This is a genomic window from Streptomyces sp. C10-9-1, assembly GCF_024497955.1.
Taxonomy (GTDB): domain Bacteria; phylum Actinomycetota; class Actinomycetes; order Streptomycetales; family Streptomycetaceae; genus Streptomyces; species Streptomyces sanyensis.
Genome location: NZ_JANHKP010000026.1, coordinates 1 through 55381 on the forward strand (window position 1 = coordinate 1; position 55381 = coordinate 55381).

General features: G+C 73.4%; 57 protein-coding genes and 2 pseudogenes. 30 read left to right on the forward strand and 29 right to left on the reverse strand.

Translation table 11 applies throughout. The features are described from left to right. A partial coding sequence (locus tag NPS70_RS27695; RefSeq protein ID WP_256527201.1) for a biotin/lipoyl-containing protein occupies positions 1-389 on the forward strand: 389 nt, incomplete at its 5' end. 117 nt (positions 390-506) lie between these two features. After that, positions 507-1070 (forward strand): TetR/AcrR family transcriptional regulator, encoded by a 564-nt coding sequence (locus NPS70_RS27700; RefSeq protein WP_256527202.1) that lies wholly within the window; start codon positions 507-509, stop codon positions 1068-1070. 64 nt (positions 1071-1134) lie between these two features. Here the strand turns inward: NPS70_RS27700 and NPS70_RS27705 are convergent, their stop codons facing one another. Next, the gene (locus NPS70_RS27705) at positions 1135-2034 is read right to left on the reverse strand and encodes a DeoR/GlpR family DNA-binding transcription regulator (RefSeq protein ID WP_374212067.1); all 900 of its coding nucleotides are present in this window, start codon (positions 2032-2034) and stop codon (positions 1135-1137) included. 202 nt (positions 2035-2236) lie between these two features. After that, positions 2237-3676: an NAD(P)H-quinone dehydrogenase gene (locus NPS70_RS27710; RefSeq protein WP_256527204.1), complete on the reverse strand. Its 1440-nt coding sequence runs from the start codon at positions 3674-3676 to the stop codon at positions 2237-2239. Between the two features lie 240 nt (positions 3677-3916). Between NPS70_RS27710 and NPS70_RS27715 the strand changes: the two genes are divergently transcribed. The 3 genes from NPS70_RS27715 to NPS70_RS27725 all read left to right on the forward strand — a co-directional run bounded on the left by NPS70_RS27715 (position 3917) and on the right by NPS70_RS27725 (position 7099). Further along, positions 3917-4354, forward strand: a complete 438-nt coding sequence (locus NPS70_RS27715) for a gamma-glutamylcyclotransferase (RefSeq protein WP_256527205.1) — start codon at positions 3917-3919, stop codon at positions 4352-4354. Positions 4355-4501: 147 nt separating this feature from the next. After that, positions 4502-5332 (forward strand): purine-nucleoside phosphorylase, encoded by an 831-nt coding sequence (locus NPS70_RS27720; RefSeq protein ID WP_256527206.1) that lies wholly within the window; start codon positions 4502-4504, stop codon positions 5330-5332. Between the two features lie 108 nt (positions 5333-5440). Beyond that, positions 5441-7099, forward strand: coding sequence for a phospho-sugar mutase (locus tag NPS70_RS27725; protein ID WP_256527207.1), 1659 nt, complete (start codon positions 5441-5443; stop codon positions 7097-7099). 88 nt (positions 7100-7187) lie between these two features. Here the strand turns inward: NPS70_RS27725 and NPS70_RS27730 are convergent, their stop codons facing one another. Beyond that, positions 7188-7838, reverse strand: a complete 651-nt coding sequence (locus NPS70_RS27730; RefSeq protein ID WP_256527208.1) for a PH domain-containing protein — start codon at positions 7836-7838, stop codon at positions 7188-7190. 195 nt (positions 7839-8033) lie between these two features. On the opposite strand from NPS70_RS27730, the gene deoC reads away from it, so the two are divergent. Genes deoC through NPS70_RS27745 form a run of 3 tightly spaced genes read left to right on the forward strand, consistent with a single transcriptional unit; the run spans position 8034 to position 11343 of the window. Further along, positions 8034-8984 (forward strand): deoxyribose-phosphate aldolase, encoded by a 951-nt coding sequence (deoC, locus tag NPS70_RS27735; protein ID WP_256527254.1) that lies wholly within the window; start codon positions 8034-8036, stop codon positions 8982-8984. Positions 8985-8989: 5 nt separating this feature from the next. After that, entirely contained in the window at positions 8990-10447 is a 1458-nt protein-coding gene (locus NPS70_RS27740; protein WP_256527209.1) for an aldehyde dehydrogenase family protein, read from the forward strand. Then, the gene (locus tag NPS70_RS27745) at positions 10444-11343 is read left to right on the forward strand and encodes an aldehyde dehydrogenase family protein (RefSeq protein ID WP_256527210.1); all 900 of its coding nucleotides are present in this window, start codon (positions 10444-10446) and stop codon (positions 11341-11343) included. Before NPS70_RS27740 ends, NPS70_RS27745 begins: the two co-directional genes overlap by 4 nt. A 107-nt stretch (positions 11344-11450) precedes the next feature. Here NPS70_RS27745 and NPS70_RS27750 read toward each other — a convergent pair whose 3' ends face one another. Beyond that, positions 11451-11855: a hypothetical protein gene (locus tag NPS70_RS27750; protein ID WP_256527211.1), complete on the reverse strand. Its 405-nt coding sequence runs from the start codon at positions 11853-11855 to the stop codon at positions 11451-11453. A 122-nt stretch (positions 11856-11977) separates the two neighbouring features. Between NPS70_RS27750 and NPS70_RS27755 the strand changes: the two genes are divergently transcribed. Further along, positions 11978-12616, forward strand: a complete 639-nt coding sequence (locus NPS70_RS27755) for a uridine kinase (RefSeq protein WP_256527212.1) — start codon at positions 11978-11980, stop codon at positions 12614-12616. A 262-nt stretch (positions 12617-12878) separates the two neighbouring features. Here NPS70_RS27755 and NPS70_RS27760 read toward each other — a convergent pair whose 3' ends face one another. After that, positions 12879-13637, reverse strand: coding sequence for a SigE family RNA polymerase sigma factor (locus NPS70_RS27760; protein ID WP_256527213.1), 759 nt, complete (start codon positions 13635-13637; stop codon positions 12879-12881). A gap of 168 nt (positions 13638-13805) precedes the next feature. Here NPS70_RS27760 and afsQ1 point away from each other — a divergent pair, with 168 nt between their 5' ends. The 5 genes and pseudogenes from afsQ1 (at position 13806) to NPS70_RS27785 (ending at position 17828) form a co-directional block, all read left to right on the forward strand. Continuing rightward, on the forward strand, positions 13806-14483 hold the full coding sequence (afsQ1, locus tag NPS70_RS27765) for a two-component system response regulator AfsQ1 (RefSeq protein WP_256527214.1): 678 nt from the start codon (positions 13806-13808) through the stop codon (positions 14481-14483). A 70-nt stretch (positions 14484-14553) separates the two neighbouring features. Next, positions 14554-16167, forward strand: coding sequence for a HAMP domain-containing sensor histidine kinase (locus NPS70_RS27770; RefSeq protein ID WP_256527215.1), 1614 nt, complete (start codon positions 14554-14556; stop codon positions 16165-16167). After that, positions 16164-16802, forward strand: coding sequence for a hypothetical protein (locus NPS70_RS27775; protein WP_256527216.1), 639 nt, complete (start codon positions 16164-16166; stop codon positions 16800-16802). Before NPS70_RS27770 ends, NPS70_RS27775 begins: the two co-directional genes overlap by 4 nt. Positions 16803-16941: 139 nt before the next feature. Then, positions 16942-17532 (forward strand): annotated as a pseudogene (locus tag NPS70_RS27780) (VanZ family protein); the annotation flags it as partial. A gap of 95 nt (positions 17533-17627) precedes the next feature. Beyond that, positions 17628-17828, forward strand: coding sequence for a PspC domain-containing protein (locus NPS70_RS27785; protein WP_256527217.1), 201 nt, complete (start codon positions 17628-17630; stop codon positions 17826-17828). 174 nt (positions 17829-18002) lie between these two features. On the opposite strand, the gene NPS70_RS27790 is transcribed toward NPS70_RS27785, so the two are convergent. Then, entirely contained in the window at positions 18003-18365 is a 363-nt protein-coding gene (locus NPS70_RS27790; RefSeq protein WP_256527218.1) for an ATP-binding protein, read from the reverse strand. A gap of 144 nt (positions 18366-18509) precedes the next feature. Next, the gene (locus tag NPS70_RS27795) at positions 18510-19646 is read right to left on the reverse strand and encodes an adenosine deaminase (RefSeq protein WP_256527219.1); all 1137 of its coding nucleotides are present in this window, start codon (positions 19644-19646) and stop codon (positions 18510-18512) included. A gap of 193 nt (positions 19647-19839) precedes the next feature. On the opposite strand from NPS70_RS27795, the gene NPS70_RS27800 reads away from it, so the two are divergent. Both NPS70_RS27800 and NPS70_RS27805 read left to right on the forward strand, forming a co-directional pair. After that, positions 19840-20631, forward strand: a complete 792-nt coding sequence (locus NPS70_RS27800) for an alpha/beta hydrolase (RefSeq protein ID WP_256527220.1) — start codon at positions 19840-19842, stop codon at positions 20629-20631. A gap of 199 nt (positions 20632-20830) precedes the next feature. Further along, entirely contained in the window at positions 20831-21391 is a 561-nt protein-coding gene (locus NPS70_RS27805) for an HD domain-containing protein (protein ID WP_256527221.1), read from the forward strand. On the opposite strand, the gene NPS70_RS27810 is transcribed toward NPS70_RS27805, so the two are convergent. Together NPS70_RS27810 and NPS70_RS27815 are read right to left on the reverse strand one after the other, a co-directional pair. Beyond that, on the reverse strand, positions 21379-21846 hold the full coding sequence (locus NPS70_RS27810) for an NUDIX hydrolase (protein WP_256527222.1): 468 nt from the start codon (positions 21844-21846) through the stop codon (positions 21379-21381). The two genes, NPS70_RS27805 and NPS70_RS27810, sit on opposite strands and share 13 nt — an antisense overlap. Continuing rightward, positions 21833-22606: a helix-turn-helix domain-containing protein gene (locus tag NPS70_RS27815; RefSeq protein WP_256527223.1), complete on the reverse strand. Its 774-nt coding sequence runs from the start codon at positions 22604-22606 to the stop codon at positions 21833-21835. Before NPS70_RS27815 ends, NPS70_RS27810 begins: the two co-directional genes overlap by 14 nt. A 95-nt stretch (positions 22607-22701) precedes the next feature. Here NPS70_RS27815 and NPS70_RS27820 point away from each other — a divergent pair, with 95 nt between their 5' ends. The 5 genes from NPS70_RS27820 to NPS70_RS27840 all read left to right on the forward strand — a co-directional run bounded on the left by NPS70_RS27820 (position 22702) and on the right by NPS70_RS27840 (position 26212). Then, positions 22702-23394, forward strand: coding sequence for an HAD family hydrolase (locus NPS70_RS27820; protein ID WP_256527224.1), 693 nt, complete (start codon positions 22702-22704; stop codon positions 23392-23394). 105 nt (positions 23395-23499) lie between these two features. Then, on the forward strand, positions 23500-24402 hold the full coding sequence (locus NPS70_RS27825) for a radical SAM protein (protein WP_308315057.1): 903 nt from the start codon (positions 23500-23502) through the stop codon (positions 24400-24402). A 61-nt stretch (positions 24403-24463) separates the two neighbouring features. After that, positions 24464-25036 (forward strand): hypothetical protein, encoded by a 573-nt coding sequence (locus tag NPS70_RS27830; protein ID WP_256527226.1) that lies wholly within the window; start codon positions 24464-24466, stop codon positions 25034-25036. Beyond that, positions 24954-25613, forward strand: a complete 660-nt coding sequence (locus NPS70_RS27835) for a bifunctional 2-polyprenyl-6-hydroxyphenol methylase/3-demethylubiquinol 3-O-methyltransferase UbiG (protein WP_256527227.1) — start codon at positions 24954-24956, stop codon at positions 25611-25613. The genes NPS70_RS27830 and NPS70_RS27835 overlap by 83 nt, the downstream gene beginning before the upstream one ends. An 11-nt stretch (positions 25614-25624) precedes the next feature. After that, positions 25625-26212 carry a class IV adenylate cyclase gene (locus NPS70_RS27840; protein WP_256527228.1) on the forward strand — a complete coding sequence of 196 codons (588 nt, stop codon included), beginning with the start codon at positions 25625-25627 and terminating at the stop codon, positions 26210-26212. 92 nt (positions 26213-26304) lie between these two features. Here the strand turns inward: NPS70_RS27840 and NPS70_RS27845 are convergent, their stop codons facing one another. Continuing rightward, positions 26305-27252, reverse strand: coding sequence for a LysR family transcriptional regulator (locus tag NPS70_RS27845; protein WP_256527229.1), 948 nt, complete (start codon positions 27250-27252; stop codon positions 26305-26307). 62 nt (positions 27253-27314) lie between these two features. On the opposite strand from NPS70_RS27845, the gene NPS70_RS27850 reads away from it, so the two are divergent. Continuing rightward, positions 27315-28601 carry an MFS transporter gene (locus NPS70_RS27850; RefSeq protein ID WP_256527230.1) on the forward strand — a complete coding sequence of 429 codons (1287 nt, stop codon included), beginning with the start codon at positions 27315-27317 and terminating at the stop codon, positions 28599-28601. A 217-nt stretch (positions 28602-28818) separates the two neighbouring features. Then, positions 28819-29823 (forward strand): sigma-70 family RNA polymerase sigma factor, encoded by a 1005-nt coding sequence (locus NPS70_RS27855; protein ID WP_256527231.1) that lies wholly within the window; start codon positions 28819-28821, stop codon positions 29821-29823. Here NPS70_RS27855 and NPS70_RS28820 read toward each other — a convergent pair. From NPS70_RS28820 to NPS70_RS27915, 12 genes are all read right to left on the reverse strand, one after another. Then, entirely contained in the window at positions 29803-30267 is a 465-nt protein-coding gene (locus NPS70_RS28820) for an STAS domain-containing protein (RefSeq protein ID WP_308315059.1), read from the reverse strand. The genes NPS70_RS27855 and NPS70_RS28820 overlap by 21 nt on opposite strands. A 109-nt stretch (positions 30268-30376) precedes the next feature. Then, a complete protein-coding gene (locus tag NPS70_RS27865) occupies positions 30377-31654 on the reverse strand; it encodes a thymidine phosphorylase (RefSeq protein WP_256527232.1) in 1278 nt (425 codons plus the stop codon). Positions 31655-31830: 176 nt separating this feature from the next. Continuing rightward, positions 31831-32226 carry a cytidine deaminase gene (locus NPS70_RS27870; RefSeq protein WP_256527233.1) on the reverse strand — a complete coding sequence of 132 codons (396 nt, stop codon included), beginning with the start codon at positions 32224-32226 and terminating at the stop codon, positions 31831-31833. Then, positions 32223-33494 carry an ABC transporter permease gene (locus tag NPS70_RS27875; protein WP_256527234.1) on the reverse strand — a complete coding sequence of 424 codons (1272 nt, stop codon included), beginning with the start codon at positions 33492-33494 and terminating at the stop codon, positions 32223-32225. Before NPS70_RS27875 ends, NPS70_RS27870 begins: the two co-directional genes overlap by 4 nt. Continuing rightward, positions 33491-34600, reverse strand: coding sequence for an ABC transporter permease (locus NPS70_RS27880; protein WP_256527235.1), 1110 nt, complete (start codon positions 34598-34600; stop codon positions 33491-33493). Before NPS70_RS27880 ends, NPS70_RS27875 begins: the two co-directional genes overlap by 4 nt. Further along, positions 34597-36198 carry an ABC transporter ATP-binding protein gene (locus NPS70_RS27885; RefSeq protein WP_308315061.1) on the reverse strand — a complete coding sequence of 534 codons (1602 nt, stop codon included), beginning with the start codon at positions 36196-36198 and terminating at the stop codon, positions 34597-34599. Before NPS70_RS27885 ends, NPS70_RS27880 begins: the two co-directional genes overlap by 4 nt. A gap of 274 nt (positions 36199-36472) precedes the next feature. Then, positions 36473-37522, reverse strand: coding sequence for a BMP family ABC transporter substrate-binding protein (locus tag NPS70_RS27890; RefSeq protein WP_256527236.1), 1050 nt, complete (start codon positions 37520-37522; stop codon positions 36473-36475). Between the two features lie 268 nt (positions 37523-37790). Then, positions 37791-39062 (reverse strand): amidohydrolase, encoded by a 1272-nt coding sequence (locus tag NPS70_RS27895; RefSeq protein WP_256527256.1) that lies wholly within the window; start codon positions 39060-39062, stop codon positions 37791-37793. 233 nt (positions 39063-39295) lie between these two features. Beyond that, complete coding sequence (locus tag NPS70_RS27900) at positions 39296-40324, reverse strand: hypothetical protein (protein WP_256527237.1); 1029 nt, start codon at positions 40322-40324, stop codon at positions 39296-39298. A gap of 78 nt (positions 40325-40402) precedes the next feature. Next, positions 40403-41326, reverse strand: a complete 924-nt coding sequence (locus NPS70_RS27905; protein ID WP_256527238.1) for an N-acetylneuraminate synthase family protein — start codon at positions 41324-41326, stop codon at positions 40403-40405. Positions 41327-41433: 107 nt separating this feature from the next. After that, positions 41434-42663, reverse strand: coding sequence for an acylneuraminate cytidylyltransferase (locus NPS70_RS27910; RefSeq protein ID WP_256527239.1), 1230 nt, complete (start codon positions 42661-42663; stop codon positions 41434-41436). Between the two features lie 94 nt (positions 42664-42757). Further along, on the reverse strand, positions 42758-44074 hold the full coding sequence (locus NPS70_RS27915; RefSeq protein ID WP_256527240.1) for a DUF6716 putative glycosyltransferase: 1317 nt from the start codon (positions 44072-44074) through the stop codon (positions 42758-42760). 186 nt (positions 44075-44260) lie between these two features. Between NPS70_RS27915 and NPS70_RS27920 the strand changes: the two genes are divergently transcribed. Both NPS70_RS27920 and NPS70_RS27925 read left to right on the forward strand, forming a co-directional pair. Then, a complete protein-coding gene (locus NPS70_RS27920; RefSeq protein ID WP_256527241.1) occupies positions 44261-45250 on the forward strand; it encodes a glycosyltransferase family 2 protein in 990 nt (329 codons plus the stop codon). Then, complete coding sequence (locus NPS70_RS27925; protein WP_256527242.1) at positions 45250-46611, forward strand: alpha-2,8-polysialyltransferase family protein; 1362 nt, start codon at positions 45250-45252, stop codon at positions 46609-46611. The genes NPS70_RS27920 and NPS70_RS27925 overlap by 1 nt, the downstream gene beginning before the upstream one ends. Before the next feature lie 47 nt (positions 46612-46658). Here the strand turns inward: NPS70_RS27925 and leuE are convergent, their stop codons facing one another. After that, complete coding sequence (leuE, locus tag NPS70_RS27930; RefSeq protein ID WP_256527243.1) at positions 46659-47312, reverse strand: leucine efflux protein LeuE; 654 nt, start codon at positions 47310-47312, stop codon at positions 46659-46661. A gap of 214 nt (positions 47313-47526) precedes the next feature. Between leuE and NPS70_RS27935 the strand changes: the two genes are divergently transcribed. Beyond that, positions 47527-48426: a L,D-transpeptidase family protein gene (locus NPS70_RS27935; RefSeq protein WP_256527244.1), complete on the forward strand. Its 900-nt coding sequence runs from the start codon at positions 47527-47529 to the stop codon at positions 48424-48426. A gap of 272 nt (positions 48427-48698) precedes the next feature. Here NPS70_RS27935 and NPS70_RS27940 read toward each other — a convergent pair whose 3' ends face one another. From NPS70_RS27940 to NPS70_RS27950, 3 genes are all read right to left on the reverse strand, one after another. Next, positions 48699-49025: a hypothetical protein gene (locus tag NPS70_RS27940; protein ID WP_256527245.1), complete on the reverse strand. Its 327-nt coding sequence runs from the start codon at positions 49023-49025 to the stop codon at positions 48699-48701. A 74-nt stretch (positions 49026-49099) separates the two neighbouring features. Next, positions 49100-50128 carry a hypothetical protein gene (locus NPS70_RS27945; protein ID WP_256527246.1) on the reverse strand — a complete coding sequence of 343 codons (1029 nt, stop codon included), beginning with the start codon at positions 50126-50128 and terminating at the stop codon, positions 49100-49102. Beyond that, complete coding sequence (locus NPS70_RS27950) at positions 50128-51021, reverse strand: RNA polymerase sigma factor (RefSeq protein WP_256527248.1); 894 nt, start codon at positions 51019-51021, stop codon at positions 50128-50130. The genes NPS70_RS27945 and NPS70_RS27950 overlap by 1 nt, the downstream gene beginning before the upstream one ends. A 1097-nt stretch (positions 51022-52118) precedes the next feature. On the opposite strand from NPS70_RS27950, the gene NPS70_RS27960 reads away from it, so the two are divergent. Further along, entirely contained in the window at positions 52119-52769 is a 651-nt protein-coding gene (locus NPS70_RS27960; protein ID WP_256527249.1) for a hypothetical protein, read from the forward strand. Here the strand turns inward: NPS70_RS27960 and NPS70_RS27965 are convergent. Then, complete coding sequence (locus NPS70_RS27965) at positions 52670-53239, reverse strand: ATP-binding protein (RefSeq protein ID WP_256527250.1); 570 nt, start codon at positions 53237-53239, stop codon at positions 52670-52672. The two genes, NPS70_RS27960 and NPS70_RS27965, sit on opposite strands and share 100 nt — an antisense overlap. Beyond that, positions 53236-53469: a hypothetical protein gene (locus NPS70_RS27970; protein ID WP_256527251.1), complete on the reverse strand. Its 234-nt coding sequence runs from the start codon at positions 53467-53469 to the stop codon at positions 53236-53238. Before NPS70_RS27970 ends, NPS70_RS27965 begins: the two co-directional genes overlap by 4 nt. A 116-nt stretch (positions 53470-53585) precedes the next feature. Here NPS70_RS27970 and NPS70_RS27975 point away from each other — a divergent pair, with 116 nt between their 5' ends. The 3 genes from NPS70_RS27975 to NPS70_RS27985 all read left to right on the forward strand — a co-directional run bounded on the left by NPS70_RS27975 (position 53586) and on the right by NPS70_RS27985 (position 55133). Beyond that, on the forward strand, positions 53586-54440 hold the full coding sequence (locus tag NPS70_RS27975) for a helix-turn-helix transcriptional regulator (RefSeq protein WP_256527252.1): 855 nt from the start codon (positions 53586-53588) through the stop codon (positions 54438-54440). After that, a complete protein-coding gene (locus NPS70_RS27980) occupies positions 54412-54630 on the forward strand; it encodes a DUF397 domain-containing protein (protein ID WP_374212066.1) in 219 nt (72 codons plus the stop codon). The genes NPS70_RS27975 and NPS70_RS27980 overlap by 29 nt, the downstream gene beginning before the upstream one ends. A 161-nt stretch (positions 54631-54791) precedes the next feature. Further along, on the forward strand, positions 54792-55133 hold the full coding sequence (locus NPS70_RS27985) for a DUF5713 family protein (RefSeq protein WP_256527253.1): 342 nt from the start codon (positions 54792-54794) through the stop codon (positions 55131-55133). 25 nt (positions 55134-55158) lie between these two features. Here NPS70_RS27985 and NPS70_RS27990 read toward each other — a convergent pair. Then, a pseudogene (locus NPS70_RS27990) lies at positions 55159-55381 on the reverse strand (IS5/IS1182 family transposase); the annotation flags it as partial.

The window sequence follows — 55381 nt, forward strand, 5'->3', positions numbered from 1 at the left end:
GAGACGCCGAGGAGGACGAGCCGGGCCGCGAGACCATCGTGGTCGAGGTCGGCGGCAAGCGCCTGGAGGTGTCGCTGCCCTCCTCGCTCGGCATGAGCCTGGCCCGCACCGGTCTCGCCGCGGGCGCCAAGCCCAAGCGCCGGGCGGCCAAGAAGTCCGGCTCGGCGGCTTCGGGCGACACCCTCGCCTCGCCCATGCAGGGCACCATCGTCAAGGTGGCCGTCGAGGAGGGCCAGGAGGTCAAGGAGGGCGACCTGATCGTCGTCCTGGAGGCCATGAAGATGGAGCAGCCCCTGAACGCCCACCGCTCCGGCACCGTCAAGGGCCTGGCAGCCGAGGTCGGCGCCTCGCTGACCTCCGGCGCCGTGATCTGCGAGATCAAGGACTGACGTCCGAGGCACCACGTCCGTGCGGGCCCCCGGCAGTGTGCCGGGGGCCCGCGCGCGTCCGCACCCGGTCCGCCCGGGCGGCACCACCGGGCGGCGCCGTCCGGCATCCTGGACGGCGTGACCGACACCAGGCCCAAGCGCGCCGACGCGCGCCGCAACTACGAGCGCCTGCTCACCGAGGCGCGTGCCGTCTTCGCCGCGCACGGCACGGACGCCTCGCTGGAGGAGATCGCACGCCGCTCGGGGGTCGGCATCGGCACGCTCTACCGGCACTTCCCGACCCGGCAGGCGATGCTCAGCGCCGTCTTCCAGGACGCCCTGGCCGCGCTCCTGGAGCGGTCCGGCGAGCTGGCGGACGCCGAGGACCCGTGCACGGCGCTGGTGGAGTGGCTGCGGACATTGATCGCCCACACGGGTGAGTACCGGGGCCTGGCCCGCGCGCTGATGTCCTCCGCGGCGGACTCGGGCTCCGCGCTGGCCTCGTGCAGCGTGCCCCTGCGGGAGGCGGGAGCGCGGCTGCTGCGCCGGGCCCAGGAGGACGGTGCGGTCAGGGCCGACGTCTCGATCGGTGATCTGATGCAGCTGACCAACGCGATCGCGCTCGCCGCCGAGCAGGACCCGCACGACGCCGGCCTGGCGGACCGCCTGCTGCACCTCACCCTGCGCGGCCTGCGCCCCTGACCCGGCGGGCGGGGCCCGCCCGCCGGGCGCGGCAGCCGCCCCGGGACCCGCGCACCCGCCCGGCTCAGCGGCGGCGCAGGTCCGCCACGCGGGCGGCGGCACCGCGCTCCGGCAGCACCTCGGGAGCAAGGGCACCCGGCGCGCTCCGCAGCCCGCCGCGCGTGCGGCGCTGCCCGGGCAGCGGCACCTCGTGGCGGGCCGCACCGCCCGCGGGCGCCTCCGCTCCGGCCACCGCGATCTGCACGCCCTGGTCGGCCAGGGCCTGGAGCTCCGTCGCGGCCCGGTCGTCGTGGGCGGGGGGGTCGTCGGTGACCAGCCGGGTGATGACGTCGGTCGGCACGGTCTGGAACATGGTGTCGGTGCCCAGCTTGGTGTGGTCGGCGAGGACCACCACCTCCGCGGCCGCCTGCACCAGGGCCCGGTCCACGCTCGCCGAGAGCATGTTGGACGTCGACAGCCCCCGCTCCGCGGTCAGCCCGCTCCCGGAGAGGAAGGCCCGCGAGACCCTCAGGCCCTGGAGGGACTGCTCCGCGCCGCTGCCGACCAGCGCGTAGTTGGAGCCCCGCAGGGTCCCGCCGGTCATGACGACCTCCACGCGGTTGGCGTGGGCGAGGGCCTGGGCGACCAGCAGCGAGTTGGTCACCACCGTCAGGCCGGGGACGCGGGCGAGCCGGCGGGCCAGCTCCTGCGTGGTGGTCCCGGCGCCGACCACGACGGCCTCGCCCTCTTCGACGAGCCCCGCGGCGAGGTCGGCGATGGCGGTCTTCTCCGCGGTCGCGGAGAGGGATTTCTGCGGGAAGCCGGATTCGCGGGTGAACCCGCCCGGCAGCACCGCACCGCCGTGCCGGCGGTCGAGGAGTCCTTCTGCCTCCAGCGCCCGCACGTCACGCCGGACGGTCACTTCGGAGGTCTGGACGACGCGGGCGAGCTCACGGAGCGACACGGCTCCGTTGGCGCGCACCATTTCGAGGATCAGTTGACGACGTTCTGCAGCGAACACGAAACCGACAGTAACCCCACGGCACGTGTGTTTTCAGCTCCATGCACCGGATAACGGAAACTGCGCACCCGAGGGGTCGCCAAGTGATATAGGCGACCCCTCTGTTGACCGGTTCGCGCGACAAGTGCCCGGAGTTCGCCGGGTTTCTCCCTGCCGGGCGGCCCGCTCAGCCCTCGCCGGACGCCTTGCGGGTGTGCAGCTGCCGTGCCACTTCGGCGATCGAGCCCGACAGGGACGGGTACACGGTGAAAGCGTTTGCGATCTGTTCCACCGTCAGGTTGTTGTCGACCGCGATCGAGATGGGGTGGATCAGCTCCGAGGCGCGCGGCGCGACGACGACGCCGCCCACCACGATGCCCGTGCCCGGACGGCAGAAGATCTTCACGAAGCCGTCCCGGATGCCCTGCATCTTGGCGCGGGGGTTGCGCAGCAGCGGCAGCTTGACGACGCGGGCGTCGATCTTCCCGGCGTCCACGTCCGCCTGGGTGTAGCCGACGGTCGCGATCTCCGGGTCGGTGAAGACGTTGGACGAGACGGTCTTCAGGTCCAGCGGGGCCACCGCGTCGCCGAGGAAGTGGTACATCGCGATGCGCCCCTGCATCGCCGCGACCGAGGCCAGGGCGAACACGCCGGTCACGTCGCCGGCCGCGTAGACACCGGGTGCCGAGGTCCGCGAGACGCGGTCGGTGCGGATGTGGCCGGAGTCCTTCAGCCGGACGCCCGCCTCCTCCAGGCCCATGCCCTCGGTGTTGGGCACCGCGCCCACGGCCATCAGGCAGTGGGTCCCGGAGATGACCCGGCCGTCGGCGAGGGTGACCTCGACCCGGTCGCCGACCCGCTTGGCGGACTGGGCGCGCGAGCGGGCCATCACGTTCATGCCCCGGCGCCGGAAGACGTCCTCCAGCACCGCCGCCGCGTCCGGGTCCTCGCCGGGCAGCACGCGGTCGCGCGAGGAGACCAGGGTGACCCGGGAGCCGAGCGCCTGGTAGGCGCCGGCGAACTCGGCGCCGGTGACGCCCGAGCCGACCACGATGAGCTCCTCGGGCAGCTCGGTCAGGTCGTACACCTGGGTCCAGTTGAGGATGCGCTCGCCGTCGGGCTGCGCGTCGGGGATCTCCCGCGGGTGGCCGCCGGTGGCGACCAGGACGGCGTCGGCCGTCAGCCGCTCCTCGCTGCCGTCGGCGGCCCGGACGACCACGGTGCGGGAGCCGTCCGAGGCCTGAAGGCCCTCCAGGCGCCCGCGGCCCCGCACCACGCGCACCCCGGCGCGGGTGACCGAGGCCGTGATGTCGTGCGACTGGGCGAGGGCCAGACGCTTCACACGCCGGTTCACCTTGCCGAGGTCGACGCCGACGACCCGGGCGGCCTGCTCCAGGGGCGGGGTGTCGTCCGCCACGATGATGCCGAGCTCCTCGTAGGAGGAGTCGAAGGTCGTCATCACCTCTGCGGTGGCGATGAGGGTCTTCGAGGGCACGCAGTCGGTGAGCACCGACGCCCCGCCCAGACCGTCGCAGTCGACGACGGTCACCTCCGCACCGAGCTGGGCGGCCACCAGGGCCGCCTCGTATCCGCCGGGTCCGCCGCCGATGATCACGATCCGGGTCACGAAAAAGTCCGCCTCGCATTGTCGTTCCCGGCCCGCCTGCCCGCTTCTGCCGGGGGTCCGGGGAAGGCCCCCGGGGGAATGCAGTACGTACCTCATTGTCCCGCACCCCGTGCGGCTTCTCGCCCCGGGGGCGGCAACCGCGCCCCGGCCTGCGCAGGGGGGCGCGACGCCCCCGCCCGGGGCGCCGTCCCGCCCCGGAGCGCCGACCGGCCCGCGCCGCGCTCCCGTACCCTCGATCCCATGTCGCTCTACGCCGCGTACGCCGGCAACCTCGACGCGCGGCTGATGTCCCGCCGCGCACCGCACTCACCGCTGCGCAGCACCGGCTGGCTGAACGGCTGGAGGCTGACCTTCGGCGGGGAGCAGATGGGATGGGAGGGAGCGCTGGCCACCATCGTCGAGGCGCCCCGCTCCCAGGTCTTCGTCGCGCTCTACGACATCGCGCCGATGGACGAGGACTCGATGGACCGCTGGGAGGGCGTCGGGCTCGACATCTACCGGCGGATGCGGGTGCGGGTGCACACCCTGGACGGCGAGGAGCCCGCCTGGGTGTACGTGCTCAACGCCTACGAGGGCGGCCTGCCGTCCGCCCGCTACCTGGGCGAGATCGCGGACGCGGCGGAGTCCGCGGGCGCCCCCCACGACTACGTCATGGAGTTGCGCAAGCGCCCCTGCTGAGGCGGCCGGGGAGCGCCCCCGCGAGCCTCCGGCGCCATCCGGAGGCGGCCCGCGCGTCGCGTTCGTCGGAAACGACAAGGCAACGATCCGAGCTCCGTGGGCTGCGTCATCTACGCGCGTAGGGCTTGACGGGTTACCCTCGTCGGCGTGAACGCATCTGTGAATCCGGACTCCCTCGGCGCCCTCGCCGACCCCCTTGCCGCTGCCGACGCCGCCGCCGGGCGCCTGCGCGAGCTGACCGGCACCGAAACCCACGACGTGGCGCTGGTGATGGGTTCCGGCTGGGCCCCCGCGGTGGACGCGCTCGGCGCCCCCGAGGCCGAGTTCCCCGTCACCGAGCTGCCCGGCTTCCCGCCGCCCGCGGTCGAGGGCCACGGCGGCAAGGTCCGCTCCTACCGGATCGGCGACAAGCGCGCACTCGTCTTCCTCGGCCGCACCCACTTCTACGAGGGCCGCGGCGTGGCCCCGGTCGCCCACGGGGTGCGCACCGCGGTCGCCGCCGGCTGCAAGACGGTCGTGCTGACCAACGGCTGCGGCGGCCTGCGCGAGGGCATGCGCCCCGGCCAGCCGGTCCTGATCAGCGACCACATCAACCTGACGGCCGCCTCCCCCATCGTCGGCGCCAACTTCGTCGACCTGACCGACCTCTACTCGCCGCGGCTGCGGGCGCTGTGCAAGGAGGTGGACGAGAGCCTGGAGGAGGGTGTCTACGTCCAGTTCCCCGGCCCGCACTACGAGACCCCGGCCGAGATCGGCATGGTCCGGGCCATGGGCGGCGACCTCGTCGGCATGTCCACCGTGCTGGAGGCGATCGCGGCCCGCGAGGCCGGCGCCGAGGTGCTCGGCATCTCCCTGGTCACCAACCTGGCGGCCGGACTGTCGGGTGAACCGCTGAACCACGAGGAGGTCCTCCAGGCCGGCCGCGACTCCGCGGCGCGGATGGGCGAGCTGCTCACCCGGGTGCTCGCACGCATCTGAGGGACCCCGCAGACGGGCGCGGCGGGCCCGGCCCCGCCGCGCCCGTACGCATCCCCACCCCGGCCGGGACGACGACGTACGGACGCACACAGGAGAGGCGGAGCAACCGTGCAGGACGACCTCATCGCACGGGCCGAGGCATGGCTCGCGGAGGACCCGGACCCCGTCACGAGGGCGGAGCTGGCCGCGCTGATCGAGGCGCGCGACCTCGACGCGCTGGGCGACCGGTTCTCCGGCACGCTCCAGTTCGGCACCGCCGGCCTCCGCGGCGAGCTGGGTGCGGGGCCCATGCGGATGAACCGCGCCGTGGTCATCCGCGCCGCCGCGGGACTGGCCGCCTACCTCAGGGCCCGCGGGGAGGAAGGCGGACTGGTGGTCGTCGGCTACGACGCCCGCCACCGTTCCGAGGACTTCGCCCGGGACACCGCCGCGGTGATGACGGCCGCCGGCCTGCGGGCCGCCGTGCTGCCCCGCCCGCTGCCCACGCCCGTGCTGGCCTTCGCCATAAGGCAGCTGGGCGCCGTCGCCGGTGTGGAGGTCACGGCCAGCCACAACCCGCCGCGGGACAACGGCTACAAGGTCTACCTCGGCGACGGCTCCCAGATCGTCCCGCCCGCGGACACCGGCATCGCCGCCGAGATCGCCGCGATCACCGGCCTCGACGCCGTGCCGCGCGCCGAGTCGGGCTGGACCGTGCTCGGCGAGGAGGTCGTCCAGGCGTACCTGGAGCGCACCGACGCGGTGCTGAGCCCGGGCTCGCCCCGCACCGCGCGCGTCGTCTACACGGCGATGCACGGCGTCGGCCGGGGCGTGCTCACGGCCGCCTTCGCGCGCGCCGGATTCCCCGCCCCCGCCCTGGTGGCCGAGCAGGCCGACCCGGACCCGGAGTTCCCGACCGTGGCGTTCCCCAACCCGGAGGAGCCGGGCGCCATGGACCTGGCCTTCGAGGCGGCCCGCGCGGTGGCGCCCGACGTGGTGATCGCCAACGACCCGGACGCGGACCGCTGCGCGGTGGCCGTGCCCGACGCCTCGGTGGAGGCCGGCTGGCGGATGCTGCGCGGTGACGAGGTCGGTGCCCTGCTCGCGGCGCACCTGGTGCGCAAGGGCGCGACCGGGGTGTTCGCCGAGTCCATCGTGTCCTCCTCTCTGCTGGGCCGCATCGCCGGGGCGGCGGGGCTCCCGTACGAGGAGACCCTGACCGGCTTCAAGTGGATCGCCCGGGTGGAGGGCCTGCGCTACGGCTACGAGGAGGCGCTGGGCTACTGCGTCGACCCCGAGGGCGTCCGGGACAAGGACGGGATCACGGCGGCGCTGCTGGTGGCCGAGCTGGTCTCCGGGCTCAAGGAGCAGGGGCGCACCCTCGACGACCTGCTGGACGACCTGGCCGTCGAGCACGGGCTGCACGCCACGGACCAGCTGTCGGTACGGGTGGAGGACCTGGGGGTCATCGCCCGGGCCATGCACACCCTGCGCACCGCGCCGCCCGCCTCGCTCGCGGGCCTGCGGGTGTCCTCGGCGGAGGACCTGGCGGAGGGCTCGGGGGGGCTGCCGCCCACCGACGGCCTGCGCTACCACCTCACGGGCGAGTTCTCCGCCCGGGTGATCGTCCGGCCGAGCGGCACGGAGCCCAAGCTCAAGTGCTACCTGGAGGTCGTCGTCCCGGTGGCGGACCGCGGGGCCCTGGGTGCCGCCCGGGAGCGCGCGGCCTCGGTGCTGGCGGCGGTCAAGCGCGACCTGGCCGCGGCGGCGGGGCTTCCGGCGGCCTGACACGGCGCCGCCCCGGGGAACCGGCCGCGGCCCCGCGCCCGCCCGGGGCAGGTGCGGGGCCCGGCCGGCCGGCGCGCGGGGCGCCGGCTCAGCCCGTCGCGAGGAGCACGGCGAGGAGCACGGCCCCGGCGGCCGCCGGGGCCAGCACCTCGTAGGCCCAGCGCACGCGCGCCTCGCCCTGCGCCTGCGGGGCGCTCCCGAGGCGCTCGGCCATCTCCCGCAGCTCGGCGACGGCCTGGTCGGCGGGGGCCGTGCCGGGCCGGGGTTCGTGGTGGCGGACGTGGTCCTGCGCCCGGCCGCGCGGGCCGCCGGAGCCCGCCCGCGCCTGCCGGCGGGCCGCCTGCTTGCGCTGCCGCAGCGAGACCGGGATGGACCACAGCTGGTACTTGTCGCCGGCCTCGGTGAAGACCTCGCTGGAGTAGCCGGCGCGCACGTCGGCGACGGTGCTCCACGGCAGGACGATCGTGCGGAACGGGTTCCGGATCCGCAGGCGCCGCCCGTCGGCCCACACGGCCGGGCGGAAGGTGAAGGCGACGATCAGGGGCACCGCGAGGAGCGCGCCGGCGAGGACGAGCCAGGGCGTGCGCCCCTCCCCGCGCAGGACGGCGTCGACCGTGATCCAGCCGACGAGCGCGAGCATCACCGCGCCGCCGGCCATGGCGCCGGTCGACCGGTGGACCCGCTCGTGGTCGCCGTCGGCGTCGGGGGCGGGCTGCGCGGGCTGATCGGGAGGCGTCATGCACCCGATTCTGCCGTACGGGGCCCCGGGAGCCCCCGGCCGCGGCCGGGCGGTGCCGGCCGGGGCGGGGCGGGCCACCGGCGTTCCGCCCCCTTCCCGAAGGCCTCCGGCGCAGCCGTCAGCCGGGCGCCGGTGTCGATCACGCGCACCCCCTGTACAGGCCGCTACGCGCGTAGATATGCTGCCCTGGTGACCATGCCCACCAATGCACCAGCTGCACTCTCCGACGTGACCGCGTCCGACGGTGCGCTGCGCCGCTTCCTCCACGGGCTGCCCGGCGTCGACGCCGTCGGCCTGGAGGCGCGCGCCGCGTCCCTCGGCACCCGCTCGATCAAGACCTCGGCCAAGGCGTACGCGATCGACCTGGCCATCTCGATGATCGACCTGACGACGCTGGAAGGCGCGGACACCCCGGGCAAGGTCCGGGCGCTCGCGGCCAAGGCCGTCAACCCCGACCCGACCGACCGGACCACCCCGCACACCGCGGCGGTCTGCGTCTACCCCGACATGGTGGCGACCGCCAAGGCGGCGCTGAACGGCGCCGACGTCAAGGTCGCCTCCGTGGCCACCGCCTTCCCCGCGGGCCGCGCCGCGCTCGACGTGAAGCTCGCGGACACCCGCGACGCCGTCGCCGCCGGGGCGGACGAGATCGACATGGTGATCGACCGCGGCGCCTTCCTGGCCGGGAAGTACCTGAAGGTGTACGAGGAGATCCTGGCGGTGAAGGAGGCCAGCGGGTCCGCCCGCCTGAAGGTCATCTTCGAGACCGGCGAGCTCTCCACCTACGACAACATCCGCCGCGCCTCCTGGCTCGGGATGCTCGCGGGCGCCGACTTCATCAAGACCTCGACCGGCAAGGTCGCGGTGAACGCCACTCCGGCGAACACCCTGCTGATGCTGGAGGCCGTGCGCGACTTCCGGGAGCAGACTGGAGTGCAGGTGGGCGTGAAGCCCGCAGGCGGGATCCGCACGTCCAAGGACGCGATCAAGTTCCTGGTGCTGGTGAACGAGACCGCGGGCGCGGACTGGCTGGACAGCCACTGGTTCCGCTTCGGTGCCTCAAGCCTGCTGAACGACCTGCTGATGCAGCGTCAGAAGCTCGCCACGGGCCGCTACTCCGGCCCCGACTACGTGACGGTGGACTGATCAACATGGCTTCCGTATTCGAGTACGCGCCCGCTCCCGAGTCGCGGGCGGTCGTCGACATCGCTCCGTCGTACGGCCTGTTCATCGACGGCGAGTTCGCCGAGGCCGCCGACGGCAAGGTCTTCAAGACCGTCTCCCCGTCCAGCGAGGAGGTGCTCTCCGAGGTCGCCCGCGCCGGCTCCGAGGACGTCGACCGCGCGGTGAAGGCCGCCCGCCGGGCGTTCGAGAAGTGGTCCGCGCTGCCGGGCCGCGAGCGCGCCAAGTACCTGTTCCGGATCGCCCGGATCATCCAGGAGCGCAGCCGCGAGCTGGCCGTCCTGGAGACCCTGGACAACGGCAAGCCGATCAGGGAGACCCGCGACGCGGACCTGCCCCTGGTCGCGGCGCACTTCTTCTACTACGCGGGCTGGGCCGACAAGCTGGAGCACGCCGGTCTCGGGCCGAACCCCCGCCCGCTGGGCGTGGCCGGGCAGGTCATCCCGTGGAACTTCCCGCTGCTGATGCTGGCGTGGAAGATCGCCCCGGCGCTCGCCGCGGGCAACACGGTGGTGCTCAAGCCCGCCGAGACCACCCCGCTGTCGGCGCTGTTCTTCGCGGACATCTGCCGCCAGGCCGGCCTGCCCAGGGGCGTCGTCAACATCCTGCCCGGCTACGGCGACGCCGGCGCCGCGCTGGTGGAGCACCCCGGGATCGACAAGGTGGCCTTCACCGGCTCCACCGCGGTCGGCAAGGCCATCGCCCGCCAGGTCGCGGGCACCGACAAGAAGGTCACCCTGGAGCTGGGCGGCAAGGGCGCCAACATCGTCTTCGACGACGCGCCCCTCGACCAGGCCGTCGAGGGCATCATCGGCGGCATCTTCTTCAACCAGGGCCAGGTCTGCTGCGCGGGTTCGCGCCTGCTGGTCCAGGAGTCGATCCAGGACGAGCTGCTCGACTCGCTCAAGCGCCGGCTGTCCACGCTGCGCCTCGGCGACCCGCTGGACAAGAACACCGACATCGGCGCGATCAACTCCGAGGAGCAGCTCGCCCGGATCACCTCGCTGGTCGAGCAGGGCGAGGCGGAGGGCGCCGAGCGCTGGTCGCCCGCCTGCGCGCTGCCGAGCTCGGGCTACTGGTTCGCCCCGACGCTGTTCACCAACGTCACCCAGGCGCACACGATCGCCCGCGACGAGATCTTCGGCCCGGTGCTGTCGGTCCTGACGTTCCGCACCCCGGACGAGGCGGTCGCCAAGGCCAACAACAGCCAGTACGGCCTGTCCGCCGGGATCTGGACGGAGAAGGGCTCGCGCATCCTGGCGGTGGCGAACCGGCTCCGGGCGGGCGTGGTGTGGGCCAACACGTTCAACAAGTTCGACCCGACGTCGCCGTTCGGCGGCTACAAGGAGTCGGGCTACGGCCGCGAGGGCGGCCGGCACGGTCTGGAGGCGTACCTCGCCCCGACGAGCCCGGAGGGCGCGCGATGAAGAGCACGGTGGACGCGGACCGTCTGGGCGTCTTCAAGACCTACAAGCTGTACGTCGGGGGCAAGTTCCCCCGCTCCGAGAGCGGCCGGGTGTACGAGGTGACGGACTCCAAGGGCAAGTGGCTGGCGAACGCACCCCTGTCCTCCCGCAAGGACGCCCGTGACGCGGTGGTCGCCGCGCGCAAGGCGTTCGGCGCCTGGTCGGGGGCCACGGCCTACAACCGGGGCCAGGTCCTCTACCGCGTCGCGGAGATGCTGGAGGGGCGCCGGGACCAGTTCGTGCGCGAGGTCGCGGACGCGGAGGGCCTGTCGAAGTCGAAGGCCGCCGCCGTGGTGGACGCCGCGATCGACCGCTGGGTCTGGTACGCCGGCTGGACCGACAAGATCGCCCAGGTGGTGGGCGGTGCGAACCCGGTCGCCGGGCCCTTCTTCAACCTGTCGACCCCGGAGCCGACGGGTGTGGTGGCCGTCCTGGCCCCGCAGGAGTCCTCGTTCCTGGGGCTGGTGTCGGTGATCGCCCCGGCGATCGCCACCGGCAACACCGTCGTGGTGGTGGCCTCCGAGGGGGCGCCGCTGCCGGCGCTGTCGCTGGCCGAGGTGCTCGCCACCTCCGACGTGCCCGGCGGCGTGGTCAACATCCTCTCCGGGCGCACCGCGGAGATCGCGGCCCCGCTCGCCTCCCACCAGGACGTCAACGCCATCGACCTGGCCGGGGCGGACGAGGACCTGGCCAAGGAGCTGGAGACGGCCGCGGCGGACAACCTCAAGCGCGTGCTGCGTCCGCAGCCCGTGGACTTCACGGCGGCTCCGGGCACCGGGCGCCTGACCGCCTTCCTGGAGACCAAGACGGTCTGGCACCCCACGGGCTCCCTGGGAGCCTCCGGCTCGGCCTACTGAGCCTCCGGCCCCTCGGCGGCCCTCCCGTCCGAAGCCCCCGGCGCCCGTCCGCGCCGGGGGCTTCCCGTCGTGGGCCTCGCTCTCCGGCGGGACCCGGGCCGCGGCACCTACGGCAGAAGCGTCCCCGCCAGCGGCCCGGCCACCGGGAGGTCCTCCAGCGCCTGGCCCCGGGTGACGTTGTCCGTGACCAGCGCGGTGCTCACCGGCTGGAAGTCGGCGACCTGGGTGCCGACCGCGTTGTCCAGGGGGTCCACGCCGGTGTTGGCCAGCGGGTGGAGCTGGAGGCTCTTGAGCTCGCCGACGCCCGCCACCGACCGGGCGGCCACGCCCGTGACGGTGTCCAGCGGCGCGGCGGCGGAGGCGGTGTCCACGCCGGCGGGGGCCGCGACCGGGGCGGGTGCGGCCTGGGCGGCGGTCGCGCCCGCTCCGAGGGCCGCACCGGCCGCGGCCAGGGTCAGTCCGGTGCGCAGCAGGGTGCCGCGGCGCCGGGGGGAAGCTGCGTGACGAGCCATGTCGTTCCTTGTCTGGATGAGTGAGCATCGGTCAGCGGAGCGTGGTCGGGGGGTGTGAGCCCGGCTACCCACCGCGCCCTCGGGGGTTGTCCCCCGCCTTTCATGCGTCAGACTTGTCTCCCGTGAGTTCCCGACCCATACCGACCCGCGTCGTGCTGCTCGCGGGCCCCTCCGGCTCCGGCAAGTCGTCCCTCGCCGCCCGCACCGGCCTTCCGGTGCTGCGCCTGGACGACTTCTACAAGGAGGGCAACGACCCGACGCTCCCCCTGGTGACGGGCAGCACCGACATCGACTGGGACTCGCCGGCGTCCTGGGACGCGGACGCCGCCGTGGCGGCGATCGGCGAGCTCTGCGCCACGGGCCGCACCGAGGTCCCGGTGTACTCCCTCGCGACCAGCTCCCGCGTCGGCAGCGACTCCCTCGACATCGCGCGCACACCGCTGTTCGTCGCGGAGGGCATCTTCGCCGCCGAGATCGTGGGGCGCTGCCAGGAGCTGGGGCTGCTCGCGGACGCGCTGTGCCTGCGGGGCCGCCCGTCGACGACGTTCCGCCGCCGCTTCGCCCGGGATCTGCGCGAGGGCCGCAAGTCGGTGCCGGTGCTGCTGCGGCGGGGGTGGCGCCTGATGCGCGCCGAGCGGGGCATCGTGGCCCGCCAGGTCGGCCTCGGGGCCCACCCGTGCGGCCGGGACGAGGCCCTGGGGCGGCTGGCCGACGCCGCCGCCGGGCGGTGCCGCAAGCCTGCCGTCCGGCTGACCGCCTGAAGCCGGACACGGGGCGGGGCCGCTGCGGCCCCGCCCCGTGCACACGGCGACGCGGGGCCGGACCGAACCCCCCGGTCCGTCCTGCCCCGCGTCCATCCCCCGTGGATCCCCGTGTCCCCCGCGGATCCCGCTCCCGCCGCCTCCCCCGAGACGGCGGGCCGTGCGCCCCCCCTTGCTCCCCCGTGGTGCGGGATCCCCGTGTCCCCCGTGGATCCCGCTCCCGCCGCCTCCCCCCAGGTGGCGGCGGACTTCTCCGCGTCCTTCAGGCCACCAGCTCGCCGAAGGACTCCTCCAGGTCGCGGCCGAAGCTCAGCACCTCGTCCTCGCGCAGCCGGCGCAGGGACCGCCAGATGCTCGACTTCACCGTCCCGACGCTGATGTCCAGGATGTCCGCGATCTCCGGGTCCGTGCGGCCCTCGTAGTAGCGCAGGACCAGCATGGTGCGCTGGAGCTCGGGAAGCCGCGCGAGCGCCTGCCAGAGCACCGCGCGCAGTTCGGTGCCGCGCATCGCGTCGGTGTCGCCGACCGTCTCCGGCAGCTCCTCCGTCGGGTACTCGTTGAGCTTGCGCCGACGCCAGGCGCTGATGTGGAGGTTCGTCATGGTGCGGCGGAGATAGCCGCCGACCGCCCCCTTGTCGCTGATCCGGTCCCAGGCGCGGTAGGTGGAGAACAGTGCGCTCTGGAGCAGGTCCTCGGCCTCGTGGCGGTCCCCCGTGAGGTGGTAGGCCGTGGCGTACAGGGAGGCCCGGCGCTCCTGGACGTAGGCGGTGAACTCCGCCTCCGAGCAGGAGGCCCGCCCCTCGGCCGCCTCCCCCTGCGCCTGCGCGGGCACTCCCGCCGGGGCGTCCACCACCGCCATGTAGGCGGTGCGGCCCTGCTCCCCGTGGGGCGCCCGGTGCTGGCGCCCGGCGCCGCGAACGCACCCCCGCCCGTTCACGGCGCCGGACTTCTCCGCACTCCGCACGACGTCGTGGAGACGCGTGACGACTGCGCTTGAGGTGGTGCTGCGCACTGCGGTCATCTCGCGCCCCCCGTCGAGTGGAGTCTGCTTCCTTCGGTGTGACAAGAAGCCTGCCCTGGCTCCTTCATGACGGTGTCCGCCGACTGTCACAGGCGCGTCACAGAGGACCGCGGCGCCGCCGCGCACCGGGGAGTCGTCCCCGCGCGGGGCATGGGCCAGAATGGGGCCGTGCCTTTCCTGTTGCTGATCGAGGACGACGACGCCATCCGCACGGCCCTCGAACTCTCCCTCACCCGCCAGGGCCACCGTGTGGCCACGGCGGCCACGGGCGAGGACGGACTCCAGCTGCTGCGCGAGCAGCGGCCGGACCTGATCGTGCTGGACGTGATGCTGCCCGGGATCGACGGCTTCGAGGTGTGCCGGCGGATCAGGCGCACCGACCAGCTGCCGATCATCCTGCTGACGGCGCGCAGCGACGACATCGACGTGGTGGTCGGGCTGGAGTCGGGCGCCGACGACTACGTGGTCAAACCGGTCCAGGGGCGGGTGCTGGACGCGCGGATCCGCGCGGTGCTGCGCCGGGGCGAGCGCGAGTCCACCGACTCCGCGACCTTCGGCGCCCTCGTGATCGACCGCTCCGCGATGACCGTCACCAAGAACGGCGACGACCTCCAGCTCACGCCCACCGAGCTGCGGCTGCTCCTGGAGCTCAGCCGCCGCCCGGGACAGGCCCTGTCGCGGCAGCAGTTGCTGCGGCTGGTGTGGGAGCACGACTACCTGGGCGACTCCCGGCTGGTCGACGCCTGCGTGCAGCGCCTGCGGGCGAAGGTGGAGGACGTGCCCTCCTCCCCGACCCTGATCCGCACGGTCCGCGGCGTCGGCTACCGGCTGGACGTCCCGCAGTGAGCCGCCCGGCACCCGCGCGCCGCACGGCGCCGCCTCACCCCGCCGCCCCGGCGGCGGAAGGGACCGGGCGGTGAGCCCGCGGGAGCACGGGCAGGCCGGGGAGGGGGCGGACACGGCCGACGAGCGGCGCGGGATATTCACCCGGCTCCGCCTGACGAGCCTGCGGCTGCGCCTGGTCGTGGTCTTCGCCCTGGTGGCGCTCACCGCGGCGGTGTCCGCCTCCGGCATCGCCTACTGGCTCAACCGCGAGGCGGTCCTCACCCGCACCCAGGACGCCGCGCTGGACGACTTCCGGCGCGAGATGCAGACCCGGGCCGCCGCACTGCCGCTGCGTCCCACCCAGCCCGAACTCCAGCGCACCGCCGAGCAGATGACCGGCGGCGGCGACTACGGCGTGGTGCTGGTCGGCGAGAACGCCGAGGGCAAGCAGATCGCCGGGGTGTCCGACCGCGACCTGTTCACCATGGAGGACGTCCCCGCGTCGCTGCGGAACGCGGTCGACGACCGGCAGGAGGTGGGCGAGGGCAACCCCGTGGCCTACCACCTGTACTGGCAGCGCATCGAGCGCGACGGGGAGCCCTACCTGGTGGGCGGCAGCCGGATCGTCGGCGGAGGGCCCAGCGGCTACCTGCTGAAGTCGCTGGAGCAGGAGCGGGCGGACCTGGCCTCGCTGGGCTGGTCGCTCGCCATCGCCACGCTGCTGGCGCTGATCGGGTCCGCGCTGCTGGCGCAGGCGGCCGCGACCACGGTGCTCCGGCCCGTCCACCGGCTGGGCGAGGCCGCCCGGCGGCTGGGCGAGGGCAAGCTGGACACCCGCCTGAGCGTCTCCGGCACCGACGAACTGGCCGAGCTGTCCAGGACCTTCAACAAGACGGCCGCCTCCCTGGAGAAGAAGGTCGCCGACATGAGCGCGCGGGAGGAGTCCAGCCGCCGCTTCGTCGCGGACATGTCCCACGAGCTGCGGACGCCGCTCACCGCGCTGACGGCCGTCACCGAGGTGCTGGAGGACGAGGCGGACGCGCTCGACCCGATGATCGCCCCGGCGGTGAACCTCGTGGTCAGCGAGACCCGGCGGCTGCACGACCTGGTGGAGAACCTGATGGAGGTGACCCGCTTCGACGCGGGCACCGCGCGCCTGGTCCTGGACACGGTGGACGTCGCCGACCAGGTCACCGCCTGCATCGACGCACGCGCCTGGCTGGACGCCGTGGAACTGGACGCGGAGCGCGGGATCATGGCCCGCCTCGACCCGCGCCGCCTGGACGTGATCCTGGCCAACCTGATCGGCAACGCCCTCAAGCACGGCGGGTCGCCGGTGCGGGTCTCGGTGCGCCCGGGCGAGCACGAGCTGCGGATCAAGGTCCGGGACCACGGCCCCGGCATCCCCGAGGAGGTGCTGCCGCACGTCTTCGACCGCTTCTACAAGGCGAGCGCCTCGCGCCCGCGCTCCGAGGGCAGCGGTCTGGGCCTGTCCATCGCCGTGGAGAACGCCCACATCCACGGCGGCGACATCACGGCCGCCAACTCCCCCGACGGCGACGGGGCCGTCTTCGTGCTGCGGCTGCCCATCGGCACCGACGGCCCCGGCGGGCGCGAGGAGACCGGCTCCGGGGACGGGGACCGGGGGAACGACACCGGCCCGGACGCGGAGGACCGCGGCCGGGGAGAGGACGGCGCGACGTGACGCTCCGCACCAGGCTCCGCCCCCGCGGCGGCCGCCGTGCCCCAGGCGGTGGGGCACTGGTCCTGACGGGGGCGGCGCTCCTCCTCGCGGGCTGCGGCATCAGGCCGACCCAGGTGCCGGTCGACGCGGGACCGGCCCCGTCCCGGGCGGCGTGCGAGGTCTCCGAGGACGCCGCCCCGGAAGCCGCCCCCGGCGGTACCCGGCGGGTGTACCTGCTGTGCACCACGGGCCTGGTCCCGGTGGCGCGGTCCGCCGCCGTCGCCGGGGAGCCGGCCGGCGGCCGGGTGGCCGCGGCGCAGTCGCTGGTCGACGAGCTCCTGCGCGTCCCGTCAGAGGCGGAGACGGCGGCGGGGCTGTCCAGCCAGGTGCGCGGGCCCCTGGTCGTGGGCGACGCGCGGGCCGGGGACCCCTCCGGCACGCTGCGGCTGAGCCGGCAGCCCGAGGACCTGCCCGTGGAGGCGCTGGCGCAGCTGGTGTGCACCCTGGCCGAGAGCGGGGCGGCCGTGGACTCGGCGGTGGTGCTGGGCGGCCCCGGGCCCTACGGACCGCACGCTTACACGTGTCCGTCGACGGTGAGGGAGCGTCCGGAGTCCCCGCTGCCGACCCGGGCCGTGCCGACGCCCGGACCGCGGTGACCCGGATGCGTGCGAGCCACCGCCGCGGGAGACGGCAGAGCGGCCCGGCCGGACCCGGTGGCGTTCCGCTTGGGGTCCCGGCAGGGCCGTCCGGGTGCCGGGCGGAACCGATCCGCGGAGGGCAGACGTCTTGAGGGACGTGCAGCGTCAAGGTTTCGGCGGCAGCGCCGCCATCCGCTTCCGCACGGCGGGGCTCGTGCTCCTCCTCCTCCATCTGCTGCTCGTCGGCTGGCTCACCCTCCGTCCGCGCGACGTGCTGTGGGTGACCGCCCCGAACCTGGAGCCCTTCGCCGGTATCGGGGCCGCTCTGGCCTCCGGACCGTCCGAGGGCCTCCGCTACCTGGGCGAGGGCCTGCTGCTCCTGGCCCCGCTCGGTGTGCTGCTGCCGATGGCCGGGGGCCGGCTCGCCGTCTCCTCCTGGGGCTCCCTGGTCCGCACGGTCGCCGCGGGGGCCCTGGTGTCGCTGGGTATCGAACTGCTGCAGACCGGGGTGCCCGGCCGGGTGGTCGACGTCGACTCGCTGCTGCTGAACACCCTCGGGGTCGCGCTCGCCCACGCCGTGGTGGTCCCGGCGGCCCGGGCCCGGCTGCGGCGCGGCCCGGGCCACCGGGGGCCGCGCGCCCGAGGGGGCGCCGTCCGCCCCGGCCGGGACGCCGAGCGGGAGCCCCTCCCCGGGTACGAGGAGTCCCAGGGTCCGACCCCGACGATTCCCAGGGTCGGGATCGCCCCCTGGAGCGACGCTTCGTCCGTTTCCCTGCGGGAAGCTGGAGAACATCGGGAGCTCACCGGAAAGGCTCCCGGCCACCTCGATCTAGGAGTCCCACGATGGCCGCACTGACCCGTCCCAGCGAAGGTCGCATGATCGCCGGAGTGTGCGCGGGGCTGGCCCGGCGCTTCGGCCTCTCCGCGACGACGATGCGCATCATCTTCCTGGTCTCCTGCCTGCTCCCGGGACCGCAGTTCCTGCTCTACCTCGCGCTGTGGGTGCTGCTGCCCTCCGAGGACAAGAAGGCCGCCGCCTGGTGACCGCGCCCGCCCTCCGGCGGGCGGGGACCGGGCGGCCCGGCGTGGGCCGTGGAAACGCAGCGCGGGGCGCACACCCTTCGAGAGGTGTGCGCCCCGCGCGTTTCCGCGTGGTGCGGGTGGGCCGCCCGGTGCCGGACCGCGCCGGGGCCGGCCGCGGCGGGGGTACCGGCCCGCTCAGCCGGTGAGGCCGCCCGGCAGCAGGCCGCCGCCCAGCTCGCCGGTCTGCAGGCCGCCCAGCAGCCCGGTGACGGGGGCCGCGGCGTCCTCGGAGGACAGGGTCTCGCCGGCCGCCTCCTGCACGGCGCCCGGCAGGGTGGAGGCCGCGCCCGTCACCGCGGACTGCCCGCCCGCGAGGGCCTGCGGGGCCCCGGAGGGGAGGGAGGTGGCGGCTTCCTGGACCGGGGCGACCTGCGAGACCTGGCCCAGCAGCCCGGTGGCGTCGGTCAGGGAGGGCGCGGCGGAGGCGGTACCGGCGGCGGCAGCGGCGAACGCGGCGCCGAGTGCGGCGGTGCCGAGGGTCTTGGCGGACTGCTTCATCAAAGACGCATCCTTGCGGAGGGGAACATGAGCGGCTCCGCAAGCTAGTCAGCCTCGCACAGGGCCCGCAAACACCGCGAAGCGGCCGGAGCTTGACGGCTCGGGCCGCTTCGGTGTAGGCGGGCCCGACGCGGGGCCGGGCCCTCAGTTCCCGGTCGTGGAGGTCTGGCGGAAGAGCCACTCCGACCTGAGTTCGGCGTAACCGGGCTTGATCACGTCGTTGATCATCGCCAGGCGTTCATCGAAAGGAATGAACGCCGACTTCATGGCATTGACGGTGAACCACTGCATGTCGTCGAGCGTGTATCCGAACGCCTCGGTCAGCAGCTCGAACTCACGGCTCATGCTGGTGCCGCTCATCAGCCGGTTGTCCGTGTTGACGGTCAGGCGGAAGTGCAGGCGGCGCAGCAGGCCGATGGGGTGGTTCCGGTAGGAGTCGGCGGCCCCCGTCTGGAGGTTGGACGTCGGGCACATCTCCAGGGGGACGCGCTTGTCGCGCACGTAGGAGGCGAGGCGGCCCAGCTTCACCGAGCCGTCCTCGGCGACCTCGATGTCGTCGATGATCCGCACGCCGTGGCCCAGCCGGTCGGCGCCGCACCACTGGAGCGCCTGCCAGATGGACGGCAGGCCGAAGGCCTCGCCCGCGTGGATGGTGAAGTGGTTGTTCTCGCGCTTGAGGTACTCGAAGGCGTCCAGGTGGCGGGTGGGAGGGAAGCCCGCCTCGGCACCCGCGATGTCGAAGCCCACGACCCCGGTGTCCCGGTAGCGGTTGGCCAGCTCGGCGATCTCCAGGGCCCGGGCGGCGTGGCGCATCGCCGTCAGCAGTGCGCCGACGCGGATGCGGTGGCCGCTCTCCCGGGCGCGCCGCTCGCCCTCGCGGAAGCCCTCGTTGACGGCCTCCACCACTTCCTCAAGCGTCAGCCCGCCCTCCAGGTGCTGCTCGGGGGCGTAGCGGATCTCGGCGTAGACGACGCCGTCCTCGGCCAGGTCCTCGGCGCACTCGGCGGCCACCCGGAACAGCGCCTCGCGGGTCTGCATGACGGCGCAGGTGTGCGCGAAGGTCTCCAGGTAGCGCGGCAGCGAGCCCGAGTCGGCGGCCTCCCGGAACCAGATGCCCAGCTTGTCGGGCTCGGTCTCCGGCAGGGACTCGTAGCCGTTCTCCCGGGCGAGCTCGATGATCGTGCCCGGTCGCAGACCGCCGTCGAGGTGGTCGTGGAGCAGCACCTTGGGTGCGCGGCGGATCTGGTCCACGGAGGGGGATTCAAGGGTCTGGCTCGTCATTGGCGCACTCTACCTCCTACGCGCGTAGAGCGCCCAGCGTCGATACGTAACAGTGACCGTGCGTACGGGTGGCGTACACCTCGCCTTCTGAGACTGTTGGCCCATGGCACACCGCGCACTGCCCCGGTGGTGGGGGCGACAGGCCGGACCGGGCGGACGGACGTCCCCCCGCAGTGACACGACGGTCGGACCGATGCCGCAGGACGGCCGCCCACCGCGGCAGGCGCGCCTGGGCGACCTCACGGGCCGCCGCCTCGGCGCCCCCTCCCCCACCGGGCCCGCCCCGGCGCGCGACGTCCCCGTGGGCGGGGTGGTCCTGCTGCTGCCGGACGGCGAGCCGGTGTCGGACCGCCCGGCATCCCCCCTGTCCTACGCGGCACTGCTCCCGCTCGGCCGCACCCTGGCCCGTGCGGGCGGCTCCGAGGGCCTGCTGGTGCACCGGGTGCGCTACCGCACCCGCGGGTGGAACGGCGTGGACGCCCACCTCGCGGCGGACGCCGCCTGGGCCGCCGAGGAGGCGGTCCGCCGCTACGGCGACATCCCGGTGTGCCTCGTGGGGCACGGCATGGGCGCACGGGCCGCCCTGCGGGCCGCCGGGCACCCGGCGGTGGCCTCCGTGGTGGCACTGGCGCCCTGGCTGCCCGAGGAGGACCGGGCGGCGCCGCCCGAGCCGGTGGCGCAGCTGGCCGGGCGCCTGGTGCTGATCGTGCACGGGACCAGGGACCGCGCCACGGACCCGGAGCTGTCCTACCGGCTGGCGGCCCGGGCGAAGAAGTCCCACCGGGACATCTGCCGCTTCGAGGTGCACGCGGACGGGCACGCGCTGCGGCAGTACCAGGACGAGGTCCTGGCACTGACCGCGGACTTCGTCCTCGGCTCCCTGTTCGGCCGCCACTACGCCCGGCCCGTCGCCGACGCCCTGGCGGCACCGCCCCCGCTGGGGCTGCGCATGCCGCTGGCCGCGGGGTTCGGCGGGGGGCGCTGAGGTACGCCGCGAGGCGGGGGCCGTCCGGGCCGGTTCCGCGCCTCCACAGGGCCCCGGAGCATTCCGCATCCGAAGGAGGGCCGGGCCCGCCTCGGCGCGGCGAGCCATGGGCGGCCGCCCTTCCAGGCTACGGGGGACGGACATCTCAGGGCATGGTCCGAACGACTGGCGGGGGTGCCGACAGGGCATTCAAGGGACCATGAACGATGTGACGCGTTGGGCCACACAGGTCGCCGCAGCCGAACTCGCCGACGCACTCCCACGACGGTGGGCGCATTGCCGGGGTGTCGCCTCCCGAGCGACGGAGATCCGACGGATCGTGGGCGGGGAGGCGGATCTCCTGGTTGCGGCCGCGATGCTCCACGACGTCGGCTACGCACCCCGCCTGGCTTCCACAGGCTTCCACCCGCTGGACGGGGCGAGGTTTCTTCGCGACGACCACGGGGCGGACACGAGCCTGACCCGGCTTGTCGCGCACCACTCCTTCGCGCTCCTGGAGGCCGAGGAGCGCGGACTGCGAGACGACCTCGTCACCGAGTTCCCGCTACCGGAGGGGCCTTTGATGGTGGACGCGCTCGTGTACTGCGACATGACGACCACACCTGACGGCGGTCGGACCACCGCGGAGGAACGTGTCGCGGAAATCCTCGGCCGCTACGGGGACGACAGCGCGGTCGGGCGGTTCATCCGCCGGGCGGCTCCGGAGATCTTTGCCTCCGTGGAGCGGGTGGAAGCCGTCTTGGCGGCTCAGCCGAGGTAGGGGTAGGCGCCGGCGAGGTAGTCCCCGATCTGCTGGCGCATGCTCGGGTGGATGTCGTACAGGTCGAGGTCGGCCGGCTGGACGAAGCGGACGCCGTCGGCTTCCTCGTTGATCGTGGGCACTCCGCCGACGGGCCGGCCGATGTAGGTGTTCTCGTACTGCTGGCGGATCTCGCCGTCGGTGTACGCGACGATGTGTTTCGGGTTGGTGTAGACACCGAGAAACCCGGTGAGCTCCGCGATGATCCCGGTCTCCTCCAGGCACTCGCGCACCGCGCACTCGGCCGCGGTCTCGCCGATGTCCTGGGCTCCGCCGGGGAGCGCCCACTGGCCGGTGTCGCGGCGGCGCTGGAGGAGGACGGCGCCGGTCTCGTCGACGACGAGAAGGTTGCTCGCCGGAATGAGGGTGTTCGCCTTCGGGGCGGTGGGGTCGTTGTAGTACTCAGTCCTGCCCATGGTCGGCGGTCCTCTCCTGGTCGGGTGCCCATGGCCGCGCGGCGGCCCAGACGGCGTCGAAGCTCTGAGCGTAGTTGTCGAACCACCCGGTGCCGTCTGCCCTCTTGAGGTGGAGGAGAGGGTTGGCGCTGGCCGGTTGGCCCCAGATGTGGGGGTTGACGAGCAGGTTGTCGTCGTAGCGGAACATGGACGTGTAGAGGGTGGTGTCGTGGAGCCGTACGGTGCACCCGGCCTCGCCCAGCAGGGGCCGGTAGTACGTCAGTGAGGCGCGGATCTTGGCGGCGAGGGTGTCGCCGATTCCCTCCTCACGGCCCCGGATGGCGACTGCCTGCCCCTCCGGGTCGCCGAAGCACAGACGCACCCTCACTCCCTCGGCGGCACGTTCGGAGAGCATCCTGGCGACGTGGGGGTTGGACTGGGCGAAGAAGGTGCCGGAGAAGACGAGGATGCCGATCTCGTGCCGGACCTCCCGCAGCAGCGCGAGCCAGACGTCCCGGGGCACGCTGGCCCTGTTCTGGTAGGTGCCGACCAGTTCGGTGCCCAACCCGTCCCGCGGGCGGCCGGGGTGCTTGGACGGCTCGGGCCAGAGGAAGGTCTCTTCCACGCGGAGGTGCCGCGCGACGCGGAAGCGGTGCCGGGCATGAGGAATGCGCCCGCCCAGCCACCGGCCGACCGTCTTGGGATCTACTTCGCAGACCTCGGCAAGCGAGTCGGGCGAGACGCCGCGTTGGCCGAGGACAGTGCGCAGTCGGTCGTTCACAGCAGCCATCGAATCGGCACAGCACGTGATCGCGCAAGGACGTTCTGGGACGCAGTCCCAGAAGCGCAACACCGCCGACTGCCTACTCTGGCGCCATGGAGCTCTTCGTCCTGTGGGACATCGACCACACCCTCATCGAGAACGCAGGGGTGAGCAAGGAGATCTACGCCGCTGCCTTCGCCGCCCTCTCGGGACGCGAGCCCACCGAGCCCGCGCGCACCGAGGGACGTACCGATCGACTGATCATGCATGACGTGTTCGTCCGCGAAGGGCTGCCCGTACCCGACTGGCACGTCATCGAGACCGCGCTCGCCCAGGCGGGGGAAGCGCGCCTGGAGGAGCTGCGCAGGCGCGGGACAGCCCTGCCCGGTGTCCATGAGGCGCTGAAGGCCGCCTCCGCTCAGGGCGATTGGATCTCCTCCGTCCTCACCGGCAACATCGCCGCCAACGCCCTTGTGAAGCTGTCCGCGTTCGGCCTCGAATCGCTGCTGGACCTGACAGTGGGCGCCTACGGAGCGGACGCCGAACTCCGTCCCCATCTGGTCGCTGTCGCCCGCGAGCGCGCGCAGCGACTTCGCGGTGTTTCGGCCGACGTCACCACCGTCCTCGTGGGCGACACCCCGCGCGACGTGGAAGCGGCTCTGACCACGGGCTCCGGGATCCTCGCCGTCGCCTCCGGCATCCACACTCCGGAGGAACTGACCGCCGCCGGCGCTGCCGACGTCCTGCCCGACCTGTCGGACACGAAGCGCGTCCTCAGCATCCTGGAGTCCTTCGCAGGGCACTGAAAACGTCCCGGGACGTCCTCGGACCGTCCCCGAACGGGGTGACGAGGTCCCCGGGCAGAAGGCCACTATCGGGCTCCCAACAGGCAGCCGGCCGAAGGAGCCGATGTGATCGGGGAAGTCACCGGGATCAGGAAGATCCGAATGCTGTACCTGCAGCTGCTCTACCGCTGCAACTTCACGTGCCTGCACTGCTTCCACGGCAAGCGGCTCCAGTACGCCGACGCGTTCACCGCCGAGGAAGCCGCGGGCCTCCTCACTCTGATGCGGGACGAGTACGGCACGGAGGCCGTGACCCTGCTCGGCGGAGAGCCGTTCGTCCACCGGGACCTCGCGCAGGTCCTCCGCCACGCCAAGGAGGAGCTGGGCCAGCGCGTCGAGATCTGCACCAACGGGTACCGGATCGAGCGCCGCCTGACCGAGATCGCTCCGCACTTGGACCTGCTCAGGGTCTCGCTGGAGGGCATCGGATCGACCAACGACGGCATCCGCAGGCAGGGCAGTTACCAGAGCGCCCTGAACTCGCTCAGTCTTGCGCGGGACCTCGGCGTTCCGACGGGCGCGACCATGACCGTCACCTCGCGGAACATCGACGAGGTCCTCCCTCTCGCAAGCGTCTTGGCGCAGCTCGGGGTCCGGCAACTCAAGCTCCACCACCTGCGGGCGGTCGGCAACGCCGCCGACCACCCCGAGCTGCTGGTCACCGCCCCCTCCGCCTACGGCCGGTTGCGCGAAGAGCTCGCCGCGGCCGACCTGCCCCTGGAGGTGATCGTCGACGAGGACCTCTCCGAGCACGGCGCCCCGCAGGTGTGCGCACCGTCCGGCGGTCCTCGCGAGATCGACCGTATCGAGGCCGACCCACGCGGTGCGCTGACCATGTCCTGCAAGGCCGTGGGCAAGGACGCGCACGCCTTCTGGTACGAGAAGGCGGCAGGACGCATCGTCCACAAGCCATCGTCCGCCGACGAGCTCACTCTCGCGGTGCCGGGCGTGGTGTACGGCCGTGCCTGATCACCCGCGTTTCGAGAGCCTGGAGGGATTACGCGGCACCGGTAAGTCAACCCTGGCGCCGATGCTCGCCGCCGCCCGACAGGCCGTCCTCGTCGCAACCGTCCCGCCCCTCTACCAGCCGCTCAGACACGCGGTGGACGAGCGGACGAACGTCGAGGCGCGGATGTGCCTCTACCTTTCCGCTCTGTTCACCGCGGCCGAAGAGATCCAGCACCATCTCGACGCCGGCGTCCCGGTCGTCGTCGAGAGCTACTTCCCCCGGTGCCTCGCCACCCATCGGGCCCTGGGCGCCCGGCTCGGTATCACCCTGCCGAGCTGGCTGCCGAAACCCGTCACGTACCACCTCGTCTGCGACGACGACGAACGACAGCGTCGCCTCGGTGAGCGGAACAAGTCGGCATCGCGGTGGGACGCACTGATCGAGACCGTCCCGGACCAGGTGACGGACGCCTATGCCTCGTTCCCGATGCACCGTGTCGACACCACCGGGCGCAGCCCTGACGAGGTCCTCCGCGTGATCACGGACACCGATACGCAAGGAGCGCACTCCCATGCAGACACAGAGCCTGTGGGAGCACACCCTCACCTTCTTCCCGCAGTTCCTCGCCACGTTGCGGGAACGCGTCGCCCCTGACGCCACCGTCGCGGTTGTCGGCGCGAGCGACGGCAAGTTCGTCCTGCCCCTCGCCGCCGCCGGCTACCACGTCGTCGCCGTCGAACGCGACCCGGTCGCCCTCCACGGGGGCGACGTCCACCTCCCGGGTGACAGCCAGGCACACGCGCTGGGCCTGATCGATCGGCTAAAGCTCGAAGAACTCCACGACCGCGTACAGCTCGTCGAGGACGACTTCCTCGACGGCGAACCCCTGGGCCTGCAGTGCGGGGCGGTCTGGACGAGCTGCTCGTGGCACTACAGTGCCAACCACCACCGCCCGCTCGCCGAGTTCGTCGACCGTATGCAGCGCCTGGTCCGCCCGGGCGGTGTGTTCGGCGCGGAGTTCATGATGCCCGTCGAAAGACGCCACCACATGATCGAGCACTACACCTCTCCCGAGCGCCTGCGCCACCACTTCCTCTGCGACTGGGAGGTCCTGCTCACCCTGCGCACGACCGAGTTCACCGAGCGGCCCCACGTCGGCCAGCTGCACGACCACACCCACCGCATGGGCCTGCTCGTTGCAGCCCGGAGATCCCTCACCGACCACTTCTGAGAGCAGGACCCGTGAAGCACGAGTACGAGGCGAAGTTCCTGGCCGTCGACACCGCTGGCCTCCAGGCCAAGCTGAGCGCCCTCGGCGCCGTCCGGGCGTTCCCCCGCACGCTCCTCACCCGCAAGATCTTCGAGAACGACTCCCTGGACGGCGGGGCCTGGATTCGGCTGCGTGACGAGGGCACCCGCTCGACGCTCACGCTCAAGCAGGTCACCGACGCCACGACGATCGACGGCACCAAGGAGATCGAGACCGAGGTCACCGACCTGCACGCGATGGCCGACATCCTGCGCCGGGTCGGCCTCACCGAGGTGCGCTACCAGGAGAACTACCGCGAGGAATGGCGCTTGGGCGAGGTCGCCTTCGACTTCGACACCTGGCCCGGCCTCCCCACCTTCCTGGAGATCGAAGGACCCGACGAGGCGTCGGTGCGGCAGGCCGCCGCGCTGCTGGACCTCGACTACTCCGAGGCCCGCTTCGGCAGCGTCGACGAGATCTACAGGAGCGAGTCCGGCCGCGACATCCTGGCCGAACCCACCCTCCTGTTCTCCGACTCCGAGGGGCAGGAGTTCACCGCGACCGGGCCCCTGGGCCTCTGACCACGAACGCCGACCAGCCGTCGTGGCGAAGGGTGCGCCTGACACACGGGCGCTGAGGCGGTCCCGCCCCGGTGCCCCGCACGGCGCACCCCTCACAGCAGCGCCCCCCGGCGGGAGAGCAGGAAGCGCTTGAAGGCCGCGACCGGGGGTGTGTCGGGGTGGCCGTCGAGCCAGGCGAGGCCGATCTCCCGGGCGGCCCTCGGCGCGGTCACGGACAGTTCCACCACGCCGGGGCGGGCGACCGCGGGCGGCGGCAGGAGGGCCACCCCGAGCCCCGCCGCGACCAGCCCCCGCAGCGTCTCGGCCTCCTCGCCCTCGAAGGCGACCCGGGGGGTGAAACCGGCCTGGGCGCACAGGTCGTCGGTGATGCGCCGCAGCCCGTAGCCGGGCTCCAGGGTCACGAAGGTCTCCTCGGCGGCCTCCGCGAGCCGGACGCGGCGGCGGGAGGCGAGCCGGTGGTCGTCGGGTACGACCAGCAGCAGGCGCTGCTCGTCGAGCCGGCGGGCCACCAGGTCCGGAGCGTCGGGCACCGGTGAGGTGAGGCACAGGTCGAGCTCCCCGGCCCGCAGCCGCTCGATCATCGCCTCGCCGTAGTTCTGCACCAGGGTGAAGCGGACACGGGGGTGCTCTGCGCGGAACGCCCTGATGAGCGAGGGCACGGTCTCCGACCCCATGGTGTGCAGGAACCCGAAGGCCACCTTGCCCGCGCCCGGGTCGGCGTCGGCGCGGACGGACTCGGCGGCCCGCTCCACCTCGGCCAGCGCACGCTCTGCGGAGGCGAGGAAGGTGCGGCCCGCAGGCGTCAGCGCGACGGTGCGGCCGCGGCGGGCGAACAGCGCCACGCCCAGGTCCTCCTCCAGGCGGACCATGGCCCGGGAGAGCGTCGACTGGGGGACTCCCATCTCCTGTGCGGCGCGCGTCACATGCTCGTGCCGGGCCACGCCGACGAAGTACGCGAGCCGCGGTGTGAGCGTCACCGCGATGTCTTCTTCGTAACCGCCGTGTGACAGCCACTTCTCTGAGCTGCGTTCATGCACCATGGGATCGATTATCGCGTTTCCATGCATTGGACGCATGAAAGGCGGCGGCCTAGGTTCGGGGTATGCCTTCCGCCAGTACCAAGGCGTCCGCGTCCGCGGGCGCCGCCTCGCCGTCCCCCTCCTCCGAACTCCCCTGCGACGACGGGCGCCTGGCCCCCGGCGCCCCCGGCTACCGCCGGATGAGCCTCGCCCTCTTCGCCGCCGGACTGGCCGCCTTCGCCCTGCTGTACTCCACGCAGGCGCTGCTGCCCGCGATCTCCGCCGAGTTCGGCGTGACCGCGGGGGCCGCCAGCTGGACGGTGTCCGCGGCGACCGGTGCGCTGGCGCTGTGCGTGCTCCCGATGAGCGCCCTGTCCGAGCGCTTCGGGCGCACCACCCTGATGAAGGCCTCGCTGGCGGTGGCGGTGGCGGTCGCCCTGCTGGTCCCCCTCGCCCCCAACCTCACCTGGCTGGTGGTGCTGCGCGGCGTGCAGGGCGCGGCGCTCGCCGGGCTCCCCGCCTCGGCGATGGCCTACCTCGCGGAGGAGGTGCGCCCCCGGGCGCTGGTGGCGGCGATCGGCCTGTTCGTCGCGGGCAACAGCATCGGCGGCATGAGCGGGCGGATCGTCACCGGCTGGGCCGCGCAGTTCGGCGGCTGGCGGGTGGCCCTGGCGGCGGTCGGGGCGATGGCGCTGGTGTGCGCGCTGGTCTTCCGGTGGCTGCTGCCGAGGGCCCGCCGCTTCACCCCCGGCACCCTGGACCCGCGGACCCTGGCCCGCACCGTCCGGGGACACCTGGCGGACCCGCTGCTGCTGCGCCTGTACGCGATCGGCGCACTGTTCATGACCGTCTTCGGCGCCGTCTACACGGTGATCGGCTACCGGCTGGTGGAAGCGCCGTTCAGCCTGCCGCAGGGCGTGGTCGGTTCGGTCTTCCTGGTGTACCTGGTCGGCACGGCCTCCTCGGCGGCGGCGGGGCAGCTGGTGGCCCGGCTCGGGCGGCGCGGGGCGCTGTACCTGGCGGTGGCCACCACGGCGGCCGGGCTGCTGCTGTCGCTCGGCGACAGCCTGGCGGCGGTGCTCGCCGGGCTGGTGCTGATCACCGCCGGGTTCTTCGCGGGCCACGCCGTGGCCTCCTCCTCGGTCAGCCGCACCGTCCGAACGGGCCGCGCCCAGGCGTCGGCCCTGTACCAGTCCGCGTACTACCTGGGCAGCAGCGCGGGCGGCACGCTCGGCGCGGTCGCGTTCCACGGCGGCGGCTGGACGGGGACGGTGGCGCTGGGCCTGGTGGCGGTGCTGGGCGTCGTCTCGCTCACCCTCTGGGGCACGCACGCGGCGCGGGTCCACGCCCGGCGGACGGCCGCCGCCTGACGCCCGCCGGCCCTGCCCGGTCACGGGCCGCCCCCGGGCAGGGCCGCGGGGACCCGACGCGCCCGGATGCACGCCCGCGGCCCGGCGGGATACTGGTACCCGGTGCGGGAGACGGCGCCGTGCGCACCTGCGCCGGACCCGTGGAGCGGCCCCGTTGTCAGTCCCCTCCGCTACGTTCCGGGGAACGGGTGCCGACGGGTGACAAGGGTGTGGACCGATGAGCGACCTCGCGACGACGCAGGACCTCGACGCCGGGCTGGAGCGGCACCGCCGCGAACTGACCGGCTACTGCTACCGGATGCTGGGCTCCTCCTTCGAGGCCGAGGACGCCGTGCAGGACACCATGGTGCGCGCCTGGCGCAGCATCGACAGGTTCGAGGGGCGCTCCTCGCTGCGCTCCTGGCTCTACCGGATCGCCACCAACGTCTGCGTGGACATGCTGAACGCGGGCAACAAGCGCGCCCGTCCGATGGACCTGACGGGTCCGACACCGGTCGCCCAGGCGCAGCTGAACGCCCGCCCGGAGGTCACCTGGCTGGAGCCCGTGCCGGACGGCCGGGTGCTCCCCTCGGTCCTCGACCCGGCGGAGGCGGCGGTCGAGCGGGACTCGATCCGGCTGGCCTTCGTCGCCGCCCTTCAGCACCTGCCGCCGAAGCAGCGGGCGGTGCTGATCCTGCGCGAGGTGCTCGCCTGGAAGGCGGCCGAGGTCGCCGAGCTGCTCGACACCACGGTCGCGTCGGTGAACAGCGCCCTCCAGCGCGCCCGGGCCACGCTCGCCGAGCGCCGCCCGGGCGAGGCCGACGCCGCGGACCCGCTCGACGAGCAGCAGCAGGAGCTGCTCAAGCGCTATGTCGCGGCTTTCGAGGGCTACGACATGAAGGCGCTGACGGCACTGCTCCACGAGGACGCCACCATGTCCATGCCGCCCTACGACCTCTGGCTCCAGGGTCACGGGAACATCGTGGGGTGGATGCTCGGGGTCGGCGAGGTCTGCCGGGGCTCGCGCCTGGTGCCCACGGTCGCGAACGGCGTTCCCGCGTTCGCCCAGTACCACCGGCGCACCGACGGCGAGGGGTACGAGCCCTGGGCGCTGATCGTCCTGGAACTCCGCGGCGGCGCGGTGGGGGGCATGGACTTCTTCCTCGACACCGGGCGCTGGTTCCCGCTGTTCGACCTGCCGGCCGCCCTCGGCCCGGACGGCTCACCCCTGCCTGCGCGGTAGGGCGGCCGGCGCGGGCGGCGGGAGCGCGCGGTCGTCCGGAAACCGGCGGCCCCGCCACCGGGGCCGCGGCAGGCACGGCGGGGGTGCGGTCCGGCCCGGCGGGGGGCGGGCGGTGGGGCCGGGGGGTGTTCCCTCCTCGCGCGTCCGCTCCGCGGCGGCCGGGCCGACCAGGCCGACCAGGTCCAGGAGCCCGAGCAGCTGCGGGGTGCCGCCCCGCACCCGGAGGGCGGTCCCGTGGCGGCGGGCGGTGAGCTGAAGGCGGGCGAGGGCGTCGACGGCGGTCAGATCGGCGCGCGTCAGGAGGCCGACGTCCACCACCGGGCGGGGCCCGCCCTCACCGTGCCCGGTCCGCAGCGCCTCGGTCAGGGCCTCGCACAGGCGGGGCACGTCGGCGGGGCGGAGCACCCCGGTGATCCGCAGGACGATCGGTTGTACGGCATCCACAGGGGGGTGACCGGCGCGGCGCCCCCGACTCATCGGTGGCACCGCGTACCGGAACACGGGAAGGGGCCGCCGGCGTCCGGCGGCCCCTTCCCGTGCGGTGGCGCTCCGGTCAGGCGATGCGCTCCAGCACCACCGGGGTCGGCCGGTGGGCCGTGCCCGCGGGCGCCACGTCGTAGGTGGCGGACAGCGCGTCGAGGGCGTAGGTGAACTTCTCGGGCGTGTCGGTGTGCAGGGTCATCAGGGGCTGCCCCGCGGTGACCGCGTCGCCCGGCTTGGCGTGCAGTTCGACGCCCGCCCCGGCCTGCACGGGGTCCTCCTTGCGGGCGCGGCCGGCGCCGAGGCGCCAGGCGGCGATGCCCACGCCGTAGGCGTCGAGGCGGGTCAGCACACCGGAGGACGGCGCCGTGACCACGTGCTGCTCGCGGGCGACCGGGAGGGCCGCGTCCGGGTCGCCGCCCTGGGCCGCGATCATGCGCCGCCAGACGTCCATCGCCGAGCCGTCGGCCAGGGCCTTGGCCGGGTCGGCGTCCTTGATCCCCGCGGCGTCGAGCATCTCGCGGGCGAGGGCCAGGGTCAGCTCCACGACGTCCGCGGGGCCGCCGCCCGCGAGCACCTCCACGGACTCGCGGACCTCCAGCGCGTTGCCCGCGGTGAGGCCGAGCGGTGTGGACATGTCGGTGAGCAGGGCCACGGTGCGCACCCCGCTGTCGGTGCCGAGGCCGACCATGGTGGAGGCCAGCTCGCGGGCGTCGTCGAGGTTCTTCATGAACGCCCCGGTGCCGACCTTGACGTCGAGGACGAGCGAGCCGGTGCCCTCGGCGATCTTCTTGGACATGATCGAGGAGGCGATCAGCGGGATGGCCTCGACGGTGCCGGTGACGTCGCGCAGCGCGTAGAGCTTCTTGTCCGCCGGGGCGAGGCCGTCGCCGGCCGCGCAGATGACGGCGCCGGTGGTGTCGAGGACGGAGAGCATCTCCTCGTTGGAGAGCAGGGCCCGCCAGCCGGGGATGGACTCCAGCTTGTCCAGGGTCCCTCCGGTGTGGCCGAGGCCCCGCCCCGACAGCTGCGGGACGGCGGCGCCGCAGGCGGCGACCAGCGGGGCGAGCGGCAGGGTGATCTTGTCGCCGACGCCCCCGGTGGAGTGCTTGTCGGCGGTGGGGCGGGACAGCGAGGAGAAGTCCATCCGCTCGCCGGAGGCGATCATCGCGGCGGTCCAGCGGGCGATTTCCGTGCGGTTCATGCCGTTGAGCAGGATGGCCATGGCCAGGGCCGACATCTGCTCGTCGGCGACCTCACCGCGGGTGTAGGCGTCGATGACCCAGTCGATCTGCTCGCCGCTCAGCTCGCCCCGGTCGCGCTTGGTGCGGATGACGGAGATGACGTCCATGGCATGTCCTCCAGAGGTGGCTCGGCGCACAGAGTGGCTCTACGCGCATAGAGCAAGAGTAGGGGGCGGCCCTCCCGCCGAAGCGGAAGGGCCGCGGGTCCGGACCGGTCCGGTCCGGGGGTGACGCGGTGCGCGGGGACGGGATCCGCCCCCGCGCGGTGCGGGCGCCGGACCGCTCAGCCCAGGTGCCCGGGGCCGAAGGCCTGCGGGAGCATCCCGGAGAGCGGCACGATCCCCGCCGGGGTGTCGAGCAGCAGGTCGGGCCCGCCGAACTCGTACAGCAGTTGCCGGCACCGGCCGCAGGGGACCAGGGCCTCGCCCCTGCCGTCCACGCAGACGAAGTGCGTCAGACGCCCGCCGCCGGTGGCGGTCAGCTGCGACACCAGCCCGCACTCCGCGCACAGGCTGAGCCCGTAGGAGGCGTTCTCGACGTTGCAGCCGGTCACCACCCGGCCGTCGTCCACGAGGGCGGCGACCCCGACCGGGAAGCCCGAGTACGGCGCGTACGCGCGCGACATCGCCTCGCGCGCCCGCTGCCGCAGGGCCTCCCAGTCCACGGCCGGCTCGGTCACTTGCCCTGGCCCTTGCGATAGGCCATGCCGTTGGCCTTGGGCATCCTGAGCCGTTGCGCGGAGAGCGCGAGCACCAGGAGGGTGGCCACGTACGGCGCGGCGTCCACGAACTGGCTCGGCAGCTCGTCGGTCAGGGCGTACCAGGTGTACAGCAGCCCGGCCACGACCGCGGAGACCAGCGCGGGCACGTACTTCTTCTTGTAGAGCTGCCAGACCGCGGCGATCAGCAGGAGGATCGCGAGAAGCAGGAGCATCGCGTGGACGTTCTCCGCGCCGCCGCGCAGCTTGAGGCTGTCGGTGAAGCCGAAGAGGCCCGCGCCGAGCGCCATGCCGCCGGGCATCCAGTTGCCGAAGATCATCGCGGCGAGGCCGATGTAGCCGCGGCCTCCGGTCTGGCCCTCCTGGTAGATGCCGGTGGACACGATCGCCAGGAAGGCGCCGCCGAGGCCCGCGAGGCCGCCGGAGACGATCACCGCGATGTACTTGTACTTGTAGACGTTGACGCCCAGCGACTCGGCCGCCACCGGGTTCTCGCCGCAGGAGCGCAGCCGCAGGCCGAAGGAGGTCCGCCACAGGATCCACCAGGTGGCGGGGACCAGCAGGATCGCGACCACGGTCAGCCAGGACAGGTTGGTGACCAGTCCGCCCAGCACACCGGCCAGGTCGGAGACGAAGAACCAGTGCTTGGCCTGGATCTCCCCGAGCCAGTCGGACAGGCCCGGGATGGTGATGCGGTCGATGCGGTCGATGCGCGGGGACTGCTTGGAGGACCCGCCCGCGGCCTCCGCGAAGGTGAAGTTGGACAGGTAGCGCGTCAGGCCGGTCGCCAGGATGGTGACGGCCACACCGGAGACGATGTGGTTGACCTTGAAGGTGACCGTGACGATCGCGTGCAGCAGACCGCCGAGCGCGCCGCCGGCGATGCCCATCAGCACACCCGTCCACGGGCCCCACTGGTAGCCCGCCCAGGCGCCGAACCAGGTGCCGAGGATCATCATGCCCTCAAGGCCGATGTTGATCACGCCCGCGCGCTCGGCCCACAGACCGCCGAGGCCGGCGAGGCCGATCGGCACGGCGAGCTGGAGCGCGCCGGAGACCTGGCCCACCGAGGTGAGGTCGTTGGCACCGCTGAGGATGCGGACCAGGGAGAACAGCAGCAGACCACCGGCGATGATCAGCAGGATGACCGGCAGGGACAGCTTGCGGCGTCCGCCGCCCTTCGTGGGCGCGGTGCCTGCCATCGAGACCGTGCTCGTGCTCTCGGTCATGCCGCCGCCACCTCCTTGTTCTTGCGGGCCTGGGCGGCGAGTTCCTCGCCGACCTTCTGCTGCTGGCGGCGGAGCCCGTACTGGCGGACGAGCTCGTAGGACACGACGACCGCGATCACGATCAGGCCCTGCATAATCTGGGCGATCTCCTTGGGGTAGCCCGCGAGGTCGAGGCCCTCGGCCGTCTTGTCGAGGAAGGCCACCAGGAGGGACGCGAAGAAGATCCCGACCGGGTTGTTGCGGCCGAGCAGGGCGATGGTGATGCCGACGAAGCCGACCCCGACGGGGAAGCTGAGGCTGTAGGTGTGGGTCTGGCCCAGCAGCATCGGCATGCCCGCGAGACCCGCCACCGCGCCGGAGATCAGCATGGCGGTGAGCACCATGCGCTTGGCGTCGACACCGCTCGCCTGGGCGGCGGACTGGCTGGCGCCGGTGGCGCGCAGGTCGAAGCCGAAGCGGGTGCGGTTGAGGGTGAACCAGTACACGATGCCGAGGGCGAAGGCGACGAAGGTGAAGCCGTAGATCTCACCGCCGTCGAGCTGCAGGCCCGGGAACCAGCCGGACTCGGGGATCTCGCCCGTGTTGAGCTGGTTGGAGCCGGGAGGCTGCTGGCCCAGGTTGGCCGGGAGGATCATCCAGGCGATCAGGCTGGTGGCGATGGCGTTGAGCATGATGGTCGAGACGACCTCGCTCACACCGCGGGTGGTCTTGAGCACACCCGCGATACCGGCCCACATCGCACCCACGAACATCGCGACCAGCACGATGAGCAGGATGTGCAGCGGTCCGGGCAGGTCCACGGCGGCACCGACGACGGCGGCCAGCATGACCGCGAGGCGGTACTGGCCGTCGACACCGATGTTGAACAGGTTCATCCGGAAGCCCACCGCGACCGCGAGTGCGGCGAGGTAGTAGATCCCGGTCTGGTTGATGATCAGGACCTGGATGTCCGTGAACTCCAGCTGCTGGAACATCAGCTCGTACGGCTCGATGGCGCTGAGTCCGGAGAGCAGCAGCACCACCGAGGTGAGCAGGAAGGCCACGACCAGCGCGAGCACCGGGCCGGCGAGGCCCAGGAGCAGCCGGTCCTTGTCGAACTTCTTCATCGGCCCTCACCGTTCTCGGGCGTCGCGCCGTGCTGCGGCGTCTCGGGGGTTTCCAGGTGTCCGGTGGCGGCGCCGGTCATGGCCGAGCCCAGCTCCTCGGGGGTGATCGTGGCGGGGTCGGCGTCCGCGACCAGGCGGCCGCGGTACATCACCCGCAGGGTGTCGGAGAGCCCGATGAGCTCGTCCAGGTCGGCGGAGATCAGCAGCACCGCGAGGCCCTCGTGGCGGGCCTCCCGGATCTGGTCCCAGATCTGCGCCTGCGCGCCGACGTCCACACCGCGGGTGGGGTGGGCGGCGATCAGCAGCTTGGGCGTGTGGCTCATCTCCCGGCCGACGATCAGCTTCTGCTGGTTGCCGCCGGAGAGGGAGGCCGCGGTGACCTCGATACCGGGCGTGCGGACGTCGTACTCGCGCACGATGCGCTCGGTGTCCTTGCGCGCGGCCTTGGGGTCGAGCATGCCGTGCTTGCTGTTGGGCGCCTCGGTGACGTGGCCGAGGATGCGGTTCTCCCACAGCGGGGACTCCAGCAGGAGGCCGTGGCGGTGGCGGTCCTCGGGGATGTAGCCGATGCCGCCCTCGCGCCGCTTCCGGGTGGGGGCGTGCGAGATCTCGGCGCCGTCGAGGGTGATCACACCGCGGTCCGGGTCGCGCAGGCCCATCAGGGCCTCGATGAGCTCGGTCTGGCCGTTGCCCTCCACGCCGGCGATGCCCATGACCTCGCCCTTGTGGATGGTGAAGCCGACGGAGTCGAGGACCTCGCGGACGATGCCGTCCGGGTCGGTCACCGTGAGCGTGAGGCCGTCGACGGTCAGCATGGCCACATCGGTGACCGTGGACTCGCGGGTCTCGGGCGTGGGCAGCTCGCTGCCCACCATGAGCTCCGCGAGCTGCTTGGTGGTGGTCCCGGCCGGGTCGGCGGTGCCGACGGTGGTGCCGCGCCGGATGACGGTGATCTCGTCGGCCACCGACAGCACCTCGCCCAGCTTGTGCGAGATGAAGATGACCGTGAGGCCCTCGGCCTTGAGCTCGCGCAGGTTGGCGAAGAGCGCGTCGACCTCCTGCGGCACGAGCACCGCGGTGGGCTCGTCCAGGATCAGGGTGCGGGCGCCCCGGTAGAGGACCTTGAGGATCTCGACGCGCTGCCGGTCCGCGACGCCGAGGTGCTCGACGAGGACGTCGGGGCGCACGTTGAGGCCGTAGGAGTCGGAGATCTCCATGACCTTCCTGCGCGCGGCGGCGCCGATGCCGTGCAGCTTCTCGCCACCGAGGACGACGTTCTCCAGCACGGTGAGGTTGTCGGCCAGCATGAAGTGCTGGTGGACCATGCCGATGCCGCGTGCGATGGCGTCGGAGGGGCTGGAGAAGGTGACCTGGTCACCGTCGATCGTGATGGTGCCCTCGTCCGGCTTCTGCATGCCGTAGAGGATCTTCATCAGAGTCGACTTGCCGGCACCGTTCTCCCCCACGAGGGCGTGCACGGTGCCCCGGTGGACGGTGATGTCGATGTCGTGGTTGGCGACCACGCCGGGGAAGCGCTTGGTGATACCGCGCAGTTCCACGGCGGCAGCCGGCGGCGTTGACGGACTGGACGCGTTGATGACGCACTCTCCTTGGCGGATGAGGAGCCGGGAGGGCAGGACGGGAGCCTGCTGGCGGGCAGACGGCAAAGCGGGCTCGGCGGGCAGGGGGCGGGGCGAAGTTATCGCGCCGGAGAGGGTTCTACGCGCGTAGCAATGCCGAATAGCGAAAACCGATGGCCATGGCTCGGTCCGGGATGCGCGGGGGCGGCTGTGCGCCGCCCCCGCGTGCCCGGAGCCCGGAGCGGGCCGGTCCTGTGGGACCGGCCCGTCCGTCGAGCGGCCTCGGTGGGGGTTACGGGGCGGTCTTGACCGTGATCCGGCCGGCGATGATGTCGGCCTTGGCCTTGTCCACGGCCTCGATCACGTCGGTCATCTCGGTGAACGCCGGGTTGGACAGCGACAGCGCGACGCCGTCGTCCTCCAGGCCGTAGCGGATCTCACCGTTCTGCGGGTCGCCGTCCTGGACCGACTTGATCAGGTTGAACACGGCACCGGAGACGTTCTTGGTGACCGAGGTCAGGATCCGCTCCTTGTAGGCGGCCAGACCCTCCTGCTCGTACTGGTCGGAGTCGACACCGATGGCCCACTTGCCCGCGTTGGCGGTGGCCTCGATGGCACCGGCGCCGGCGAGACCGGCGGCGGCGTAGATCACGTCGGCACCGGCGTCCAGCTGGCCCTGCGCGGCGGCCTTGCCGAGGTCGGGCTTGGAGAAGCCACCGAAGTCCGGCGGCTGCGTCAGGTACTGGACCTTGACGTTGACGTCCTTGTTGGTGTCCTTGACGCCCTGGACGAAGCCCGCCTCGAACTTCTTGATCAGCGGGGTCTCGACACCGCCGATGAAGCCGACCGTGTCGGACTCGGTCACCTTGGCGGCGGCGACGCCGGCGAGGTAGGAGCCCTGCTCCTCGTTGAAGACGAGGTTGGCGATGTTCGGGCCGGTCTTCGAGGTGTCGTCGATGAGACCGAAGGTGGTGTCGGGGAACTTCGGGGCGACCTCGGCGATGGCCGGGGCGTAGGCGAAGCCGACGCCGATCACCGGGTTGTTCCCGGCACGGGCGAGCGTGGTGAGGCGCTGGACCTTGTCCGGGTCGCCCTCGCCCTCGCTGGGCTCCGCCTCGGTGCCCTGGACGTCCAGCTCTTCCTCGGCCTCGACGAGACCGGCGTAGGCGGCGTCGTTGAACGACTGGTCGCCGCGGCCGCCGATGTCGTAGGCGATGGCGGCCTTGCCGCCGTTGTCGTCCGATCCCGAACCGGACGACGAGTCGCTGCCACACGCGGTGACAGACAGTGCGAGAGCCGTGGAGGCGATGCCCACGGTGGCGATCCTGGTGATCCGGCGCACTGGAAGGCTCCTTAAACCTGACCGAAAGCGCCACTTCCGGCGCTGGGTTCGCGGCGATCGTAACGCGCGTAGATGTCAGTTAAAGGCGCGTTCATCAGTCGTTATCGGATCGTCGCGAACCGGCCACGGCCCCCGCGGGGCGGTAGGGGGCCGGTCACCGCCCCGCCACGCTCCGGCGTGTCGCGAGGCGGGCCGGTCCCCGGGACCCGGCCCCGCAGGCCGACCGGTCCCGTTCCCGGGCGCCGGCTCCGGGCCCTGCCGGGCCCGCCTACGCGCCCCGCAGGCCGTCCAGCAGGGCAGCCGCGGTGAAGAGCTCCACGCCCGCGGTGATGGACTCCTCGTCCACGTCGAAGTCGCCGCGGTGCAGGTCCCGGCGGGTCGTGTCGCCGGGCACCCGGACACCGAGGCGGGCCATGGCGCCGGGCACGTGCTCCAGGTACCAGGAGAAGTCCTCGCCGCCCAGGCTCTGCTCGGTGTCCTCGATCGCGTACGGTCCGCGCCGGGCGGCGTGGGCGTCGCGCAGCAGCTCGGTCACGACGGGGTCGTTCACCACGGGCGGGACGCCCCGGATGTACTCGATCTGCGACTTGGCCCGGTGCAGCGTGGCGATCTCGTCGATCGCGGCGTGCACCAGGTCCGGGGCCTCGCGCCAGCCGGCGAGGTCCAGGCAGCGGACGGTCCCGGAGAGCTCGGCGTGCTGCGGGATGACGTTGGGGGCGTGCCCGGACTCGATGCGCCCCCAGGTGACGGCCAGCCCGGAGCGGGCGTCCACCCGGCGGGCGAGCAGGGCCGGGACCTCGGTGACGATCTTGGCCGCCGCGGTGACCATGTCGGTGGTCAGATGCGGGCGGGCGGTGTGGCCGCCGGGGCCGTCCAGGGTCACCTCCAGCCGGTCGCAGGCCGAGGTGATGGGGCCGGGGCGCAGACCGATGGTCCCGGCGTCCACCTTGGGGTCGCAGTGGACGGCGATGATCTTGCCGACGCCGTCGAGCACCCCGCACTCCACCGCGTCCGCGGCGCCGCCGGGCAGCACCTCCTCGGCGGGCTGGAAGAGCAGCCGGACGGGCTGCGTCAGCAGGCCCTGGCGGTCGAGGTCCGCGAGGACCAGGCCCGCGCCGAGGGCGGCCGTGGTGTGGACGTCGTGGCCGCAGGCGTGTGCCCGGTCGGGGACCGTGGAGCGGTAGGGCACGGTCTTGGTGTCCGGGATGGGGAGGGCGTCGATGTCGGCGCGGATGGCGAACAGGGGCCGCCCCTGCGCCTCCGCCGAGCCCGTGCCGATGTCGCACACGAGGCCGGTGCCCAGGGGCAGGACGCGCGGCTCCAGCCCGGCGCGCTCCAGGCGGGCCTTGATCGCGGCGGTCGTGCGGAACTCCTGGTTGCCGAGCTCGGGGTGCATATGGAGGTCGCGGCGGAACGCGATCAGCTCGGAGCGCAGGGGTTCGGTCAGCCTGCCGGGCAGTGCGGCGTCGCCCGGCCCGCGGCCCGCGCGCGGAGCTGCCTCTGCACGGGGTCGTTCGGCTTCTTCGGACTCGCGGGACATCAACTGGTTCACCCAGTGAAGGTTATGCCTTCCGGCCCACCAACTGCCGTGCGATCAACAAAAGATCAGCCTCATAGGGGAAGAAAACCTGCTCCGAGCCGCATGGCCGCCGGAACGGGTGGGTAAACTCACCCGTCCTTCTCGCCATGCGGACCTTCCGGGCCCTCGGGGCACCGCTCCGGGGCCTCCGCCCGGTCCGTGCCGCCGCCCGCCGTTTCCCGGCGGTCCGGCCTTCAAGCCGGGGCGGCCAGCCGGTGGACGCCGCGGGCCGTGCCGGTGACGACGGACAGGAAGCCCTGGGCGCGCGGGGAGGCGCTCTCCCTGAGCCATTCGGGGGCGATGTCGCAGACCGCGACGGTGATGCCGGTGCCCGCCAGGGCCAGCGGCAGCGTGTGCACCACGGTCGAGGGGAAGCTGAGCACCGTCTCGCCGATCGGGCCGCGCCGGGCGATCAGCTCCAGCGGCAGGTCGGGGCGGACCACCTCCAGTCCGGTGCGGGCGGTCAGCCGGGCGAGCTTGTCCACGCTCTCCCGGCGGTGGGCGAAGTAGCGGGTGGCACCGTGGGCCGCGGCGAGGGCGTCCACCGCCGCGAGGTAGCGCTCCAGGTCGACGACCCCCGTCTCGACCAGCGAGGTGCCCACCAGGTCCGCGCCCCGGGTGAGCCGCGGCGGGCCGAAGCGCGAGCGGGTCCACGCGTAGTCGTTGGCGGTGACGGTGATCCCCGGCGGCGCCTCGACCGGCATGGAGGTGAACACCTCGACCGACCGGGCGCCCGCGGGGCTGAGCCTCCGGCGCGCGGCGAGGGTCACGGGGGCGAGCGCCAGCTCGCGCGGCCCGCGCCGCCCGCCGCGGCGGTGCCAGCGCACCAGCCGTTCGCCGCGGGCGGTCTGGGCGACGAACTCCATGGTGGCCGTGCCGTCGTCCACGATCGTCAGGTGGCGCCCGCCCACCAGCGTCAGCAGCAGCTGCACGTAGCGGGAGAAGGGGTCGCCTATCACGATCCGCTCGGCACCGCGCAGCAGCGGGCCGAGCGCGCGGATCGCCTGGAGCGGGGCCGCGGGGCCGCCGCGGGCCTCCTGCCAGACGACGGCGAACCCCTCGTCACGGGCCAGCTCCGCCGTCCGGCGCAGCTGGCCCCGCGACATGGGGTCGGTGGGCGAGAGCACCACCAGGGTCAGGCCGTCCGCGGGCACTCCCCCGGCATGGGCCCACTCCAGGGTGTTCAGGAGCTGGACCGGACTCTCGACGAAGGCGAGACTCACTGGATGTCACCTCGTGATTCCTGATGCGGCCGGGGAGCGGGCGGGGCGGGCCGGGAGGACGGCGCGGCGGAGGGGCGGTCAGACCGCGGCCGGCTCACGCTCGCCCTGCTCGGCGACGACGCCCGGGACGCGGCGGAGCTTCTTCATGGGGCCGAGCTCGCTCTCGTAGACCTTCTTGACGCCGTCGCCGAGCGACTCCTCGACCACCCGGATGTCGCGGACCAGGCGGGTGAGGCCCTGCGGCTCCACGGAGGCGGCCTGGTCGGAGCCCCACATGGCGCGGTCCAGGGTGATGTGGCGCTCGACGAAGCAGGCGCCGAGGGCGACGGCGGCGAGGGTGGTCTGCAGGCCGGTCTCGTGGCCCGAGTAGCCGATCGGGACGTTCGGGTACTCGGCCTGGAGGGTGTTGACGACCCGCAGGTTGAGCTCCTCGGCCTTCGCCGGGTAGGTGGAGGTGGCGTGGCAGAGCAGGATGTTCTCGCTGCCCAGCACCTCGACGGCGTGGCGGATCTGCTGCGGCGTCGACATGCCGGTGGAGAGGATGACGGTGCGGCCGGTGGCGCGCAGGGCGCGCAGCAGCTCGTCGTCGGTCAGGGAGGCGGAGGCGACCTTGTGGGCGGGGACGTCGAACTTCTCCAGGAAGGCGACGGCCTCGGTGTCCCACGGGGAGGCGAACCAGTCGATGCCGCGCTCGCGGCAGTGCTCGTCGATGGCGCGGTACTCGTCCTCGCCGAACTCGACGCGGTGGCGGTAGTCGATGTAGGTCATCCGGCCCCAGGGGGTGTCGCGCTCGATGTCCCACTGGTCGCGCGGGGTGCAGATCTCCGGGGTCCGCTTCTGGAACTTGACCGCGTCGCAGCCGGCCTCGGCGGCGGCGTCGATCAGCTTGAAGGCGTTCTCCAGGTCGCCGTTGTGGTTGATGCCGATCTCGCCGGTGACGTAGACGGGGTGGCCCGGGCCGGCGGTCTTGGAGCCGAGGGTGCGCAGTCGGTTGGTGCTCATGCGGGTGTTCCTTCGCTGGGTGGGTCGCCCGGAGGGTGCCGGGCACGGGGTGTTCGGTGGAGGACGGGAGGTGTCGCGGCGCGGCGGGACGGCCGGGCGGCGACCGGTCAGGAGGCGGAGTGCGCCGGGGCGGTGCGGCCGGCCCCGGTGTCGGTGTCGAGTTCGGGGCCGAGGAGCCAGCCGGCGATCTCCCGGACGGCGCCCTCGCCCCCGGGGGCGGCGGTGACGGCGCGGGCGGCGGCCCGGACGGCTCCGTGGGCGCTCGCGACGGCCACCGGCCAGCCGGCGACGGCGAAGCAGGGCAGGTCGTTGACGTCGTTGCCCGCGTAGAGCACCCGGTCGAGGGCGACGCCCTGCTCCTCGGCCCACTGCTTCAGGGCGGCGTCCTTGCGGTCGATGCCGTGGAGCACGGGGATGCCGAGCTTGCGGGCGCGGGCGGCGACCACCGGGTTCCGCTCGGTGGACAGGATCAGCAGCCGCAGGCCCGCGGCCCGCATCCGGGCGACGCCGAGGCCGTCCCCGCGGTGGACCGCGACGAACTCGCGGCCGTCGGCGTCCACGAGGACCCGGTCGTCGGTCTGCGTGCCGTCGAAGTCCAGGACGACCGCGTCCACCTCGGCACGGGTGGGCAGCGGGGAGTCGTCGAGCAGCGGGGCGAGGGAGCGGGCCCGGGCGAGCTCGTGCGGGTCGTCGACCTCCAGCACCCGGGCGGGGTCCGTGCGCACCAGGGCGGTGTGCCCGAAGAAGCGGTGCCCGGCGGCGCGGAAGCCCTCGGCGTCCATGGCGTAGGCGGCGCCGGTCTCCAGCAGGTCCTGGGGGCGGTCCTGGCGCCGCGGCCGGTGCGCGGGGTCGTGGTTGACGCCGCCCGAGCCCGGTCGGCCGCCGGGGGCGGCCGGGGGCTCCTCCCGCCACAGGAAGCCGTGGAAGGGGGCGACGGTCACGGCGCTGTCGGCGCCGTCCTCCACCACGGCCCGGGCGACGCCCTGGACGTCCTCGGCGGTGACGAAGGGGCTGGTGCACTGGACGAGCAGCACCGCCCGCGCCGGCGCGCCGCTCAGCGCCTCGTGCGCGTCCAGGGCGTGCAGCACCGCGGACTCGCTGGTGGCGGTGTCCCCGGCGATGGCGGCGGGGCGGTGCACCACCTCGGCGCCCGCGGCGCGCGCCGCGGCGGCGATGGCGGGGTCGTCGGTGGAGACGGCGACATGGGTGACCAGCGGGGCGTCCAGGCAGGCCCGTACGGCGCGGGCCACCAGGGGCACCCCGGCGACCGGGGCGAGGTTCTTGGCGGGGACGCCCTTGGACCCGCCCCGGGCGGGGATCACGGCGAGGACGGTCATCGGTGCTCCTGGAAGGGACTGGTGCGGGTGCGGGTGCGTCCGCCCGCGGCCGCGGGCCGCGCGGACGTGCGGGAAGCGGACGCCTGGCGGGGCGTCACAGCTCTCCCATCCGCCGGATCACGGGGGCGACGCGCTGCACGCCGTGGCGGTAGGCGCCTCGGGCGGCTCCGCGGACGGCGCCGCGGACCACCCGGCGCAGCCCGGTCGGTCCGGTGCCCGGGACGGCGGCCGCGAGCGGGGTGCCGTCGGGCGCGAGATGGTGGCGGGCGAGCAGGCCGGGCAGGTAACCGGGGGCGGTGAGGGGGGTGTAGTAGGGCCGCAGCGGGTCGCGCCGGGGCTGGAGCAGCAGTTCGGCGACGCGGGAGCGGGCCGCGTCGAAGGCGTGCTCGTAGGAGCCGTCGGCGGCGACGCCCTGGCGGGAGAGCCAGTGGGCGTCGGGCACCGGGCGGTGCCCGCCGTCGAGCATGTCCCAGGAGGCAAGCAGCCCGGATCCGAGGAAGTGGTGGTTGCCGAGCGCCTCGCGCACGCCGAGGTCGGACAGGATCGCGGTGGGGATGCGCCGGTGCAGCGCCTCCAGCGCGGCGGTCGAGGACACGGTGACCAGCAGGTCGGTCCGGTCCAGGACCTCGCCCATGTTGCCGTAGACCAGCTTGAGGTTGGGCGGGAGTCCGCCGGGCAGCCGTTCGGCGAGCCGCTGGTAGGGCAGCTCCTCGACGTGGGTGGTCTGCTCGCCCGGCCGGGAGCGCAGCTTCAGCAGCACCTCGCGCCGCGGGTGGAGCCGGGCGTGCTCGGCGAGCCGCCGCAGCAGGTAGCCGCGGTCGGCCCGGGTGGCGGGCACGGAGGGCTGGGCGGCGAAGACCACCGTGTCGCGGTCCTCCCGGGGCCGGTAGGGCTCACCGCCGAGGAAGGGCAGGGCCGCCTCCGTCACACAGGAGGCGTCGGCGCCGACCCCCTCGTAGACCGCCGTGAAGCGGTCCGCGTCGTGGCGGGAGTTGGCGAGGACCACGTCCGCGCCGTGGCGCAGCAGCAGACCGTCGGCGAGCTTCTCGTAGACGACGCCGACGTACCCGGTGACCACCACCGGGCGGCGGTCCGCCGCCTGGGCCGCGAGCCCGTGGAGCATCGCCTGCACCCCGCCGCCGACGAGGGCGAGCACGAGGACGTCGTAGCCGCCGTCGCGCATGGTGCGCAGGAACTCGGCGCCGGTGACCTCGTCGAGCCGGTCGGCGTGGGCCCCGACCTCGGCGAGCTGGCGGGCGGTGGGGGTGGCACGCCCGCGCAGCAGGAAGCCGTGCAGGTCCACGGCGGTGCTGGGGGCGATCCGGCGTGCGGTCAGCGCACCCCATTTCCACCGGGTGTCGGAGTCGGCGAGTACGGCGACCCGTACGGCCTCGCGGTTGGGATTGGGCACGTCGAGGACGCTAGGAAGACATCCCGTTCGACGGCCCAACTCAATGGCAACAGCGGGTTAACAGAGCACCTACGAAAGGGGATTCCGCCAGGTGGTCCGCCGGATTAAACAGGTCGACGCCCATCGTTCACCTGCCGTCCTCCCGAAGGACAACGCAGATGGCGGGCCGCGGCCTAGCGTCAACGCGTGGTCAAGCTCTCCGTCATCGTGCCGTTCTACAACGTGCAGTCCTTTGCCCCGGACACCCTCAGAAGCCTCCGCACCAATACCCGCGAGGATTTCGAGTTCCTTCTCGTCGACGACTGCTCGACGGACGGGACTTCGGAGATCCTCCGGCAGGCGGAGCGCGAGATCCCCGGGGCGGTGCTGATCAGACACGAGCGGAACGGAGGTCTCGCCACCGCGCGGAACACCGGCCTGGACGCCGCGCGCGGCGAGTACCTGGCCTTCCTCGACGGGGACGACTGGCTGGCGCCGGGCCACTTCGCGGGCCTGCTGTCGGCCATGGAGGACCTGGGCTGCGACTTCGTGCGCACGGACCATGTGCAGTGCACGGGGCGGGCCCGCAGTGTGCACCGGGTGCCGGTCGGCCCGCGGGGTGCGGTGCTCCGCCCCCGGGACTGGATCCTGCCGGCCGACCGCTCCACCGGCGTGGACTATCCCTACGCATGGGCGGGGATGTACCACCGAAGGCTCGTGGACCGGGGTCTTCTGCATTTCACCGACGGGCTGCGCACGGCCGAGGACCGGCCGTGGATCTGGCGTCTGCACCGGCACGCGGATTCCTTCGCGGTGATCGGCCGCCTGGGCATCTTCTACCGCCGGGGCGTCGCCTCCTCGCTCACCCAGATCGGCGATGTGCGGCAGCTCGACTTCATCCGCGCATTCGACCAGGTCATCGAGGAGACGGCACGGGACGAGGAAGCGGAAAGGCTTCTTCCGAAGGCCGTGCGCACCTACTGCGCGGTCATCTCCCACCATTTGGGTTCCATCGAGAGGTTCGAGCCGGCCGTGGCACGGAGACTGAGGACGATGAGCGGCGAGGCGCTGCGCCGGATGCCCGCCGCCGTGCTGGGCGAGGCACTGGACTCGATGGACGCGGAGCGTGCCGCCCGGCTGCGCCGGGTCCGGCGGGCGCGCGTCCGGCTCGGCTCGGCGCAGGGGGAGGCGGCCTGATGGCGACCACGCAGATCTTCTTCGCCTCCTCGCTGTTCGGGGCGGCCACGGTGGCCGCCGCGATCGACAGCGGCTGCTTCACCGACGCCGACCGGCGCCTGCTGCTGGTCAGCAACAACGCGGCGGTTCCGGAGACGACTCCCGCGCCGGACGCGGCGCCCGGTTTCGAGCGGCTGCGCGACCGCTTCGACGGGGTGCTCTCCTGGAACGAGGCCGTCTCCCCGTTCCACCCGGCGGCCTGGTCCCCTCGCGCCGACGACGTCCCCCTGTGGGAGCGGCACCTGCGCCGCCTCTGGCGGCTCGGTGACGACCGGATCGAGCTGGTGCTGGAGTCCCTGCAGGTCGCACCGGCCCTGTCGGTCGCCCGCCTGTTCCCGGACGCGGCGCTGGACGTGTACGCGGACGGGCTGATGAGCTACGGACCGACCCGCAACCGGATCGACCCCCTGGTGGGCGAGCGGGTGCGCGGCCTGTTCCATCTCGATCTGGTCCCGGGGCTGCGGCCGCTGCTGCTGGCGGAGTTCGGCGTGGAGCCCCGTGTGGTGCCGGCGGGGGCGTTCGCCAAGGTGGTGGACGAGTTGTCGGACGCGCTGCCGGACCTGACCGCGGTGGCCGGGGCACTCGGCGGACGGCCCCTTGAGGAGCCGGGGGACGGCGGCGAAGGGCCCGCGGTCGTGCTCGGCCAGTACCTCGCCGCCCTGGGCATCCTGAGCCGCGAGGAGGAAGAGGAGCTGCACGCGCGGACGGTGCGCGCGGTCGCGGGCCTCGGCCACCGCAGGATCGTGTTCAAGGCCCACCCCGCCGCCCCGGCGGCGTGGGGCCACCGGGCGGCCGCGGAGGCGGCCGCGCTGGGCGTGGAACTCGCCGTAGTGGACCGCCCGGTGCTCGCGGAGGTGCTCTACCGCAGGCTGCGCCCCTCCCTAGTGGCCGGGTGCTTCTCGACGGGGCTGCTCACCGCCGCCTCGCTCCACGGGATCGACGTGGCCCGCTTCGGCACGGGCGGCCTGCTGGAGCGGCTGACGCCCTACCGGAACAGCAACCGGGTGCCGCTGATGCTGGTGGACGCCCTCGTGCCCGACCTGGAGGCGGGGGCGAGCGGCCCGGCGGCGGCGGCCGACGAGCGGCTGAGCGGGCTGCTGGACGCGGTGGGCTTCGCGATGCAGCCGCAGCTCCGGCACGATCTGCGGCCCTCCGCGGAGCGCTTCCTGCGGGGCGCGCCGGAGGCGGAGCGGCTCCGCCTCGTCGGCCGCCGGAGACTGACGGTGCTGGGGCTGCCGGGGGGCGTGCCGGTGCCGCGGCACGCGGTGGTGCGCCGGGCGGTGCGCCGGGCCCGCAGGCTGAAGCGCGCGGTGCTGCGGTAGCGGCGCCCGGGGCCTCGGCGGCCGTCCCCGGGGCCCGGGCCCCGGGGTCAGGTGCTGCCGAAGGAGAGCTTGACGGCGAACCCCAGGAACAGCGCGCCCGCCGCCGAGGTCGCCCCCGCCGACAGCGCCCTGCGGCGCCGGAAGGCGCTCGCCAGGCGGGTGCCGCTGAAGATCAGCGTCGTCAGGTACAGGAAGCTGCCGAGCTGGAGCAGGGCCCCGAGGACCACGAAGGAGACCGCCGGGTAGGCGTAGGACGGGTCCACGAACTGCACGAAGAACGAGACCAGGAAGAGGATGGCCTTCGGGTTGAACAGGCTGATCACCAGCGCCCGGCGGAAGGGGTTCTCCCCCGGTCCCTCCTCCGCCCGCTCCTCGTGGGCGCCCTCGGGCGCCCCGCGGTGCCGCCACAGCATCCGGGCGGTGCGCAGCATCCCGAAGGCCATCCAGGCCAGGTAGGCGGCCCCGGCGTACTTCACGACGGCGAAGAGCAGGGGCGTGGTCTGCAGGAGCGAGGCGGCGCCGAGGGCGGCCAGGGTCATCAGCACCGCGTCGCCGGTGAACACCCCGGCGGCGGCCCGGTAGCCCGTGCGGGTGCCCTTGCGGGCCGCGACGGAGAGCACGTACAGCGAGTTCGGCCCCGGCAGCAGAATGATCAGGACGAGGCCGACGAGGTACGTCGGGAGATCGGTGACACCCAGCATGGCCGGAGTGTCGCACACGGGTGCGACCGCGCGCCGCGGTGTTCCACGGCGGGCGCCCACCGGGACCTCCCCGAGGGGTCCGGTGCCGTGCCGGAGGTCACCAAGCGTGTCGTCGCCGTCGCCCAACCGTTACCTCCATGATGCTCGGAGGGGTGCAACCCGGCCGGGTGCGGATCTGTCTTCTCAGGCACAAGGGACCGACAGGGGGGCGACGATGCTCACGAAGAACCTCGCGATCAGAACGCTGGCGGCGGCGGCCGCGATGACCGTGGCCGCGGTGACGGCCGGCTGCTCCCCGGAGGACGCGCCGGGCGCGGTCTCCGACGGCAAGCCCGCGGCACCGGCGTCGCCGGTGTCGGTGCCCACGTCCCAGGCGCCCGCCTCGCCGTCGGAGTCCCCTGCCGAGGAGCCGTCCGCCTCTCCCTCTCCGAGCGCCTCCGAGACCGCCTCGGCCTCGCCCGCCGCGCCCGCGCCCGCGCCCGCGATCCTCATGGCGCCGGGTGCCAAGAGCGAGCAGGTGCGGGAGCTCCAGGCGAGGCTGGCCCAGATCGGCTGGTTCGACGACAAGCCGACCGCGCTGTACGGCCCGGTGACCACCACCGCCGTCAAGGGCTTCCAGGGCAAGCGCGGCCTGCCGGCCACCGGCAGCACCGACGAGACCACCTGGCAGAAGCTGCTGGGGATGACCACCAAGCCGACCAGGGCGGAACTGGACGGCAAGGACGTCGAGAAGGCGGAGGCCAAGCCGGACCCCCGCTGCATGACCGGCCGGGTGATGTGCATCAGCAAGACCACGCGCACGCTGTCGTGGATGGTCGACGGCAAGGTGCTGTCGACCATGGACGTCCGTTTCGGCTCGCAGTACACGCCGACCCGCGAGGGCGAGTTCACGGTCGGGTGGAAGTCGCGCGACCACGTCTCGACGCTCTACGACACCCCGATGCCGTACGCGATGTTCTTCAGCGGGGGCCAGGCGGTGCACTACTCATCGGACTTCGCGGCCCGCGGCTACAACGGCGCCTCGCACGGCTGCGTCAACGTCCGGGACAAGGGCAAGGTCGCGGCGCTCTTCGACCAGGTCAGCACGGGCGACAAGGTCGTCGTGTACTGGTGAGGGCCGACGGCCCGGGCGGTGCTCGGGGCCGCGGAGGAGGCCGGGGAGTGAGGGCGCGGGCGGGACCGGGGGAACGTGTCCCGCCCGCGCCGTGTGCGCTGAGCCGCAGGTACGGGGGGAACCCCGGCTCTTCGCGCTGCCGATGACCAGTCGGCACTACTTACTGCGCCACCACGCCGAAAAACGTCACACTCGCGGTGAACCTTTTCCGAAAAACAGCGAACTCGCAGGTCAGCGGCTTGTGCGCGGGGCACGGCCGGGCGGGCGGAAGATCAGCGAAGCGGGGGGCGGTCGAGGATCTCGATGAAGGCGATCCGGCCGTGGACGACGTCCAGGTTCAGCATCCCCTGGTCGGGGCGGAGCGGCACGCAGCGGTGGCCCTCGCCGTAAGGCCCGCTCCCGGGGTGGCCGGAGGTCCGGATGCTCCGACAGAAGTCGTCCCCGCAGTCGCAGGCGCCGTGGTACGGCACGTCCCGGACCGCGACGGCGAGTTCCGGCTCCCCCTCGTCCCGGAGCAGCCGGACGAGTTCCGCCACGAGTTCGGGGTGCCGCTCACGCACCAGGGGGTAGCGCTCCCCCGCTCTGCTTCCCTTGGTCACCGCGTGAGGGTAGGCGTGGCAGGTGCGGGGGCGCCACCGGGTTACGGCGGGGCACGTTCCCCTGCCGGGAGGCGTCAGAGCAGTGCCGCCGCGCCGTCCGGCACTCCGTGGAGGACGGTCGCCCCGGGGCGCGGCACGGCGGAAGTGAGCGCGGACAGCGGGACCGGGGGCGGCGCGCCGTCGGCCCGGGGTACGGGCGCCGCGCCGCCCTGCCGGGAGCCGTCCTCTGCCCGGCCCCCGGAGGAACCGCCGTCCCCGTCGTCCTCGCCCGGCCCGTCGCCGTCGTCGCCCTCGTCCCCCTCGGCGGGACCGAGCAGGCGGTCGCAGAAGCGCTCGACGCGGTCGGCGCCGCCGGACAGCGCCTCCAGGCGTGCCCGGCGATCGGCCGGGATGCCGCCGGCCCGGTGCTCCTCGCACGCCTCGACCGCCTTGCGGCGCAGTGCGGCCTCCTTGTCCCCCTCGGGTGTGCGGGACGCCTCCTCGGGCGCCTCGGCGGGCGGCGGGGCCGTGACCGCGGGGGCGGGGGCCCCGCCCTCGCCCGGGGCGCCACTGCCCTCCGGGGCACCGGTCGACGGCCGGGCGGGCGGCGGGGCGACGGCCCCGGGCGAGGTGGGTGCCTCGGCTCCGGGGCTCCCGTCGGGGGTCCGGGAGACGAGGACCTCGGGGGTCGCCGCGGCGCTGACGGAGGCGGCGGGCAGCGGGGCGTCGTCGTGGAACGGGGTCGGCAGCACACCGGTGCTCGCGGCGACGGCGACGCCGCCGAGCGCGCAGCCCGCGAGCGCGGCGGCCAGCCCGTAGCGGAGGGGACGGCCGAAGCGGGGGCGGCGGGGCGCAGGGGACGGCGCGGCCACCTTCACGGTGCCGAGCAGGCTGCCCGCGGGGGCGGCGTCCGCCCGGGCCTTGCGGAAGGCCGCCAGGGCGACCGCCTCGCCGGGCAGCTCGCCCTCCTCACCGGCGTACGCCGGTTCCGCGGCGCCGCGCAGCACCGCCTGCAGCCGGGCGGCCCGTGCGCGGGCGTGCTGGTCGGTGGCGTCGACGGGGTCTCCGCGGAGGAGACTCTCCGCCGCGTCCCTGTCAAGCCACTCGTCGCGCTCGTCCGGCATCACATGTCCTTCTGCGTCCGCGGGCGCCATTGCGTCACACCGGTGGAAGCCGTGGCTCCGGTGCCGCGGGCGCGTTGCGGAGGAAGTCCGTCCAGATCACCGACCGCCGGGGCGTCCTGGGGCAGCGTCACCGCCCCGCCGCCGACCTGCGGTTTCCTGCCCTCGGCGGGGCCGCTGGCAGGGGGAGCGGGGGCGGCCGGGCCCTCTCCCTCGGGTGCGGGCCCGGCGGGGGCGCCCGTACCGGAGGCCCGCTCGGGGCCGGCGGCGGCAGCGCCGGACCGCGGCGCGGGGACGGCCGGGCCCGCCGCCTCCGGCAGGGCGGAGGGCACCTCGGCTTCGGCGGGGCGGTCGCCGATCAGCTCCGCCAGGCGCTTGAGTCCCCGGTGCGCGGCGGTGCGGACGGCGCCGGGGCGCTTGCCCAGCGCCTCCGCCGCGCTCTTGGCGTCCAGCCCCATGACCACCCTCAGCACCACGGCCTCGGCCTGGTCCTGGGGAAGGCGGGCGATCAGGGCCATGGTGGTGCCGGTGCTGAGCGCCTCCATGGCCTCGGCCGCGGTGTCGCAGTCCGCGGGCCGGCCGGTCAGCTCGGTCTCGTCGCCGCCCACCGCGGGACGGCGGCCGCGCATGCGGATGTGGTCCAGGGCACGGTTGCGGGCGATACGGGCGGCCCATCCGCGGAAGCGGTCGGCGTCCCCGCTGAAGCGGTCGATGTCCCGCGCGATCTGCAACCAGGACTCGGACGCGACGTCCTCGGCGTCGGCCTCGCCGACGAGTGTGCGCACATAGCCGATCAGCCGCGGATGCACCGCGCGGTACACAGCCCGGAACGCGTCCTCGTCCCCGGTCTGTGCCGCGAGCACCGCGGCGGTCAGCTCCGCGTCGTCCCCCAGCACTACCTCAACCTGTCTGAATCGCAGCTGGTCACACTGCGCGCCATCCTGCGCGAACCAGCACGCTACGTCCTATTCCGGGTGCGCGTCCATGCCTAGTACAACGCGCAACAACCTAACAACGGCGCGCGGTGTGACAGAAAACGCACCCACGGCGCTGAGAGGAGTGCGGGGCGCCACTGCGGCCCCGTCCGATCGACGACCGGGGCCTCTCCTGTGGGGGGTGGCGGCCCCGGTCGTCTTTCATGATCACGACGCAGAGTGTCCACAAGCATCCGCCCCGGCACCTGCCACCCGCGCATTCCGTAATCCATCTGATACCCGGAAACGCCGGAAAACGGATTCCCTCACTGAACCACCGGTCAGTTGTGCGGGACCGGGGAGCGGACGCCCGGCGCCGGGAGGTGCGTCCGGGCGGGCGGTCGGCGTGCCGCGCACGGCGGACGACGGCGACCGCCCGCGATCGGCGCGTATGCCGGGCGTTCTCCCGTGTCAGCCGCCGTAGAGGGCGGGCAGATCCACCGGGAGGAGATCGTCCCGGCGGTGGGCCAGGCCCACCGGGTCGGGGGCGAAGCCGTGCAGCGAGTACAGGGCCAGGGTGGTGCCGGTCGTGTCGTACCCCTGGTCCGCGAGCAGGGCGCGGGGCCCGACGTCGACGTCATGCGTCGAAGCCCACTTCGACGCGTTACGTCGAAGTGGATGTATCCGCTGCTCCGGTCGATCGAGCCCGAGGGTCGGCCCTCGGACAGGACCACCCCGGCGACCGCCTCGTCCACCGGGTCGAGATCGACTCCCGCGGGGACACCGCGGTGACGACCCGGCCGCAGGCACGACCGCAGCCGTGCCTGCCGCCCGAGCACTCCCGGGCTGGCTGCTGCGGCATGCCCGGACCCCGCCTCCAAGGAACCCGAGGCGCCGGTGCGAACCACTGCGGAGGGGCCATGGCGCGGACGGGCGTCCGCACCGGCCAGCCGGTGTGCCCCCGGATCCACCGGCCACGTGGAGCTGGGCCCCTCAGGCATCGCCAACCGCGGACCACGGGGAGCCGTCGCGCAGCCCCCCGGCCACCGCTCACCACCGGGGAACTACCATCCGGTGGGATGAGGCGCGAAAGACGAAGCAGCGGCGGCCGGTTCGCGGCCTCCGCCCTCGGCACCGCCGCGGCGGCCGTGCTCCTCGGCGGGTGCGGCACGGGCGGCGGGCCGGGCGAGGAGGACTGGGCCGAACTGGTGGCCATGGCGCAGCCGCGGCTGACCGACGTCGAGATCGCCTCCGAGGCGGCTGCCGACGGCAACTGGAGAAGGCTCACGGGGACCGCGGTCGTCGCGGAGGACCTGTACGTCGAACTCGACTCCGCCACGGGCAGCGAGGCATGCGGGAGCGGCGTCTCCGCCACCGCCTTCGACGCCGTGCGCGGCCCCAGGGGCGGGGACGGCCAGCGGGTGCTGCGCCGCGGGCCGGCCGCCGGCACCCCTGCCGAGTTCGTGGTGGAGATCGTGCCCAAGAAGGCCGCGGTCGGGGACACCGACTCCGACGGTGACGTCTTCGGGGCGGAGGACGTCACCGGCGGAGGGTGGGCGCTGTCCGCCGTGGGCGGCGGCTACCGGGTCGACGGGGTGGCGGACACGTACACCGGGCACCCGGCGTCCTTCTACGGCGGGGCGGAGGCGGTCGAGCGCGCCGTGTTCGTCGGCACGCCCGGGTTCGAGGAGTTGTGCGAGCGCATGCGGCGGGCCCTTCCGGCGGGCTGAGCGGACGGGTCGCCGGCCGATCCGGCCGCCCGCCACTCCACGCGGTGGACGCTCCCGCCGAGCACCAGGGCGTGGGCGGGCCCCTGCCAGGTCGCCTCGGGGTCCGCGGCCAGTTCGCACCAGACGGTCTTGTCGCACGGCCCCGTGTGCACGCCCCAGCGCAGGGCGAGGGCGTCGAGCAGCAGGAGCCCGCGCCCGCCCTCGGCGTCCCCGGCCGCCGCGGACGGCACCGGCAGGGACCTCGGGTCCGGGTCGGTGACCTCCAGCCGCACCCGTCCGTCCGCGTGCAGCACGCGCACCGCGACGGGCACCCCCTCGCCGACGTGCCGGAGCACGTTGGTCACCAACTCGACTGCGCAGAGCTGTAGTTCGTCGCAGTCCGGGCCCGCCTGGGTCCGCAGCGCGCGGCGTACCCCGGCCAGTGCCTCCGGCGTGGCGAGGAGCGCCATGGTGAGCTGCGGGGGCCTCATGCGGCCCCCTTGAGGAGCACGGCGGTCAGCGCCCGGGCGGTGGCGAGGTTGCAGTTGCCGAGGGCGATCAGCGGTCGGACGGGGTGGCGCCCCGCGTAGCCCGGCAGGTCGACGCCGAGCGAGGGAAGCGTGATGCCGTGCGCGGCCAGCGCGGCGCGCAGGGCTGCGGCGCACGCGTCGGGGTCCGCGCCACCGTGGTCGCGGGGGTCGTGCGTGTGGGGGTCGTGCATGCGGGGGCCGCACCTTCCTGTGCATTGCGTGACGAACGACTCACACAGTGGCGTCGGGGCGGCTACCGTGACAGGGGTTTCGGCACCACTGCGGCAGGTGTGGAGGACAGGCGGCCATGGCCCCACCCAAGGACATCGACGGCTCGGCGAGCGTCCCGGCCTTCTACGGCAAGGAGTTGCGCTTCCGGAGGGAGCGGGCGGGCCTGACCCTCCAGCAGACGGTGGAGGGCAGCTTCTACGGCGCGAGCTATCTGAGCGAGATCGAACGCGCCACCCGCCGGATGCCGGTGGACCTCGCCCGGCACGTGGACCGGCTGCTGAGCACCGACGGCTTCTTCGAGCGGCGCTGCGAAGACGTGCGCAACGCGAGGCGCGGGGGGCACGCGCAGTACTTCGAGCGCGTTCTGGAGGCCGAGAAGCACGCGAGGACGATCGAGGAGTGGTGCCCGGCGCTGATTCCGGGGCTGTTGCAGACGGCCGCGTACGCACGGGCGGTGGTACGCGCCACCCACCCACTCGCCCCTGACGAGGAGGTGGAGGAGAAGGTCGGCGCCAGGATCGAGCGGGCGGCCCTGTTCGAGGACGACCACCGGGCACCGCGGTACTGGGTGATCCTCTCGGAGTCGCTGATCCGCCGACCGATCCTGCCGCACCGGGAGATGACCGAGCAGTGGCAGAGCATCGCGGCCCTCGCCCGGCGGCGGAGGATCATTACACAGGTCCTGCCGTGGAACTGCGGAGCACACCCGTTCATGCTGGGAATGGCCAAGATCATGGACTTCGACGACGCACCTCCGCTCGTCTACACGGAATCCCTGCACAGCGGTGACACCTTGGACGATCCGGCCCTCGTCGCGGAGTACCGCACGTCATACGATCTGCTCAGGGCCGCCGCACTGCCCCCGAAGGCGTCCCTCGCACTGATCGAGGAAGCGGCTGAGGATGACCGAGATGGCGCACGGCACCCATGACCTGAGCACCGCGGTCTGGCGCAAGTCCACCCACAGCAACGGCAGCGGCGGCGACTGCCTGGAGGTCTGCGACGCGCGCTCCGGCCTCGTGCCCGTCCGCGATTCGAAGGTGCCGCACGGGCCCGTGCTCGTCGTCGGCGCCCCGGCCTGGGCGTCGTTCGTCGCCATGGTCACGGCCGGGCGCGACTGACCCCTCCGGCGGGTCTCCTCCGGCGCGCTCCCTCCACGACGCCCCTGGGCCCTGTTGTGAAGGTCCTGGCCGCGTGAGGTCTGGCGTCCATGGAGGGCGTCGTTGTCAGTGGCGCTGTGGATGATCGGCGCGTCAGCATTTCGCGGAGAAAGGGAAGTGCCGTGCCGATCACGAACCAACAGGTAGCGGGACACGCGTTCCTTCGGCAGATGTACGACGACTCGTACTTCCCCGATCACGTGGTCGACCGGGGAAGGGCGATCCTGCTGCGGCTGTGCGAGCGCATCGAGGCCGAGCGGCCCTCGGACCTGGAGAGCCTGTATGCACTCACCCAGGCCGCGACGGAGGAGTTCAATCAGCTGGACAGGGAGTTCGTGGCGGCCGGGAGCGAGATCGAGACGGTGGCGCGGGAGTGGATCTGTGACGAGTTCTGCTTGGTCGCCTCGGCATACGGGTTCACGGAAGCGGATGCAGAGGAGCTGACCGCCGACCGGGACTGGTGAACCGGGGCGGGAAGGCCGCATCCGCTCAAAGCCGTTCGTTGAGAGCTGCGATCAGCACGCTCGCCTCGTATCGGACGGCGAGTTCGTCGTACCGGGTAGGCGACAGCACGATGTCTCTTGAGCCGGTTGATCCCGCACCCGACCGCGTGGCGTTCGCGGTAGTCGACCGGATCGAAGTACGGCGGCCGCGGGAGCCGAGCTTCAGGCGGTTGCGCGCTTGGCCGGCCTCGTCCGGGACGGCGCAGTGG

Excerpts from the sequence above, each read along its gene's own strand:
- NPS70_RS27845 (WP_256527229.1), bottom strand. The coding sequence starts at position 27,252 with ATGGTGCATGAACGCAGCTCAGAGAAGTGGCTGTCACACGGCGGTTAC.
- NPS70_RS27715 (WP_256527205.1), top strand. The coding sequence starts at position 3,917 with ATGTCGCTCTACGCCGCGTACGCCGGCAACCTCGACGCGCGGCTGATG.
- NPS70_RS27850 (WP_256527230.1), top strand. The coding sequence starts at position 27,315 with ATGCCTTCCGCCAGTACCAAGGCGTCCGCGTCCGCGGGCGCCGCCTCG.
- NPS70_RS27905 (WP_256527238.1), bottom strand. The coding sequence starts at position 41,326 with ATGAGCACCAACCGACTGCGCACCCTCGGCTCCAAGACCGCCGGCCCG.
- NPS70_RS27795 (WP_256527219.1), bottom strand. The coding sequence starts at position 19,646 with ATGACGAGCCAGACCCTTGAATCCCCCTCCGTGGACCAGATCCGCCGC.
- NPS70_RS27740 (WP_256527209.1), top strand. The coding sequence starts at position 8,990 with ATGGCTTCCGTATTCGAGTACGCGCCCGCTCCCGAGTCGCGGGCGGTC.
- NPS70_RS27975 (WP_256527252.1), top strand. The coding sequence starts at position 53,586 with ATGGCCCCACCCAAGGACATCGACGGCTCGGCGAGCGTCCCGGCCTTC.
- NPS70_RS27745 (WP_256527210.1), top strand. The coding sequence starts at position 10,444 with ATGAAGAGCACGGTGGACGCGGACCGTCTGGGCGTCTTCAAGACCTAC.
- NPS70_RS27835 (WP_256527227.1), top strand. The coding sequence starts at position 24,954 with ATGCAGACACAGAGCCTGTGGGAGCACACCCTCACCTTCTTCCCGCAG.
- NPS70_RS27960 (WP_256527249.1), top strand. The coding sequence starts at position 52,119 with ATGAGGCGCGAAAGACGAAGCAGCGGCGGCCGGTTCGCGGCCTCCGCC.
- NPS70_RS27880 (WP_256527235.1), bottom strand. The coding sequence starts at position 34,600 with ATGAAGAAGTTCGACAAGGACCGGCTGCTCCTGGGCCTCGCCGGCCCG.
- NPS70_RS27970 (WP_256527251.1), bottom strand. The coding sequence starts at position 53,469 with ATGCACGACCCCCACACGCACGACCCCCGCGACCACGGTGGCGCGGAC.
- NPS70_RS27805 (WP_256527221.1), top strand. The coding sequence starts at position 20,831 with ATGAACGATGTGACGCGTTGGGCCACACAGGTCGCCGCAGCCGAACTC.
- NPS70_RS27785 (WP_256527217.1), top strand. The coding sequence starts at position 17,628 with ATGGCCGCACTGACCCGTCCCAGCGAAGGTCGCATGATCGCCGGAGTG.
- NPS70_RS27790 (WP_256527218.1), bottom strand. The coding sequence starts at position 18,365 with ATGAAGCAGTCCGCCAAGACCCTCGGCACCGCCGCACTCGGCGCCGCG.
- NPS70_RS27855 (WP_256527231.1), top strand. The coding sequence starts at position 28,819 with ATGAGCGACCTCGCGACGACGCAGGACCTCGACGCCGGGCTGGAGCGG.
- NPS70_RS27760 (WP_256527213.1), bottom strand. The coding sequence starts at position 13,637 with ATGACCGCAGTGCGCAGCACCACCTCAAGCGCAGTCGTCACGCGTCTC.
- NPS70_RS27730 (WP_256527208.1), bottom strand. The coding sequence starts at position 7,838 with ATGACGCCTCCCGATCAGCCCGCGCAGCCCGCCCCCGACGCCGACGGC.
- NPS70_RS27925 (WP_256527242.1), top strand. The coding sequence starts at position 45,250 with ATGGCGACCACGCAGATCTTCTTCGCCTCCTCGCTGTTCGGGGCGGCC.
- NPS70_RS27945 (WP_256527246.1), bottom strand. The coding sequence starts at position 50,128 with ATGCCGGACGAGCGCGACGAGTGGCTTGACAGGGACGCGGCGGAGAGT.
- NPS70_RS27830 (WP_256527226.1), top strand. The coding sequence starts at position 24,464 with ATGCTCGCCGCCGCCCGACAGGCCGTCCTCGTCGCAACCGTCCCGCCC.
- NPS70_RS27865 (WP_256527232.1), bottom strand. The coding sequence starts at position 31,654 with ATGGACGTCATCTCCGTCATCCGCACCAAGCGCGACCGGGGCGAGCTG.
- NPS70_RS27810 (WP_256527222.1), bottom strand. The coding sequence starts at position 21,846 with ATGGGCAGGACTGAGTACTACAACGACCCCACCGCCCCGAAGGCGAAC.
- deoC (WP_256527254.1), top strand. The coding sequence starts at position 8,034 with ATGCCCACCAATGCACCAGCTGCACTCTCCGACGTGACCGCGTCCGAC.
- NPS70_RS27750 (WP_256527211.1), bottom strand. The coding sequence starts at position 11,855 with ATGGCTCGTCACGCAGCTTCCCCCCGGCGCCGCGGCACCCTGCTGCGC.
- NPS70_RS27800 (WP_256527220.1), top strand. The coding sequence starts at position 19,840 with ATGCCGCAGGACGGCCGCCCACCGCGGCAGGCGCGCCTGGGCGACCTC.
- NPS70_RS27910 (WP_256527239.1), bottom strand. The coding sequence starts at position 42,663 with ATGACCGTCCTCGCCGTGATCCCCGCCCGGGGCGGGTCCAAGGGCGTC.
- NPS70_RS27820 (WP_256527224.1), top strand. The coding sequence starts at position 22,702 with ATGGAGCTCTTCGTCCTGTGGGACATCGACCACACCCTCATCGAGAAC.
- NPS70_RS27980 (WP_374212066.1), top strand. The coding sequence starts at position 54,412 with ATGACCGAGATGGCGCACGGCACCCATGACCTGAGCACCGCGGTCTGG.
- leuE (WP_256527243.1), bottom strand. The coding sequence starts at position 47,312 with ATGCTGGGTGTCACCGATCTCCCGACGTACCTCGTCGGCCTCGTCCTG.
- NPS70_RS27875 (WP_256527234.1), bottom strand. The coding sequence starts at position 33,494 with ATGACCGAGAGCACGAGCACGGTCTCGATGGCAGGCACCGCGCCCACG.
- NPS70_RS27705 (WP_374212067.1), bottom strand. The coding sequence starts at position 2,034 with ATGGTGCGCGCCAACGGAGCCGTGTCGCTCCGTGAGCTCGCCCGCGTC.
- NPS70_RS27935 (WP_256527244.1), top strand. The coding sequence starts at position 47,527 with ATGCTCACGAAGAACCTCGCGATCAGAACGCTGGCGGCGGCGGCCGCG.
- NPS70_RS27965 (WP_256527250.1), bottom strand. The coding sequence starts at position 53,239 with ATGAGGCCCCCGCAGCTCACCATGGCGCTCCTCGCCACGCCGGAGGCA.
- NPS70_RS27895 (WP_256527256.1), bottom strand. The coding sequence starts at position 39,062 with ATGTCCCGCGAGTCCGAAGAAGCCGAACGACCCCGTGCAGAGGCAGCT.